Genomic DNA, 57,671 nt, shown 5'->3' with positions numbered 1-57,671 from the left:
GTTTTTGTCCTTACCCTTACACCGTTCATTTGCAGGAAAAGCGCATCATGGATGATGAACTGTATTCCAAGATCGTGGATGAATGCGTCAGCGAGCCAGGGTTGTTGGATTTTGTGCCCATGTCCAAGAACGAGCCACTACTGGATGTCAACATGGAAGAACGCATCCGTGAGTTCAGAGCGAAAGCCCAACCTCATCAGATCGTGGAGCTTGTCACCAATGGCAGCCCGCTGACGCCCGCCCGCGCCAAACGCCTGATGGATGCGGGGCTGGATATGATCACGGTCAGTGTCAGCGCTTCAAATGAAGAGACGTATAAAAAGGTGATGGTGGGGCTTTCGTGGAAGCAGGTAATGAATAACCTTGAAGCGCTTGCGCAGGAAAACCTTGCAGGGTTGAATGTCTATTTGCGTTTTATCAAAGAACAGGGCAATCACAGAGAGTTGAATGCCTTCCGCAAACGCTGGCGGCATTTTAATCACTTCAACTTCAATGTCAACAATCGTGCCGGGGCACTGCGCGGATATGAAATGAAGGTCATTCGGCATGGCAGTTTTGCTGAACGAGTGAAGCATACCCTGGGCAGCCACATTTATCCCGCCTGTCCGTATGTGTTCAGTTCCATGCATATTTTGGAGAATGGCAATGTGACCATGTGCTTGAATGATTGGGGCGACCGTGAGGTGATCGGCAATGTCCGCACGCAGAGCATTCGCGAGATATATAACTCGCCGCGCATGAAGGAAGTCCGCGAGTTGATGGTGCAGGGAAGGTATGAGGAGATAGAGGCTTGCAAGGGATGTTCGTTCTACCATGAGTGGCTGAAACCGCTCGAGGCGCAGGAAAATGTACAGGTGGCAGAACCAGCAACCCGTTAAGAGAGAGGCGAGGCACTTTATCCAATGAGAATTACGTTTATCCGTCCACATATCACATCCCGCCGCGCTGCAGATGCGCTCGAGCCGCTGGTCTTTGGCATTCTGGCAAAATTGACTCCGCCCGATGTGGAGGTCAAATTTTATGATGCGCGTATTGAGCCCGTGCCGCTCGATGAGCCGACCGACCTTGTAGCGTTGACGGTGGAAACCTTTACCGCAAAATATGCCTATCAACTTGCGATGCATTTTCGCGCGCGCGGTGTGCCGGTGGTGATGGGGGGCTATCATCCCACGCTGCTGCCCGATGAAGCCTTGCAGTTTGCCGATGCGATTGCCATCGGCGATGCAGAAACGGTCTGGGCGCAGATCGTGGAAGATGCGCGGGTTGGCAGGTTGAAGCGTGTGTATCAATCGCAGCCGAATCTTGAGACTGATGGTGTGGTACCCGACCGCAGTATTTTTGCAGGGAAAAAATACAAACCGCTGCACTTGATGCAGATCGGGCGTGGGTGCAAATATGCCTGCGATTTTTGTTCGATCCATGCTTTTTATGGGCGCGACATGCCGCGCCGTTGTTTGGACGATGTCTTGAAGGAAGCGGAAGAACTGCGCGGCAAATATGTTTTCTTTGCCGACGATAATCTGTTTAACGACCTTGAATATGCTGAGAAGCTGTTTGAGGCGTTGATCCCCTACAACATTCACTGGTCTTGTCAGGTCAGTTTGGATATTGCTCAAAACCCGCATCTGTTGGACTTGATGGCGCAGAGCGGCTGCATTGGCTGCCTGGTTGGGTTTGAAACGCTGGATGAAGCCAACCTGGTACAGATGCGCAAAAAATGGAACAAGAAATACGGCGACTACGCTAATACGCTGGCGCGCTTCCATGAACGTGGAATCATGGTCTTTGGTTCTTTTGTGTTCGGCTATGACCACGACACAACCGATGCCTTTGCCCGTACATTCGAATTTGCGATGCGTTCCAAATTGGCGCTGGCTCAGTTCAACCCGTTGATTCCCACGCCTGCTACTTCTCTATTTGAACGTTTGAAGAAGGAAGACCGTCTCATCTATCCGCGCTGGTGGCTGGACGATTCCTACCGCTATGGTGAGACCATCTTCCGCCCCAAAGGTATGACGCCCGATCAATTGGCGGAAGGCTGTTTCAAAATTCGGCAGGACTTTGGCAAATACGGTTCCATCTTTCAGCGCATGCTTTCGTCAAAGGCGAATTCGGGCTCACTGTACAACATGTTCGCTTTTTTAGCGGTTAACATTGCTTCCATCAAAGAGATCTACAACAAACAGGGTGTGCCGCTTGGTAATGGCGCACCGCTCGATGTGGCTGAACTGGCTTTGGAAGTACCCAACTTTAATAATGTGAGGTTTGTATGAAATTAACTCTGATCTATCCCGCCATTGGACGCTATCTGGATGAAGCCTGCATGGAGCCGCTTTCGCTTGGCGCACTGGCAGGTTTCACCCCGCCCGATGTGGAAGTGGTGTTATACGACGACCGTCTTGAGCCGATCCCCTTTGATGAGCCGACGGACCTGGTCGCCATTACGGTTCAGATCTATGCGGCACGGCGCTCGTACGAGATTGCGGCGGAGTATCGCAAGCGGGGGGTCAAGGTCATCATGGGCGGTGTCCATGCCACTTTGCTGCCTGAGGAAGTATCCCAGCATGCCGACTCGATCTTCATTAGTGATGCCGAGAATCTCTGGCATGAGGTCATCGCCGATGCGAAGCAGGGCAAACTCAAACCCGTCTATCGCGGAGCTGCTACCACGCCCCAGCCTGATACGCTCACGCGCCGCGACCTTTACAAAGGCAAAAAATATCTACCCATCTCCCTGCTGCAATTTGGGCGCGGATGCCGTTACGTCTGCACATTTTGCGCGGTCAGTTCATACTTCGATCATCGTCATTTCTACCGCAGTGTGGCGCAGACCATCGAAGAGATGAAAAGCCAGGATCGCAACACCTTCTTCTTTGTGGATGACAACATCATCTCAGATCATGAGGCGGCGAAAGCCTTGTTCCGCGAGCTGATCCCGCTCAAGATCCATTGGGTCTCGCAAGCCAGCATCGACATGACCCATGACCGCGAGTTGATGGACTTGATGGCGAAGAGCGGCTGTCTGGGGAATGTCATTGGCTTTGAATCCATCGAAGCCAAAAGCCTGCGCTCCATGCACAAGGGACAGAACCTGAAAGGCAAACACGGTTACGAAGCCTATGCCGAGCAATTAAATATCTTGCGCGATCACGGAATGCAAACCTGGGCGGCGTTCACGGTTGGGCACGATTACGACACGCCCGATTCCATTTTGCGCACGCTCGATTTCGCCCTGGAAAATAAATTTACCTTTGCCGCGTTCAATACGCTGCTGCCTTACCCGAACACTGCTCTCTACCGTAAATTGGAAGCGGAAGGGCGCCTGCTTTATGATGGCAAATGGTGGCTGCATGAAGAGTATCGCTACAACCAAGCCGCCTTCCGCCCTGCGTTAATGACCCCTGATGAATTGACTGAAATGTCGTATCATGCCCGTAAGACATTCAACAGCGTTGGCTCCATCTTCAGTCGCGTTTGGGATTTCAAAACCAATATGCGTAATCCATATCGCTTGGGCGTTTATCTCGTCTATAACCCGATCTTTAGAAAAGAAACGCTCAAGAAGCAGGGAATACGTTTGTAAGGTCAGACTATAGACGATAGACCGCTGACCATAGACCGCGGTCTTCAAGATATTAGAAAGGCTCAAAACCTGTCCATCATGCTCCCATCCCTTGTCAGTCAAACCCTGCCACGCCAAGACCTGACGCCTGAAGCTATTCAGGAAATGTTCAACGTCTTCAACGAGAACTTTTCCCAAACCTCGCTCGATCTATTCACCCGCGACCTGAATAACAAGAACTGGGTCATTCTCATCCGCGACGATGAGCAAAACAAAGTGCAGGGCTTTTCAACACTTGGTATTTATGAGATCGAATATCAAGGTCAATGTATCACGGCGGTTTATTCTGGCGATACCATTATTCGTCGCGCGTATTGGGGCACACCCGAACTCCCTAAAAAATGGATCCACACCGTGCTCGAAAAAACTGCAAACATGCCCCAGCCTGTCTACTGGCTGCTGATCTCATCTGGCTACAAAACCTATCGCTTCCTTTCGGTTTTTTATAAAGAGTTTTTTCCCTGCTACACCCAACCCACGCCACCCGAAACCCAAAACCTGATGAACTTCCTCGCCTCACACCGCTACGGCGACGATTTTTATCCCGACCTTGGCGTTGTCCGCTTTGAAGATGGCGCGACCCCATTGCGTGAAGGCGTTGCCGAAGTGACCGATGAACGTCTCTCCGACCCGCATGTGGCGCATTACATTAAGGTCAATCCGCATCACGATCAGGGCGATGAACTCGTCTGCCTCACCCGTGTCCACCCTGATAACTTCACCCCCGCAGGCAGGCGCATGGCGCGATGAAAGCCGCACTTGCAAATCGTCTCTGGCTTTTCACCTCTCGCAAAGCCGCCAAAGATTTTCACCAAGCTTCGCAGAATGTCGCCGAAACACAGGCAGGTATTTTGCGAAACTATCTAACCAAAAACGAAAACACCAGTTACCTCAAAACCAAATTACCAATTACCAATTACCAATCTCTCCCCCTCACTACTTACGAAGACTACCTCCCCTACATTGACCGTATCGCAAACGGTGAACAGGACATCCTTACCCGCGACCCCGTCCAACTCTTCGAACTTTCCAGCGGCTCCACCTCTGCTTCGAAGATGATTCCCTACACGCGGACTCTCAAACGCGAATTTGGATTCGGACTCTCAGCCTGGATCCACGACCTGTACACGCATCATCCCGCGCTGATGGCTGGTCCCGCCTATTGGAGCATCTCCCCGCTGACGTCTGGTCCGCGCCGTACCCCCGCAGGCATTCCAATTGGCTTCGAAGAGGATAGCGCCTATCTCGGCTCATTCGGTTCGGTCATCGAATCATCCCTGATGGCGGTTCCCAACTTCGTCAAACACATTCAAGATGTGGATGATTTTCGTTATGTCACCCTGCTATATCTATTGCGCTGTGAAGACTTGCGCCTGATTTCCGTTTGGAATCCCACCTTCCTCACGCTTTTGCTTGCACCCTTTGAAACCTGGTGGGACTCGCTCCTAAAAGACATCGCTGATGGAACCATCACTCCGCCCAATCAATCTCCAATTCCCAATTCCCAATTCCCCAATAAACCCCGCTCTCGTACCCTTTCCAAAATAACCCCAACCAACTACCCCTCCATCTGGCAACACCTCTCCCTCATCTCCTGCTGGGCAGATGGTGCATCTGAGCCATATGCAAAAGAACTGCAATCTCACTTTCCAAATGTGACCATCCAGCCTAAAGGCTTGCTTGCCACCGAAGCCTTTATCTCTTTCCCGCTGACGGGATACGACGGCGGCGCGCTGGCGGTCACCTCGCACTATTTTGAATTCCTCGCTGAGAATGGCGATATTTTTCTTGCCCATCAACTCGAAAAAGAAAAAAAATATTCTGTCATCGTCACTACGGGTGGGGGACTGTATCGCTATCAGCTAAACGACATTGTGGAAGTAACCGATTTCTACAACCAAATCCCCTGCGTAAAATTTATTGGCAAGGCAGATAAGGTTTCTGATTTTTTCGGTGAAAAACTCAACGAGCAGTTTGTGGCAGGAGTTTTGAAAGAACTTTTTGCGAAACACAATCTGAATCCAACCTTCTACATGCTTGCCCCCGATGACACCCCACCTTTTCATTACACCCTTTATATCGAACTTGCCGGCAACTCGACTACTCAACTATCCGACCACCTGACCACCGAACTAGATAACTCCCTGCGCACCAACTTCCACTACGACTACTGCCGCAAGTTGGGGCAACTCGCTGAAACGCAAACCGTTCAGGTCAAAGATGGAGGCGCCGCCTACATCCGCGCTTGCCAGGGACGCGGACAAAAACTGGGTGATATCAAACCGTCTGTGCTGCAAAGATCCACGGGCTGGGGGGATGTGTTTAAAAGTTAAACATAGATGTGTGGACTGTGTGAATGGAAAAAAATACGCATTGATATTCCCATAAAAGGTAATGGATGGAGAAACGTTGTAATCCAGATACATTTTCTGTAGTTGAGTTGTTGACAAGAGGGATATCTTTGGTGTATATTGTTATAATGTTATAACATTTAGCCTTGGAGGCAGTCTTTGGCTGGTAAAACTAAAATTCGAGCGGCGGCGGTGCAGTTTGGCGTGGTGGCGGATGTCGCTGCGAACCTGCAAACTTGTCTGCGGATGATCGACGAAGCGGCGAAGGTACAAGCCGGATGTGATGGTGCTGCCTGAATTTGTGAATCACATCGCCTGGTATCGCGACGCGGCTCATTGCTACGGGGTGGCTGTTTCGCTCGACGATGACTTTATCCACGCGATAGGCAGAAAAGCCAAAGAGCATGGCTGCTATATCAAGATCAACGTCACGTTGAAACGAGATGATGGCAAGGTTTCGGGCACGAATGTTTTGTTCGACCCAGCGGGAGATGTGGTCGGGTTGACCGACAAGCAGATTTTGATGGGCAATGAAAATAACTTCCTTGAGAAGTCCACGACGATTGCGCCGATCCTTGAAACGGAAGTGGGGCAGGTGGGCATGTACGCCTGCATGGATGGAGTCATCCCTGAGGTGGCGCGGGCGTTGGCGGTGAGACGTCCGCAGATGCTGCTCAATAGCCTGAACTCGTTTGCGCATGATGAAGCGTCATTGCATATCCCTGTGCGGGCGGCGGAGAATAAGGTGTTCGTCGTTGCGGCGAATAAGGTCGGGTCGTTGGTGCCTGAAGAGATGCGTGAAGCTGTGGCGGCACGACTGAAGATCGACCCAAGTTTTCTCGAAGGCGCGGGTGAGAGTCAGATTGTTGCGCCTGATGGGACGGTCTTAGCCAAAGCGCCGATGAAAGGCGAAGCGGTGGTGTTCGCGGATATTGACTTGAGCGAAGCCGATAATAAACTTCGCCCCGATGGCACGGATATTATGTCCACGCGCAGACCGGAGTTGTATGCGCCGCTTGGAGTGGAGTCGGCGAGTGGCGGGAAAACGCCTGGGGCGGAGAGTCTGCTTGCGGGGGTGGGGCAGGTTTCAGGTCAGGGCAAAGAGGCGATTGATTCAGCGTTGAAGATGATTGCGGAGGGGGAAAAGGCTGGAGTTAAATTAATTGTCCTCCCAGAGTTATTCCACATCACGAATTTAGAAAGCGCGGAAAAAGAATCAGTTGAGATGATTCGCGCGTTGCAAAGTGAATTGAAAGATGCGTATGTGGCGACGTCGATTGTGGAAGATGGAACGCATGTTGGGGTGCTGTTCAATAAAAGCGGCGTTGTTTTGAAGCAGCCGCAGTTGCATAAGTCGGGCAGACATGCGTGGTCGAAGTTGGGCGATGAGGTGAATGTGTTTGATGCCGAGTGGGGGCGCGTGGCGTTGGTGATCGGCAATGATGCTATCTACCCTGAGACGTTTCGGCTCGCGGCGTTGAAGGATGTGGAAGTTGTCGCAGTGCCAACGATGATTCTGGAGAAGTGGGAAGTGGAGCACGGCTTCAAAGAACGCGCGGCTGAAAACAGAATGAATGTGATCGTGGCGAGTAAAAGTGACAGCGGCATTTATGCGATCACTGAAGATTTTACATTGTGGACGGAATGGAAGAACCGACCATTCGATGGCAACATCAATTATCCCGTGATAACAATGGCGCAAGGTGATGGCTTGACGATTGCAGAGATTCACCCTGCGGCGGCGGTGAATAAGATGGTTTCGCATCGCACCGATGTTTTGAATGGCAGACCGTGGAAGTTGGCGGAGCCGTTGATTAGCTAACCCGTCATTGCGAGGGAATTCGGAAGCACTGCTTCGTCGCAAGAACAAGCCCCATTGACGAAATAAAAAGGAGACAACCATGAGCGGAGATACAGTTCAACACCTGGCAGATGTGCTTGACTCGCGCGCGCCTGTCAACAATACGGAAGTGTTCAACTATTTGTTGAACGTGCGCGAGCAGGCGTGGGAGATGGTGAATAATGGCTTGAACCTGCGGCGGGATATGAAATGCGCGGACATTGAACAGATTCCTGATTTGCAGGGGAATGTGGTGGGCAATATGTTCACCTACACGGGTGACAAGATCGATTGGGTCATCCGCTCGTGGATCGGCAAAGCAGAGATGGGCTTCACGAATATTCATCTCACTTGTTGGGTGAAGGATGAAATTGATGTGCCGCATCTTGGCATGGCGCTCGGCACTGCGCCCGATGTCTTTTGTTATGTCGATTATCTGCCGCGCTATGAACCTGTCATTTCGCCCGATCATCTCGACCAGTATCACGAATCGATGAATCAAAAGTGGATCGAGTTGCGCCGCAACCCTGCGTATAAGACTTTCAACCCCGTTCATCTTTATACGCGTGGAACACTGTCGCCAATTGCGATCTGCGGATTAGTCCCGTTCGCGGATTTCAAGGCGAATATTGAGTCGGTCATGCTGGATTACGTCCGCAACTGGGTGGAGTTGGTGAAGAATGCCAAGCCTGTTGCGCCTGAAAAACGCGCGGCGTTGAAACAGCGCGATGAACTTGTCCGCAGAACTATTGTGGAGAAAGACCCTGCCAATGTTCTGGCAGATCGTATGCTCGGTGTGCCGATGCGTGAACGGCTGGTGCGTATTTTGCACGCGGGCGAGCGCGAATAACCCCCTCCCGTCCTCCCCCAAATGCGACAGAAATACCGTCGCATTTGGGGAAGGAGTTCCAAACACCCTATGTCTGAAAAACAACTTCCTATTCTCATTGCTGGTGCAGGTCCTGTGGGGCTTTCGTTGGCGTTGGCGCTTTCTCGGGCGGGCATTCCCGCCGAGGTCTTCGAAATGGACGCGGAACTCAACACGCAGATCCGCGCGAGCACGTTTCACCCCAAAACGCTTGAGATGTTCAAAGAGTGGGGCGTGGTGGATGAGATCATCCAGCATGGATACAAAGTGGATCAACTCCAATATTGGGAACGCGCTCCGCGCCGCCTCATCGCGGACTTTAGCTATGCCTCCATTGCTGACGATACTCCCTACCCGTATCGTTTGCAGTGCCCGCAGCATATCGCCACGCGTGTGCTGAAGCCTGCCGTCGAAGCGACTGCGACGGGCAAAGTCTACATGGGGTATAAACTGATTGACTTTGTTGACCATGGCACACACGTCACAGCGCGATTTGAAACCGCGAATGGAATTGTCGAACGCGAAGGCTCGTACATCGTCGGTGCGGATGGCTCGCATAGTGTGGTGCGCAAGCAGTTGAATATTGGTTTCAAGGGCAAGACTTACGAAGACCGCTTCCTGCTCATCGGCAGTGACTTGAAGACCGAAGACCTGCTCCCAGGCGCGGCACAAGTCTGCTACATCTTTGACCCGCAGGAATGGGTCATCATTTTGAATTTGCCTGATATTGTCCGCGTGGTGTTTCGCATGACGGATGATGAGAATGAAGAAGTGGCGATGAAGGAAGAAAATCTGCGGGCGCGGATTTCCAATTTCTTCGGCAAAGTCCCTGATTACAAGATCAAGACCACGCAGTTGTATCGAGTCCATCAGCGCGTGGCAGATACCTTCCGCGTGGGGCGGGCGTTGCTAGTGGGCGACTCGGCGCATAACAACAATCCGTCGGGCGGCATGGGTATGAACAGCGGCATCCACGACGCGGCAAATTTGACGGAGAAACTTGTGCGGATTTGGAATGGCGAATCGGATTCGATTCTGGATGATTACTCCAATGAGCGCAGGCAATATGCGGTTGAGTCTGTGCAACTTTATACCGACCAGCAATACAACAACATGGTGATGAGCGCTGAAGAAGAACGCGAGCGCAGGAACAAGTCGCTTTCGGGTGCGGCGAGTGACCCTGCAAAGGCGAGGGCGTATTTGTTGCGGGCGAGTATGTTGGAAGAGAGAATCTAAATACTTGACCACGAAGGGTCACAAAGGGTCACGAAGGAATTAAATTAAAACCTTTGTGTACCTTCGTGACTCTTTGTGGTTGAAAAAGAAGGCAACCATGAAAACATACGGACACTTCATCCACGGACGCGAAGTCCCTGCTGCGAATGGCGAGACATTTCCCAGTTACGCACCGATGACGGGCGAGATTCTCGGTCATGCCGCGCGGGGGACGGAGGCGGATGTCGAAGCCGCGGTGACGTCTGCGCGGAAGGGGTACGAGCATTGGTCGTCGCTGCCGCCGTATGACAGGGAGAGGATTCTGCTCAAGTGTGCGGATCATGTCGAAGCGAATTATGACCGTCTGTTGAATCTGCTCATTGATGAAAGTGGATCATCCATCATCAAGGCGAAGTATGAAGTGTTGTACACGGCGTCGGTGTTGAGGACGGCGGCAGGGGAGGTGCGGCGTTTGTATGCGGACACATTGCCGAACGAAAAACCGCACCGTATGTCGATAGTTGTCCGCGAACCCGTGGGAGTGGTGTTGGCAATATCGCCGTTCAATGCGCCGTTGGTATTGCTGGCGAAGATGATCGTCTTTCCACTTGGAGCGGGCAATGCCGTGATTGCGAAGCCGTCAGAGGAGACTCCGCTCATTGCGGTGGAACTGGCGAAGGTCATGAAAGAGGCGGGGCTTCCTGATGGAGTCTTCAATGTGGTGACGGGATTCGGCGCGGAGTGCGGCGCTCCGCTGGCGAGACATCCCAAAGTGAATGGCATTGCGTTGACGGGTTCCACGGCGACGGGCATGAAGATCGGCGAGATCGCGATCCAATCCATGAAGCGGATGCAGTTGGAACTCGGCGGAAAAAATCCGCTGTTGGTGTTGAATGATTTCGACGTGAACAAGGCGGCGGAGATCGCGGCGGTGGGCGCGTTCACGCACGGCGGGCAGATCTGTATGTCGAGCGCGCGCATCATGGTCGAAGCCCCGAACGGACGCGCGTTTGCCGAAGCGTTGGCGAAGAAGGCGGCGAGTTTGCATCTTGGCGATTTGCGCGACGAGAAAACCGCGTATGGTCCGCTGATCAATCAACGTGCGGTGGATAAAGTGTTGCGACATGTGCAAGCCGCGAAAGATGGCGGCGCGGAAATTCTCACGGGCGGCGCGGTGCATAACGGACTTGTATTTCAACCGACGGTCATCTACAACCCGCCGATGTCGGGTCCGTGTTGGGATGAGGAGACGTTTGGTCCCGTGGCGATGGTGATGGAAGTGCCATCGTTCGAAGAGATGATCGCCATTGCGAATGAAAGCGATTACGGATTGAGTGCAGGCGTGCTGACCAATGATCTTGTGCGCGGCATGACCGCGGCGCGACGCATCCGCTGCGGTTCGGTTCACGTTGGTGCGCACTCGTTCCAGTCTGACCCGATGGCGCCGATCGGCGGGTATGGCATGTCTGGCATTGGCAGGAGCGGCGGCAAGTATTCGGTGGAGCATTTCACCGAGTTGAAGTGGATCTCGTTAGAACTCGGCGAGACGCCGCGTCCATTTTAGGATGATTGACCGCACAGCGGTCTGTTTCAAAATTCGACATACCATCAAAGGAATTTCAAAATTTATGGTTGAAACAAATGCAGGAACCAACATTCCACCTAAAGTTAATAATTTTCAGAAGTTCGGGCTGGCGATGCAAGTTTTTCTCCTCCGTCGCGGTTGGATGGGACCCGCTGAGAACTTTCTGATGGTCATAACTACGACTGGGAGAAAATCGGGAAAGACGCATACCATTCCCATTGCTTACAAACGTGATGGCAATGACATCATTGCGCTCAACCCAGGCAACTCCAACTGGTTTCGTAATATGCTTGCCAATGGGCAAGCCGTCATAGAGGTGAAACGCCAAAGAATGGAAGTGTCGGGTCTTCTTGTTGAAGATGAATCGGAGCGTCAGCGTATCTTTGGTATGTATCGCAGTGATGACCCCAAAGTCTTTGAACGTATTTTCAAACTTTTACCTTCTGCCCCTGAAGAGGAGTTGCAGAGAGAGTTGAATAAGTGGAAGTTTGTGAAATTCAAAGCGAAGTAAATACAGCCGCCGACAATAGATTATTGTCGGCGGCTATTTTTTAACCAAAAAACTCAACTACCTTCTTCACAAATTCATCTGGCTTTTCGATCTGGGGCATGTGACCTGCACCCATGAATAACTTAAACTCCGCATTCGGAATCATCTTTGCCAGATTTTTCCCCATTGAAACTTTTGTAAATTTATCGTCCTCGCCCCACAGTACTAAAGTTGGAACTTGCGGAACGACCTCCGTGCCAACACCCTCCGAAGCCGACTGACGCATAAGTGTGACGAACCCCAGGGAATCTGCTTCGGCTTGCGTGATGAACTCGTTTGTTAAAAACGATCTGTCCGCGAACATGGGCGCAAGACCTTTGAAAGAAAACGTCTGCTTGCGGATCATGTTGAACATGCCATTGAAAATGGATGACTGCATCATGCGCCCCACGAACGGCGGGATGTTCGGAATCGCCCCGCCATTGACGAGGATCAAGCGCTTCACTCTCCGCTCATGCCTGCTCGCCATCAAACGACTGACTCCACCCCCGAACGAGTTGCCAAGCACATTTGCCGACTCGATGCTCAATGCATCCATCAATTGAGCAACCCAATCTGCAATTTGAGCAAACCCCGCCCGCTCCAGCGGACTTGTACCACCGAAGGACGGCAGATTTGGCGCAATAACCGTGTACCTGTCCGCGAGTTGATTCCACACGTGCTTCCAATGCAACTCTGCATTCCCAATCCCACCGTGGATGAGGAGAAGCGGTGCGCCAACTCCGCCTTGCCAGTAAGAAACTTTTTTCTCGTTAATAATGATCTCAGCTTGTTGCATCTACGGGACTCCATAACTGATACGATAAATAGCATCATTAATATAATCACCAACATATAAAGCGCCATCTTTGCCAAATTGAATAGGCAGTGGCATTACCCCTTTGGGGAATTTTACAAACCATGAAACTTCGCTGGTATACGTTCCATTTTTTGGGGTCAGGATGACGCGCTTTACCCCTGTTTCGAGCGCGGGGTTAAGCCATGAGCCAAAGATGCCTACAAAAGCATTGTTCTGATATTCATTTGGGAATTGAGTGCCGGTATAAAAATCCAAGCCATCGGCGGAGGAATGTGGCTCAAAAAATGCCACGGCGGGAATTGTCTCTTCACAGCCGGGAGCATCTTGCGAGTCCCAACAATTGGGGAAGCCATAGTTCCCATTTTGGATAATGAGATTTAACTCTTCTTGCGGCGCACCCAAGCCAAGGTCATCGCGCCCATTGTCGGTGGCGAATAGTTCACCAGTGATTGGGTGGAAGGCAATATCGAACGGATTGCGCATCCCCGAAGCGTAAATTTCCTTTTCGCCTGTTTCAATATTGAAGCGCATGATGGTGGCGTTTCTTCCATCTGTTTCGGCGCAGGCGTCGCAGGTGGAACCCATGCCCATGTATAACCAGCCATCTGTGCCGAATTCAAGATTATTGTTTTGGTGGAGCCCGGTAGACGGAAGTCCTTCCACCAGGGTACGGCTTGAATCAGATACTCCATCTTGATTGCTGTCAGTTAATATTGCAATTGCACCTTGATAAGAGACGTAAACTTCGCCTGTGACCGGATGAACCGTCAGCCCGAGTGGGATGTAATAGCCTGAAGCAAAAATGGATTTGGTATCGGCATGTCCGTCTTTGTCGTTATCGGTGAGGATGTAGATGTTGCTGTCTGCCGAAGCGACCAGGACATTGCCACTCAAGTCGAAGGTCAATGCAGTGGGGCGATATAAGGTGGCGAATTTGAGAATTGAAAAGCCCGGCTGAAGGATTGTCCCTTCGAGTTCGCTTGTGGTTGCAGGAATAGTTGCAGTGTATACGAGGGTGGGTGATGTGTCTGGCTGTAGCGATGGAGTAATCGTCGGGCTCTCTGTAGAGAGCGGCACGGTTGTTGGTAATGCCGTAGCTGATTGACAGGCTGTAAGTGCCAATGTCAGAGAAAGAAAAATGATAGGTATTTTCACAAGGGGAATTATAGCGGCTGAATGTACTCGATCAAAAATCCCCCAGTATCATTTGGATCAAAATAAACCATCTTCTGATGCGGCATGGTGATGATGCCATTCGGTGTCACATGCCCTGGGCGGATGCCTTTGGCTGCCATCTCTTTCACGGCGGAATCAATATCATCCACGGTGAAGCAGATGTGATTGATGCCAACGCCAGAGTTGAAGAGAATATTCTTGAAATGCTCCGAGATCGGCTCGATCAGTTCGAAGGTCAAACCGTCGGCGTGGAAAAAGGCAAATCGAGTGTCAGCAGCCAACTCAAAGGGAGGAATGATGCGGATGTCTTCATCCTGCAAGTCGAACAGGCGTTGAAAATCCGCGACCGATTGCTTCAAGTCGCGGACGATGTATCCGATGTGGCGGAAGGAGCGTTTTGGATTCATAAGAAAAAAGATGAGCCTCCCCCAAAGCCGACTGGGGTTCGTCGGATTTGGGGGAGGTGCCCAAAGGGCGGAGGGGGTTAATGCTCTCTCAACAAACTCCCGCACCCATACACTTTATCGGTGATGCCGTTGTCGCGCAGAGCCATCCAATACGTGGCGGCGTTGATCGCGATGACGGGCTTGCCGAGCCAGCGTTCGGCTTCATCGGCGAGGCTGACCATGCTGAGGTTGGTGCCAACTTGAACGAGCACATCAGCATCTTTGTTGACTTCGATGAGCGCATTGCGAAGTTCATCTTGCGAGACGTTGGCGATCGCGATAGCGGTGGGGCAGCGGAAGCCCTTGATGGCGGTCACGTCGAAACCGAGGTCATTGAAGAAGCGGGTGACGTTCTTATCGCCGATGGGCTGATATGGTGTGACCACGCCGATCTTCTTGGCACCGAATAATTTCAACGCGCGTTCACATGCTTCTGCGCCTGTTGCCACTTTCAAACCGCCCGCCCAATCAGAGATCATCTTGGTGAATTTGCGGTTGCCTTCCACGCCGTCCCAAAATGTTTCGGCGCTCATGCCCATCACCATGTAATCGGGTTCAGCGGTGACGACGCGTTCCACCGCATATTGAATCTCCACGCGGATTTGTTCAAGCAAACGCACAAAGGCTTCGTCGCTATCGAGCTTTTGATCGCGGATGTGAATGCGCGACACGTGCGGCGTGACGCCTGGCACCGTCATTCGATAGAACTCAGGTTCCACGATTGTGTTCGTGCTGGGAAGGATCACACCGAATTTTTTTCTATAGCCGAGTTGGTCTGTCATGGGGGAGGTCTCCTGATATGAAATGATGACGGCAGACGAGTGCCCGCCGACCGCGGTCTGCCGTCTATCGTCCGCGGTCAATAATTAACTTGACTAACAACTCTAAATGTTATAACATTATAACATTCTGGAGAGAGATGTCAATTATTCGCAAAAGCTATGCCGAAACATCCGAAGGGCAAGTCCATTACCGTGAGGTGCATCGCGTCTCGGGTACTCCGCTTGTCTTGCTTCACCAAACTGCCAGCTCGGGGGTGATGTTCGAACCGGTGATGACTCTCCTCTCAGACTCGTTTCACACTCTGGCATTGGATACCCCCGGATTCGGCGCCTCTTTCCTACCCCCAAGCGGATTCAGCATCCGATATTTATCAGACTCCCTTTATGCCGCTCTGCACCAACTCGGTGTGGAGTCTTGTTTTATGTTCGGGCATCACACGGGTTCTGCCATCGCCGTGCAGATGGCGCATGACCATCCCGACTTTATTCAGAAGATGGTCTTATCGGGTGCGCCGCTGTTGAATGAAGCGCAGATCAACGGATTGAAAGCCAGCCTGAAACCATTTGCAATTGCAGAAGATGGCTCACATCTCACCCAAGTCTGGGAGCGGATCCGTAAACGAGATTCAGCTTTGGCGTTGGAAACGGTTCATAGAGAAGTCCTCCTCACCCAGTCCGCGAGAGAGGCGGCGCAGAGCGCGTTCCAAGCCGTGTTCGACCAGCCCTTCGCGGAGCAGTTATCCGCGCTTGAGATTCCAATCCTTGTGATGTCTGGTGAAAATGATACCTTGCGGGCAAGCCTCGAACCTGCGTTTTCCATCTTGAAGAACGGCGCGATGAAATTAATTCCGAATCAAGGTCCCTACATCTGCGACCAAAATCCGCAAGTGGTGGCAGATGTGCTCAAAGATTTTTTATCGTAGAGGAGAGAACCATGCTAACCGTTTTGTACTTCATCCTTCGGGGCTTGTTTGGCATTTCTCTGACCTGGCAGGCATTTGGGGCTTATCAAAAAAATCGTTCGTCGTATACACTGCTTCTTCTGATTGTGCTGGCTGGGCTTGCCTATGATGTGTTCATGATTGCGGTGGGCACGATTTGTGGGTGAGGGGAATTTGCTGAAGGCGTTGAACTCCAGGTCGTTTCATCGTCCATGCGCTCTTAACGCCCGCGATGATGATCTTCGGCTTTGGTGTCTTGCGAAAGGCGGGAGTGCAATGGGCGCAAAGCGGAACGACGCATATTGTTTTGTGTGTATTTGTGACTTTGCTGATCGCCCTCGGCGCATATTCCGATATTATTCAACTTGACCTGCAATCGCGCATCGTGGCGGATACGTTGCGCTATGTCAACGAAGGCGGCATCAAAGGTCCGCCCATCCCTGCGGTTTTGTCGATCATCTTTTTGATCGTTGCGGGCATTTCGTTGTGGCGAAAAACGGGCTGGCAATGGCTCACATGGGGCGCTGTGGTGATGTTCATTGCGGCTGGCATGGGCATGGGCGACATTTTCTACATTGGCAATCTTGGCGAAGTGGCGCTTGGCTTTGCAAACCTGCTGACCGCGAGAAAGTTCCTTTCTTGATTACTGATAACTGTTCACTGCAATAGGAGACTCTTATGGAAACCTACACCCTCGGGCTTGCCCTTGAAGATTTTCTTCCAGTTATTTTTTCTTCGATCGGCTTGTACTTCGTCAGCCGCATGGTGAAGAATGTAAATGCCCGTCTCGGTCAAATGGCGACCATCGGTTTTATCTTGGTAAGCATTGGCGGTTTTCTCAAAGCGACATGGAAACTCACCATGGCGGCAACCAACGCTCAGACCAATATTGCATGGTTCGATAAAGGCATGTTCATGTGGATGTCTGTCGGTTTCACCTTGCTGGCGTTTGCGCTCTGGTTCATGAGCGAGATTCGCAGTGGAAAACGTCAGCTTGGGCGCATTTGGTTGGGACCTTCCATTGTGCTTGGGTTGAGCCTCGTCGCTATCCTCTTCACTGGCTTCCCCGACCTGACCGTCAATACATGGCGTTTTATTTTGCTTGGCGTGATGACCATTGGCAATGTGGTCATGGTTGTCTTGCTCATTCAACAGGCGCGCTATAACAACTTGAATAAAATGGCGTGGCTCTTCCTTGCGAATATCGTCATTGTCTTCGTCCTCAGTGGACTCGCCCGTATGCCAGACCAATCCATTCCGCTGCAATGGACGGAACAATTGTTGAATACGTTCGGGCAAGGCGCATTCGCCTATGCCGCATGGAAACTGGCTGGAGTTATCTCTTCCGAATCCGTGACAGCAACAGGACAAGTCCGTGTCTGATCTTGAAAGCAACTACAAAGGCGTCTTCGACGGTCGCCTCGGGTTTGGAAGACGCCCCGCGCTCCTAATCGTGGACTTCATCAATGCCTATGTGACGGAAGGTGCGCCTCTTTTCGCGCCCGATGTTGTTACTGCCGTCGACGAAACGATTCCACTCCTCAGCCTTGCCCACGAAAAGCAGATTCCCGTCTTGTACACGAAAGTGCTCTATAACAAGAACTTCCGTGACGGAGGCATCTTCATTCAGAAAGTCCCTGTGCTCAAGACAATGGTCGAAGGCGAGCCGCTGGCAGAGATTGTCCCGCAGCTTACGCCCATCGAATCGGACATTATCATCGTCAAGCAATACGCCTCCGCCTTCTTCGGCACCTCTCTCGCTGCCACCCTCACCTCCCTCGGCGTGGACACGATTCTCCTGACAGGCTGCTCCACCTCGGGTTGCATCCGTGCCTCCGCCGTGGACGGAATGCAATACGGCTTCCGCGTCATCGTCCCCCGTGAATGTGTGGCGGATCGGCACCCAGGTCCGCATGAAGCGAATCTGTTCGACATCAACTCGAAGTATGGCGATGTGGTGTCGAAGGCGGAAGTGGTGGAGTATTTAAGGGCTCTTTGACCATTGACGATGGACCATTGACCATGGTCTGTCGTCAATGGTCCATCGTCGAATTATGCATCCCATCTTCTCTCCCTTCTGGACCTTCACCAACTCCGCAATGGATTACTTCCTCTTTGTGTTGATTGGCTTGCTTTTATTTCTGACCATCACTTTGCAAACCCAAGCGCGGACAATCACTGGCTACAGTCCGCGCCTGGCGTGGATTCGCGGCGGCATCTACTTCACCAGCGGATTCATCCTCAGCATTCTGACAGGCGTTCTGCCTGCACTGTTCAGTAAGCCGATTGCAACTGCTGAACAAGTTTCAAATCTTTATTGGTGGCTTTTTACCTTTTTGTGCATTAGCGTGATCTACTTCGCCTATTTTTATCTCTGGGTAAAAGGCACCTCACACACGGACGCGAACTGCACCTGCCGCAGGTTTTATTCTTCGGCTTGTTTTGGGGACTTGGCGAAGGTCAAGTCTTCCTCTCTGCCTGGGCAGTGACCGAAAAATTCATCAGCAACGTCTGGTTGACTGCATTGATCACCTTCCTCATAGTTGGCACCTTCAAAGGATTATGGCAAAGCCAATACTGGGATATTCACGTTGCACCCGAACACAACATCCCTGAATGGAACTTGAAAAAAGTTTTATTCGGTCATATCCCAAATTTGATCTGTACACTCTCGTATCTTGCCGTCTTCGGCAATGCGTTGATCTTTTTGCTTTTACAAACCGCAGGGTTGATGTATATGACCTATCGTATGCGCTTCCCTGCTTGGAGAGATTAGTAACTGGTAATTGAGATTGACGCTTCAATCTCAATCTCCATTCTATTTACCAATTTACAACACTTACAAACACAAGGAACCCCAATGAAAGCCCTCCAAGGAATTCGAATTCTCGACCTCACTCACATGCTCAGCGGACCTTACGCAGGCATGATCCTCGCCGACCTCGGCGCGGAAAGCATCAAAGTGGAGCCGCCCGTCACGGGCGAAGGCACACGCCGACTGTTGGAAAAAGACCCGAAGAACAGCCTCAACGGCTTCGGCGCCTATTACATGACGCTCAATCGCAACAAGAAAAGCATCACCCTCGACCTCAAATCGGAAAAAGGCTTGCAGGTTTTTTACGAATTGGTAAAAACTGCCGACATTGTCTTGAGCAATTTCAGCGCAGGCGTAACGACGCGTCTCAAGATTGACTACGATCATCTGTCCAAGATCAACCCGCGCATCATCACGTGTACCGTCACTGGCTTCGGCGAAACGGGACCCAACAAAGACCGTACCGCTTTCGACATGGTCGCACAAGCGATGGGTGGCGGGATGAGCATCACAGGTCAGCCCGATAACCCGCCCACACGTTCGGGCATTCCCATCGGTGACCTCGGCGGCGGACTGATGGGCGTCATCGGTGTGCTCGCGGCATTGCAGGCACGTCACACCACGGGGCGCGGACAACACGTGGATATCTCCATGCTCGACGCGCAGATCAGTCTGCTCAACTACATGGCGACCATGTATTTCCTTTCGGGTGATATTCCCGACAAACTCGGCAATGGACATTTTGTACACGTCCCATACGATACCTTTCAATGCTCCGATGGCTTTATCATCATCGCCGTCATCACCGATAATTTTTGGACGGCGCTCATGGAAGTTGTCGACGCGCCTGAACTCAACACCGAAGAGAACAAAGGTCAGCCTGGGCGTTGGAAGAATAAACTTCTCATCAATCAACGCCTCAACGAGATTCTTTCCACCAACACCCAGAAGCATTGGCTCGACAAAATGCAAGCCAAACGCATTCCCTGCGCGCCCGTCAACAACATGGCGCAAGCCCTCGCCGATGAGCAAGTCCTCTCACGCAACATGGTCATCGAAGTCGAGCATCCGCTCGGCGGCAAAGCGAAGATGCCTGGTAACCCAGTAAAATTATCCGACACCTACGAAGACACCTTCTCGCCGCCGCCCACACTCGGTCAACACAATGATGAAGTGTATGCTTCCATTGGCTTGACGGCTGAAGATTTGAAAGCTTTGCAAGATAACGGTGTTATTTGAATATTTGACCGCAGACGATTGACCGGCGGTCTGGTCCGTCGTCTCGCCAGGAGTTTCCATGTTCATCCAAGAAAATCGCCTCAAACTTAAACTCAAAGCTGGTCAGCCAGCCTTTGGCGTGATCTCCACCTCGGCCGATCCGCAGCTCGCCGAGCTCTTCGGCTTGGCTGGCTTCGACTACTACATGCTCGACGCCGAACATGGACTGCTTCACCCCGACCAGGCTGTCAACGTCATCCGCGCCTGCGAATTGACGGGCATGACTCCTCTCGTCCGCATCGGACCGAAAGACCCGAAACTCGTCCTGCAATATCTCGATGCAGGCATGCTGGGTGTGATGATGCCCGACCTGAGAAATGCGTCAGAGGTGAAAATGCTTGTGGATGCAGTGAAATATCCACCCGTTGGGAAAAGAGGCGTGGGCATTTCGCGCGCATCCAAATACATGGCATACAGTGGGGGAGCAGAGAAATACATCCAATTTGCCAACGAACAGACCATGGTCATCCCGCAATTCGAAGACCCAACCCTGCTCGACGACTTCGAAGCCATGATCTCCCAACCGCACGTGGATGCCGTCGTCATCGGTCCGCGTGACCTTTCGCTCAACATGGGCTTCCCCGATGGACCCAACCACCCCGAAGTGCAAGAGATGATCGACAAGGTAATTGCCGTTTGCAAGAAGGCAGGCGTCGCGGCGGGAATCACCGCAGGCGTGAAAGCCGACTCCGACAACATGATCGCCCGCGGTGCGACGATGATTCTCGGCATTGCTCAAGTGTTGATTATGAACGGCGCGAAGACGTTGATAAAATGACGGCAGACGACCGACCGCGGTCAACCGTCGGCGGTCAGCGTTCAATTACCAATTACTTCTCTAAAGGACTCAACCATGGCAATCTCACTTGCACACGTCAACACCAAAGCGACCCGCGTCTTCATGGGAACGTTCACCAATGGCGAAGTGATTCACGCTGCGTTCGCAAAGATCGCGGACGCTGAAGATATCCATGCCGCTACCTTTGAAATGCTCGGCGGTTTGACCGAGGTGGAATTCACCGAATATGACTTCATCAACAAAATGCGCAGAGAGCCGTTGGTCTTTGCCCGACCGTTGGAAATACTTTCGGGTCATGGAACAATTTCCAGATTAAAGAATGAGCCGCATGTCCACACACATCTCACACTGTCGTTTCGGGATGAGTCCGCACCGAATGGGATCTCAATTATCGGTGGTCATGCCGCTCGTGCGATTGCTTTCGCTGTCGAATTTACATTGACTGTTTATGATGGCGTGCCAGTGAATCGCGCCATGCACGAGGGGACAGGATTGCAACTTTGGGATCTCCCCGCTTTTTAGCCTGACACCGAAAAACCTGACACTTGACACCTCATCGGCAAATAGGTATTATTGTTATAATGTTATAACATTTAGCCAGAAATCAGGTTCCCATGCCAAAAGTTGACCGAAGTTCACCTCTGCCCTTGCATTACCAACTCAAACAGCACCTGCTCGAAAAGATCGAGTCGGGTGAATGGAAGCCGAATGATCTCATCCCCTCTGAACAGGAAATGCAGAACTCGTTCGGCTTGAGCCGCATCACGGTGCGTCAGGCGTTGAGTGACCTCGTCTATGAAGGCTTGCTCATTCGCGAGCGCGGACGCGGCACTTTCGTTGCGCCGCCCAAGATGACTCACAGCCCCGAAGAACGCAAAAGCCTGACCGAGTTCATGACCGAGAAAGGCATCAAGCCAGGCTGGCAGGTCATCGAAAAAGGATTTGTCGAAGCCAATAAAGAAGTGGCATCAAATTTGAAATTGCCGCACAAGACGCGTGTCTATCGCATTCGCCGCTTGCGCCTGGCGGCAGATGAAGCCATCGGGCATCACACGGCTTATTTGCCAGAAGCCGTTTCAGGTCAAATAAATGAAGCGGGGCTTTTGGAAGGCGGATCGCTCAACTACATCAGCCACATCCCGCAGATGGCGACATCCCATGCGACTCGTTCCATCGAAGCCGTTGCCGCCTCAGACCTCGACGTGAAGCTGCTTCACCTTTCTCAGGGTTCACCTGTGCTGATGATTCAACGCGTGGTGTTGAGCGCCGCTGGCGAACCGCTGGAGTTCTTGCAAGCGCGTTATCGCGGCGACCGATTCAAATATCAAATTGGAGATTAACATGACGAAGACTTACGGCGACCCGAAATCAACCATTCCATATCAATGCTTCATGGGGCGATGGGAAGGCTTGTGCAAAACCTTCAGCCCGAAGGGCGACTTCATCGAATCCGCTGCGGTGCATATGGATGTGTCTTGGAACGAAGTGGGTAAGAGCTGGCATTTGATGGAAGACTTCGAAAATCTGTACGAAGTGGGCAAGACCGTCTTTCATTCTGACATCTCCACCGACGGAAAATTTTGCTGGGCGACCAGCGAGCAGTTGAGTCTGCATGGCACCGAACTTACGCCGTATAACTATGTCTTTACCATCGACAGTAAAATTTCACACACCATCGTTCATAACAATCATTACTTCATCGACCCCAACAACCGCCGCATCATCACGCATAAACTGCGCGAAGGCAAGACGCATATTTTTCAGATTCAGGATTTTGTGAGAATACAGCAACCTTAAATTCTCGTCATTGCGAGGGCGGTGTTCTTCCGCCCGAAGCAATCTCCAAGCGTATGTACGAGATTGCTTCGTCGGGCTATCGCCCTCCTCGCAATGACGAAATGGAGTCATTATGATTATCCAGACCGCCATTGAAGGCAAGCCCAACTTCGCCATCGAACAACCTGACCATACGCGCACCTGCGGTCAACTCGCACGCGCATTTGGCAACGCGGACTTTGCTCAACCCACGCCGCGTGACCTCGTCGTCTACATCGTTGAACATCACGACGAAGGCTGGGCGTCCATCGACGCGCTGCGTGAACAATCACCGACCACGGGTTTGCCGCATCACCTCACGCAAACGCCCATTCCATATCTCATCCAAACCAGCAAAGGCTCGCCCGAGTTCAACGAAAAACATCACGCGTATAGCGGCTTGCTCTCGTCCATGCACACCTATGGTTTATTCAATGGACGCTACGGTCTGTCGGATTTTATTTTCATCGACAAGATTTCCGCAGAGCACAAAGCCGCCGCGGATGCGATGCTCGCAGATGAACTGACTCGCCAAGCCCGCCTCAAAGCGGACCTCGGAACTGATTCCACCTCCCAAGCTTGGATCGAAGAGAAAGCCTTGTTCAATAACTACAAACTCTTGCAGTTCTTCGATACCTTGGCGTTGTACTTCCACACCACACACACCGAAGGACGCAAGGAAGGCAAATTCCTCAACGTGCCCGATGGCAAAGGGACAGATCACACCATCAGCATCACCCCGCGAGAAGATGGTTCGTATGCTATCTCTCCGTGGGTCTTCGAAGGCGACTCACTCGAAGTCTCTGTTGAAGGACGTTACATCACTGCTCAACCTCAAGGCGCAGACTTCAAAGCCATTTTCGATAACACGCCCAAAGAGAAACAAATCTACCAATTGGTACGTGGGTAATCACCAATTACCAATCACTAATTACTATGAATCAACCCATCCAATTCAAGCAAGGACTTGGTCGCTGGGCAGGCAACGCCGAAGTGTTCGACAGCAAAGGCTGTTTCCTCGGCAACGGCTCAGACTATCGCAATGTGCAATCGCTCCCTGAAGGGCGTGTGCGCATTGATGTGTCTTTCGTTGGTCCCTTTAAGCATAGCGGACATTACTTTATTCAACAGCAGGATGACCACCGCCTGTACGAAGGTCCCGCCAATATCGGATATGCCGAAACACTTAGTGAAAACCTTGTGGATGCCAATGCATATTGGTCAGCACTTGGGTTGAGTCAACGCTTCTTTTTGATGATCGTGGACGGCAATTTGCAACTCTCGCTTGCTCAAATGTCCCGCGGCGAACACATGATGTATGTCGTTGTTGGACAAAACGACCGCGTGCCCGAAGATACCCCCGTCCCACAGCCGACCGTGGTCAGCGGCACACATTACGACCTGCATGATGATCCCACCTCTGGGCGCGGCGAGATTCTTTTTCATCGACCTGGGCGATGGAGTGGTGAACTCTCCGCGTTGGATGGTGAGAGAAAACCGCTTGGCAAGAAACTTTACGAAGAGATCATTACTCCCATCAAAGAAGGCATGTTGGGTTTACGCATCGAAGGTGGTGCTTTCGGACCCGAAGTCCGCAAGATGTCACTGGTTACGAATCAGTGGCAGGCGTGGGCAACGGACGACTCGGAAATCGTCGGCAGTTACTCTCTCAGTGGTGGACGTGCTCTCAGCGGACAGTTCTATCATCGTGAAGCGCATCTGCGCTGCTGGCGGCGCGAAGTGGTGACGCTCGACGGTACACGCAAAGCCGTCGTCCAACATTGGTATCGTGGCGGGCAGCGAGTTGGCTCACAGTTTGGTGTGATGGAATTCGAGTCTGCATGAATCAACCATCCTTCCTCGGCGACTGGCTCGTGAGCGAATACGTCTACACTCCTGCAGGCGAATATGCGGGTGTGATCCATCAACGCCGCAAGCTCCAGCCGCAGGGAGATGTGATCCGCGTGATCCAGATCTGTGAGCCTGTCAAAGTTGCGCATGGCCTATCCGGGCAAGCGGAGGAAGTTGTAAATGTCATGAACAAACGTGTGGGTGAGTTTGTTTTTGATCTGAAGATCGTTGGCAAGGCTCGGCATTATCTCGGTGAAGATGTGGTCGGCGGCGGGTTCTCCTGGAAAGATGGCGTGCTGACCGCGCGTGGCATGTGGACTCACTTTGGCTATAACTTCACTTCTTTTTCGATATTGGTCAACCCGAATAGGCAAGTTACTGGCGGAAAGTTTTTCATTGCCAATGAAGAAGTTGCGACCATCGTCGGTGTTGGCGTCCCTGAGAACGAAGGCTATCCGATTTTGAAGCCGACCACTCCAAGCGGCGATTATCACGGTGAACGATATTTGATCTCACCCGAAGGTGAGTTGCTCGAAACCATTGCGATCACTGCCAACGATGTGACCTTCAACGAGACCGAAGGCATGCGTGGACGTCAAAAGCAATACGGCGCCTTGCGCGAGATCGAAGCCGTGACTACTCCTGGTGAAACGGTCTCATGGCTGGAAGTGAACGACGAAACGACAGGCATGGTCGCTGGTCTGTGCAAATGGAACCGCGACGAAAAACTACATCATGTGCATGTATATCTTTTGAGGAAATCTTCGTGATTCGCGCCCTCTTCCACGCCACGACTCTTCCGAATGCCAGTGCACCGTATAACGTGCTGCATTTGAAAGTTTATTATCCTGCCGCGCCGACTAACAGCGACGCGGAACGGATGAGTGGCGTGATTTCCGCGGATAAAACGTCCGCACCGATGCCAGTAGTGATCTTCTTCAATGGCATCAACGTGGGCATCGAGAGTTATCACTGGTTGGCGGTGAAACTAGCGGAAGCAAATATTGTCACGGTGATGTACACGCATGTGGCAGAGACATTGCCCGGCGTGATCGGGCTGACGCCTGCGATTGATTTATCGAAAGTGAAACCTGACACGTATGGAAGCGGCGCAACCTGCCCTGCAATTCAACCGATTCTCGATTCGCTGATGCAGTTGAATAGCGACGAAAAGAGTCCGCTGTGTGGGGTGATGGATTTGAACAACGTCATCCTTGGCGGACATTCTGCGGGCGGCACGGTCGCTTTGCAGAACGCGCAATTCTTTGCGCAGGTGAAAGCGGTCTTTGCGTATGCAGGGCATACGATGGCATCTACGATGTTGGGATTTGCAACGAACACTGTATTGAGTGTGGGCAGCAAGTCAGTGATGTTGATGCGCGGTGATAAAGATGGCGTGATCGCGGCGAGCCGTGTCCGCTATGGGACGGAGGGGCAGAGTCAAGACCCAGTGGAGAAAACGTTCGACGAAGCGTGTCAACCGTCGGCGGGGGAAGAGGCGTGGGACGTCCTCTTGCAAGGCGCGAATCATTTTGCCATTGCACATCCGCTGGACGAGACGACAGGTCGCTTCTTCCTGGATATGGAAATGATAAGACCTGCGGAGCAAGTGCGCGAGCAGATCGCAGGGCTTGTGTTGGCATTCATCAAGAAATCGGAATTACGGACAGAACAAACTGTCATTCGAAAAAAATAAAGGAGAGAAACATGCTAAAGAACTTTTGGTGGCCGTTGGAATTTTCGCACGTTATACAGAACAAGCCGATCCGCGTGACGGCGTTGGAGCAGGAGTTCGTGTTGTATCGCACGCCTGATGGTGTGGCGCATGTGTTGAGTGATCTGTGTGTGCATCGTGGTGGGGCTCTTTCAGATGGCTGGATGCAGGGCGATTGTATTGTGTGTCCGTATCATGGTTGGGAATATAAGGCGGATGGTTCATGCACGAAGATTCCTGCGCACCCTGACTTACCTGTGCCAAAGAAAGCGCGCGTCGATTCATACCCGACTGTGGAAAAGTACGGCTACATCTGGGCTTTTCTCGGCGATCTCTCTGAAGCCGAACGTCCACCTTTGCCTGAATTACCTTATTTTGATGACCCGAATTTCAAAGTCGTACGCGGTAATTTCGAATGGCCTGTCTACTACGAACGCGCGCTCGAGAACAGCATGGATGCGGCGCACGCGCCCTTCGTGCATGGCGGCGCATTTGGGAATCGTGAAGAACCCGATATCCCTGATTACGACATCGAAGAACATCCGCCCATTGGCGCGACGATGACGGTAACGCTCAAACCCCCGAAGAAGAACATGAAGGGATTTTGGAACCGTCTTTATAAAGAAGAGCGCCCTGGTGTGAAGACCCGTGCAGGGTTTTGGATGCCCTGCATGACCCTGCTCGAAGTGAACCTGCCGATGGGACAGATGATCCTGTTCAACTTCCACATTCCTGTGAATGAATATAAGACCATCACCAAGTGGACGCAACTGCGCACTTTCTTCAAAGGCAACTGGGCAGATGGCGACGCGCTCAAGCGTGTGCTGAAGATCTTCAATCAAGATTATCCCATCGTGCTTTCGCAGCGCCCCGAACTGTTGCCCTACGACATCGGCGCGGAACTTTCGGTGAAGAGCGACGGCATTCAGATCGCTTATCGCAAGATGCGCAAAAAGTATATCGACATGGGCTGGCAGATCGATGTTCATCGCATCAAGAAGGAATATGGTCGCCAACATGCGGTGGTCATCCCGTCGCCTGCCCGCAAGGAAGTGCCCGAACTCGCCAAGGCATGGGTGTTGAACGAAGTGCCGACGGTGGAAGCGAAGAAGTCGGACGATTGACGATAGATCATTAACCGCAGAACTTCATGGTCTATCGTCAATGGTCTGTGGTCAAAATTGAATTCAACTTTATCGGAGATTAACTACATGTCCCTGCCCCAACAACTTTCGCTCGGCGCTTTAGAGAAGATAAAAACCCGCTTCGGACTCACCGAGGTCGGGTCGCCATACCTGAGCCTTTCCTCACCGATGAGCCCTGCTCCCGTTGGCAGTGTCCGTTTGTTTGGCGGAGATAAGGTGCATAAGATGGTCTATATCGGCTTGGTCGTTCCGCCCATCGGGCTGGACTCGCATATGATCTTTGCCTTCACCAAGCCTGAGAGCCACATCCCGCACTTCACACTGGACTCGGTGATGGCGGGTCCGCACTTTGCTTTCCACCTTGACCTGATCCCACGTGCAGATTTGGGCGCGAACCTCAAATATCTCAATGCCGTGTTCGATACCTTGACTCCCATCTTTGATGAAGCCAAGAAGATCGAAGGTCTAACCGCAGCGCAACTCGGACCCAAGCAATACGCTCTCATGTCCCCGTGGATGTTGGCGTATCGCGCAAGCGAATCTGCGTTCGAGCAGATTCAAACTCCCGTGAACGGCTATCTCGATCATTGGTTCAACCTGGTCGAGAACGGTGTCCCTGCGGATGCTGTCCCTGTAGGTGATTTTGCCGCGCGAGACCAACTCAACCGCAACGCCATCTTCGACCCCGAAGTGGACAAGGTTTGGGCGCAGGTGGAACGTCTGGTTGGTGCAGAGACGGGCGCGAAATTGCGCGAGATTTTGAAGAACCAGAGTGTAGAGAAATAGATGGCAAAGACAGTTGTCGTTACTGGCTCCACCCGCGGAATTGGTCTTGGGCTTGCTAAAGAATTTCTCAAGCGTGGATGCAACGTCGTTGTATGCGGACGGTCACAAGTCGGTGTGAACAAGGCTGTAGAGCAGTTGGCTGCTGAGGCGGGCGGAGCGAATCTGCTTGGGGTGCGGTGCGATGTCGCTTCGTTCGAGCAGGTTCAGGCGTTGTGGGATGCGGGCGCGAAGCGTTTCGGTCGCATTGACATCTGGATCAACAACGCAGGTACGACGACCAATCCGCTGCCGTTCGGTCAACTCGAAAAAGATGAGATCGATGCGACGCTTTCGACCAAGATTTTTGGCTCACTGTATTCGGCGCATGTCGCCATCAACGGCATGTTGAAGCAGGGCGGCGGTGATATTTATTTCACCGAAGGCATGGGCGGCAAGGGCGAAGTGCAGGAAGGTGTGGCAATGCTCGGCACGGGCAACGCGGCTGTGGTCTATTTTGTGAAGGCGCTGCGCAAGGAATATGCTGGTTCGAATGTTCACTTCCATACGTTGCGACCTGGCATCAATGTGACGGAACACTTTCTGCACGGCGTGGAATATCTCGATGAAGCGCGCTGGGAACGCTCGAAGCGTGTGATCAATATTTTAGGCGATACACCTGAAACCACCACGCCGTGGCTTGCGGATGCGATCTTGAAGAACGATAAGAAGGAAGGTCACATCGCGTGGCTGACGCCGATGAAGATCATGCTGCGGTTCATGACTGCTAGCTTCAATAAGCGAGATCTGTTTGCGGGATATGAAAGACCAGTAAAGAATTGAATATCTTGCTGACGGCTTAAGAAAACACCAGATACCCCTCTGATAAGGACTCAGGTAATGACTGACAACAACCAACCCTCCAAATGGCAAAAGAATATCGAAGGTGAGTGGCACGGATATCCGTCCATCTTTGATGTGAACGGCAATCATAGCGGATACAACAAGGTCTATCGCTCGTCCACGTTCGTTGATGGGAAGACGACTTACATGATGAACACAAAGATCCAGCATGGGCAGGGTCCGCTGCTGCCACGGCTGGAAGTTTCGGATATTTTTCTATTTGGCGTAGTCGACAGTGACCAGGATCGCATTTATCTTGGTCCCGATTTCATCGGCGCGGGTCACCCGTATGGGACGCTTGTGGATGCCCATTACTACTCCCCTGGTTGGACGGGTGATCTTGAAGACGATGGTGCATATCCTGCCTGATGGCGAGACGCAGGTGTACTCATCGCTTTTGTATGATGGTCCCACCATTTGTTCGGTTTTCAATGGCATTTACAAAGTCGCGTTTGATTACCACTCCAACCCCGAAACCAAAGCCCGCATCGATGCCTTCTGCGAGACCGAACGCGTCAACGGACTCAAGCCGCATATTCTGCCTTCGAAGAAATCTGGCGCATGGGATGGCGAGATGATTGTCTGCGGGGCAGACCAGAAGCAGATCGGCGTGAACAAGGTTCATATCGATTACAAGCCGATTGACCTGCTCCGTGCCGAGATGACAGTGGAGATTACGGGCGTATTCAACAAGAAATACACCTTCAAACGCTATCGCAATCATGCCAAGCATTACTTTGAAGGACCAGATGTATTCGGAAACTCAATGGGCTATGGGCGCGCATTGTATACAAGCCAACATTTCTATGGCGAAGCGCTCAAGGTCAAGGGACGTGAATTCATTATTGACGACAACTTCAATATGAGCGTGGTCTGGCAATTTTATAAGTCGGATAAGATGCAGTACACGACGTTTGGTGTGCTTAATTGGAAGGAAGCATGAGCAAGGTTATTGTCATCACAGGCTCTACCAAAGGTATTGGCTATGGACTCGCGGAGGAATTCCTCAAGCGCGGGTCAGCGAGTCGTGGTCAGCGGACGCAAACAAGACGTTCTGGATCAAACCCTCTCGACGTTATCCTCAAAATATAAGGACAAGGTCGCTGGTTGTTTGTGTGACGTGACTAAACTGGAAGACCATGAGCGATTATTTGCCTTCGCCAAGGAGAAATTCGGGCGGGTGGATGTTTGGATCAACAACGCGGGCGTGGCTCATCAGCAGCGCAATTTGTGGGAGTTGTCCAATGAGGTCGTGGAAACCGTCGTGAAGTCGAATGTCTTGGGTTCATTATATGGAACGCGTACGGCATATAACGGCATGATGGCACAAGGTGGCGGCTGGATCTATAACTTTGAAGGCTTTGGCTCCAATGGGAACGTCCGTGAGGGCATCACGCTGTATGGCATGACCAAGGCTGCAATTGCATTTATGGGTAAATCGTTTGCGGCGGAGTTGAAGGGCTCGCCTGTTAAAACTGGGTTGATCCAGCCGGGTATGGTCATCACCGATATGGTGGTAGGACAGTACAGCGATCCGCAGGAATTTGCGAAAGTGAAACCCATCTTTAACATCATTGCCAGTCGATTGGAAGATGTTGTGCCAGCGATTGCTGAAAAGATATTGTCCAATGAAACCAACGGCGCGCGGATCGATCTGCTCCCGCGTTGGAAGGTGATGCTGCGGTTTTTGTCCGCGCCATTTGTGAAGCGCAATGTCTTTGATTAGGAATTATTCATGACCTTTGATCCAAACGATTTCAAACGCGCCATGGGACAGTTCGCTTCGGGTGTGACGGTGGTCACGTCCAAGCATGGCGAGACGCCTATTGGCATTACGGCGAGTTCGTTCACGAGTCTGAGTCTCGACCCGCCACTGGTGTTGGTTTCGCTCAACAAAAAACTGTTCACGCATAACGTCATCGCCGAGAGCGGATATTTTGCCGTGAATGTTTTGTCCGCGCGGCAGCTTGAGATCGGCATGCGCTTTGCGGGCATGAAGCCTGAGATCAAAGATCGTTTTGCTGGGCTGAAGACTCACACGGCAGTGACGGGAAGTCCGCTGCTGCCTGATTCGCTGGCGTGGGTCGATTGCACGGTCTGGTCGATGTATGACGGCGGCGACCATACCATTTTTGTGGGCGAGGTCAAGGACTTGTATGTGTCAGAGTTGGACATGCCCCTTCTTTACCACAACAGGTTATGGCGTCGAAGCGAGGCGATTGAAATCCCCACGGTGCCGATGGAAGTTAATTTGGTCGAAGTCGGGCTGCGGGATGGAATCCAGCGTGAGGAGAAGTTTATCCCAACCGAGATGAAAGTGGAATACGCCTCTCTCTTAGCCGACGCTGGACTCAAGAATATTCAAGTTTCCTCGTTTGTGAATCCGAAGATCGTGCCGCAGATGGCGGATGCTGCCGAAGTGTTTGCGCGTTTGCCCAAGCGTGATGACGTGACCTTTAGCGCGTTGGTGCTGAACATGAAAGGCGTGGAGCGTGCGATCGCGGCGGGTGTGAAGCAGTTGGAAATGGGTGTGCCTGCCAGTGAAACGCTTGCGAAGAAAAATGCCAACACGACCGTTGAAGATGGCATCGCGGAGACTGCCGAGATGGTGAAGATGGCGCGTGAACATGGTGTGAAAGTGCGCGTTGGTGTGCAGGTGGCGTTCGGTTGTGCGTATGAAGGCAAGATCGAACAAGCGAAAGTCGTTTCGATGGCGCGTCGATTTTTGGCGATGGGCATTGACGAACTCTCGCTGGCGGATTCGGCTGGACTTGGAAACCCACAATTGATCCGCCGCGTGGTGCAGGAAGTTTTACCGCTGGCAGGGAGCGTGCCTGTGGTTCTGCATTTGCACGATACACGCGGACAAGGCTTGGCGAATTTGTTGTCCGCGTTGAAATCAGGCGTGACCATGTTCGATACATCGTTTGGCGGACTTGGGCGGTTGTCCGTTCATTCAGACGGCGAAGGGTAATGTCGCCACCGAAGACACGGCGAACATGCTGCACGAAATGGGCATTCAAACGGGCGTGGATATCAAGAAGGTTGCTGAACTCTCGCGCCGCATGGAAGAATTTTTGGGCAAGGAATTGCCTGCGAAGATGCATAAGTTGACCTGACGACAGACAATGGATGACAGACGATAGTGACCATGGTCTGTGGTCAATCGTCCAACGTCGAAAAATACTATGAAACAAACGATTAGCGAAAAAATCCTCTCCCAACACGCTGGCAAGCCTGTGAAAGCAGGTGATATTGCCATTGTCCGCGTGGATGGTGTGATGGCGACCGATGCGACGTCACCGTTTGCGATCAAGGCGTTCCGTCAGATGGGCGGGAAGAAACTTTGGGATAGTGACCGTGTGTCGTTGATCATTGACCATGCTTCGCCTGCCCCGAACGAGACGGTTGCGAATCTGCACAAACTCATGCGCGATTTTTCAGCGGAGATGGGTTGCAGGTTGTACGACATCGGCGAAGGGATCTGTCACCAGTTGATGGTGGAGAATGCACACGTCAAACCAGGTGACCTCTTCCTCGGCGCGGACTCGCATACTCCCACCTATGGCGCGTTGAACGCTTTTGGCATTGGCGTCGGTTCGACGGATTTAGCCGCGACGATGCTGACTGGCAAGACCTGGCTGAAAGTCCCAAAGACCATCAAGATCACATTGAACGGCGAACTGAAAAAAGGCGTGACATCCAAAGATTTGATTCTCTTTCTCGTCAGAGAACTTGGCGTGGAAGGCGCGAATTATCAAGCCGTGGAATTCACAGGCGAGACGATTAAGTCCATGACATTAGCCAGCCGCATGGCGATTGCCAACATGAGTTCTGAAATGGGAGCAAAAACGGGCTTGGTTGACCCGACTGGACTCGACCTTTGGTATCCCTTCGAACCGACCTTTGCCGACAACGACGCAGAATACGTTCGCGAGTTGACCTTCGATGTTTCAGCTCTTCGTCCACAAATTGCCAAGCCACACTCACCTGAGAACGTTGTCGCCATTGACGAAGTGCTGGGCACGAAAGTTAATTATGCCTTTATCGGTTCTTGCACCAACACAAGGCTCGAAGATCTGCATGCTGCAGCACAAGTGTTGAAGGGCAAGAAACTTACCAGCACACGACTCATCATTGCGCCCGCCTCCAAAAAAGTTTTCAATGACGCGCTCAAAGATGGCACGATCCAAATCCTCTCCGATGCTGGCGCGACCTTTATCACGTCAGGATGTGGTCCCTGTGTGGGTTCACATCTCGGCGTGCCAGGGATGGGGAAGTGGTCATCTCATCCACGAACCGTAATTTTCAAGGACGCATGGGCAACCCCAAAGCGCAGGTCTATCTCGGTTCGCCCGCGGTTGTGGCGGCGTCTGCGCTGGCGGGTGAGATTACGGAGCCAACAGAATGACCACCGCTCACGTTTACCCCGTCGACAACATCGACACCGACCGCATCATCCCAGGCAAATACACCAAGACCCTGGATATGTCCGCGTTGGCTTCGCATGTGCTCGAAGACCTCGACTCTGAATTTTCAAAGAAGGTTCAGCAGGGCGATATTCTCGTCGCAGGTAATAACTTCGGCTGCGGTTCATCGCGTGAGCAGGCACCGATCGCCATCAAAGCCGCGGGCGTTTCAGTAGTGGTTGCAAAAACTTTCGCAAGAATTTTTTATCGCAACGCCATCAATATCGGTCTGCCCGTCATCGAAGTGGAACATCACAACATTCAATCGGGCGATTCCATTTCGGTTGACCTTGAGAATGGCGTCGTCACAAATCATACAAAGAACGAAACCTATCAAGCCACCAAAATGCCGCAGCAGATGATCGACATTCTGAACGCGGGTGGGTTGGTGAATTATCTTATCCAACACGGCGACTACGTTTAGCAAATGACCCTTCACACTCTCTCCTCCCTCCGCGTTCTCGAATTCAGCCATGCCGTGCTCGGTCCTGCCTGCGGGCTTGTCCTCGCCGACCTTGGCGCGGAAGTCATTCGCATTGAGCCGCTGGATGGCGACCCGACGCGCAAACTCAAGGGTTTCGGCACGGGCTATTATCCGTTCTTCAATCGCAACAAAAAAAGTGTCGCCATCGATATCAAATCCGAAGCAGGGCGTGAGGTCATTTTCAAATTATTGGAATCGACGGATGTCCTGATCGAAAACTTTGCGCCTGGGACCATGGATCGACTCGGCTTTGGATATGAAGCCCTCGCCTCACGCTACCCGAAGCTTGTGTACTGCTCCCTGAAAGGATTCCTCCCCGGACCCTATTCCTCCCGCCTCGCGCTCGACGAAGTGGTGCAGTTCATGAGCGGCATCGCCTACATGACAGGACCGATCGGTCAGCCGTTGCGTGCGGGCGCATCCGTCATCGATATCATGACGGGGACATATGGCGCGATTGCCGTCCTCGCTGCGTTGCGTGAACGGGATGTGACGGGCAAAGGTCAACTTGTGAAGAGTGCCTTGTTCGAGACCGCCGCCTTCTTAATGGGACATCACATGGCGTACGCAGCAATGACTAAAGAACCTGTCCCGCCGATGCCTGCCAGAGTCAGTGCATGGGCGATCTATCGGACATTCAATACTTGCGAGAATGAACTGGTCTTCATCGGCGTGACCAGCGACAAGCAATGGGTGCGCTTCTGTGAGTCGTTCGAAATGCACGACCTGCTTGCAGATGAACGTCTCGCTACGAACAATGGACGCATTGACCAGCGCGAGTGGTTGATCCCTGATCTGATTCAGCGGATCTCAAAGTACTCCAAAGCCGACGTGCTGAAACGCTGTGAATTGCCGACCTGCCGTTTTCTCCCATCGCCAAACCCGAAGACCTCTTCACGGATGAACAATTGATTCAGGGACATAGTTTGCTGGAAACGATTTTGCCTAACGGCGACACGACTCAACTTCCACGTTTACCGTTATTGCTCGACGACGAAGGCTCGCAGTTAGAGATCAATCCACCCGAGATTGGCAAACATTCCAAAGAAATATTAGCCGAAATTGGAATTGACCAAGCCACTATTGAAAAATTAATTCAAGATCATATCGTAGCAGCCTGAACAATTACCAATTACCAACCACAGGAGTTGTCCATGTACGACTTACTCATCAAGAACACAAAACTTGTCCGCCCGAACCAGACGAATGTGGAAGTGGCAGATATCGCCATCAGCGGGGGGAAGGTTCAGAGGGTGACACCAGCCATCCCTGCGGAAGAGGCGAAAGAAGTCCATGATGCGAAGGGACTTCTCGCATTCCCAGGTCTCGTCGATGGGCATATGCATGTCGGTATCTATTCTCCGTTGGCGGAAGATGCGATCACGGAATCCAAAGCGGCGGCGATGGGTGGGGTGACGAGTGCCATCACGTATTTTCGCACGGGCGAATATTATTTGAACAAGGGCGGCGCGTATAAGGATTTTTACCCTGAGGTGTTGGATATTTCGAAGGGCAGGTATTGGGTGGACTATGCCTATCACCTTGCGCCGATCAACCGTGGACATATCGATGAAATGCCGATGTTGATGAATGATTTCGGCGTGTCGTCGTTCAAGATCTTTATGTTTTATGGCGGGCATGGGTTGCATGGCAAGTCTGACCAGCAGCATAATTTTTTGAAACTCGAAGGCGATGAGAAATATGACTTTGCGCATTTCGAGTTCATCATGCGCAAGTTGAGCGAGATGATCGAAGCGAACCCGAAACAGGCGCCGTACATCAGTTTGAGTTTGCATTGCGAAGTGGCGGACATTTTGAATGCGTACACGTCGATGGTGCAGCGTGATGGCAAGTTGAAGGGACTGCACGCGTATAACGCGGCGCGTCCGCCGCACAGCGAAGGCTTGGCGGTGTTCATCGCTTCGTATCTTGCGCATGAGACCAGTTGCGCGAATATCAATCTGTTGCATCTCACATCACGCAAGGCGCTTGAAGCCGCGTTGATGATGCGCGACTTGTTCCCGCATATCAACTTCAGGCGCGAAGTGACGATCGGGCATTTGCTGCTCGATGTGGACGAACCCAACGGTGTGCTGGCGAAGGTCAACCCGCCGATTCGTCCGCGCGCGGATGTGGAATTTTTGTGGGAGAAAGTTTTGAGCGGCGATGTGGATTGGGTGGTCAGTGACCATGCCTGCTGTTCGACCGAGATGAAATACAACGCCGATCATCCCGATGATATTTGGATGGCGAAGTCTGGCTTTGGCGGCACGGAATATATGTTGAGCGGATTGCACAGCGAAGGCTCCAAACGCGGACTGTCCTTGAATCGCATGGCGGAACTCGTCTGTTGGAATCCCGCCCAGCGTTATGGACTTTTATCAAAGGGTGACATCGCCGAAGGCTACGACGCGGATATTGTTCTGTTCGACCCGAACGAGTCGTTTGTTGTCCGCGCGGCTGAGTCTGAGTCGGGGCAGGGGTACACGCCGTTTGAAGGGCACGAACTCACAGGTAAGGTGAAAACAACATTCGTGCGCGGGAATAAGGTGTATGAGAACGGGAAGATTTTGGGTGAAGCAAAAGGTCAATACGTCAAGCGACCCCTCCGGCGAACAATGAAATTCGGCATCCATTCTCCCTCCTTCATTTATAACGATGCCAACATCTTTGATGGCATTAAGAAAAAAGCCTTGTGGATCGAAGCACACGGCTTTGACTGGTTCTCGGTGATGGATCACATGATCCAAATCCCTGTGCATGGACTTCCCGAAGAGCCGTTCATGGAAGGCTGGACGCTTCTTTCCGCGCTCGCGGCGGTGACTGACCGAATCAGATTATCCACGCTGGTCACTTCGACGTCCTACCGCAACCCCGCACTGCTTGCAAAGATGGTCGCCAATTTAGACATCGTCAGCCACGGACGCGTCACACTTGGAATCGGCGCAGGTTGGTATGAAGCGGAATACAAGCAGTACGGCTTTGAATATCAAGAGAAACCCGCCGAGCGGATTTATCGACTCGAAGAAGCCATCAAGTTGATCAAAACCATGGACGGAAGAACGCGCCACCTTTCACGGCAAATACTTCCATGTGGAGAACGCCATCCTTGAACCCAAGCCAAGTCAGAAACCACATCCGCCGATTCTGATCGGTGGGGCGGGTGAACAACTCACATTGCGCACGGTGGCTCGGGTTGGAAATATGTGCAACTTCATCGGCTCGCCTGAGGATGTAAAACACAAGTTCGAAGTGCTGAATCAGCATTGCGTTAAAGAAGGACGCGATTACAACGATATCGAGCGCACCGTGTTGTGCAATATCCTGATCGCCAAAGACGAATCCGCCATCCAATCCAAATTAGAAAAAGCGACATTGTTCAAAGGGCGTGGTTTGACTGTGGACAGTGCACGAAAATTATTTACCGAGTATCAAGCAGCTGGCGTGCAGATGTTGATTTGCAGTATTTATCAGAACGATGTGGAAACGTTGGAATTGTTGAGTGAGTTGAAGGATGAATTCGGAATTGACGGAACGATCGAAACCACCGAGAATCAACTCTCGCGCATAATAACCAAATATAGGAACCAACCATGACCGAAAAACTAACAGGTGAATTGCTCGTTGAACGAATGACCGAAAAAGAGCGCGGGATCGCGGCGCGGGTGGAGAGCGTGTTGCCTGCGTTGCGGGCGGGCGCGGAGAAGGCAGACGCTTCGGGCGAGTTCCCGTTGGAAAATATTGCGTTGCTGCGTGAAGCGGGTTTGTTCGGCTTGATCGTCCCTGAAAAATACGGCGGGTTGGGCGGCACATTGCGCGACCTCGCCGCTGCGGCGTTTGCTTTGGGAACGGCTTGCCCTTCAACGGCATTGTGTTTCTTCTTCCATTGTTCAACCGCCTCGCGCGGCTTGCTTGGGCTCGAAGCCATCGAAGCAGGTTTGTTCACTGATGAAGTTGAAGCCAAGCAGGTGCGTGCCTTTGGTGAAAAGCTGCTGACCAAAATGGGCAGTGGACGTTTCCTTGCCAACTTCGCCAGCGAAGAAGCCAAGTCTGCGACGAGCGCGGTGTTGATCTCCACCGAAGCGACTCCCGTTGAAGGCGGCTGGCTGCTCAATGGCACGAAGTCATTTGGCTGCTCCACAGGCGTTGCCGATGAATATTTGGTGCAAGCCAAGATCAAAGACTCAACTGACCTGAACGGACTTTCGATCTTTTTCGTAAGCAGCAAAGCGGAAGGCGTGTCTGAGCGCGCTCACTGGGATTCGATCGGCATGCGCGCCACTGCCACACATGGAATTATTTTGAAAGATGTCTTTGTCAAAACCGAAGACGCGATGACCGTCCCTGGCGCGTTCCTCAAAATGATGCAGATGAGCCGCGGAAGTTATGTCGGCAATCAACTGGCGGTGGTGTGTTTGTATTTAGGCATTGCGAACGGCGTGTTCGATTACACCATCAATTTCCTTTCCAAACTTAAATTTCAAGATACGGGCAAATCCATCTTTGCCGAAAGCGCATTCCATCAGGAATTGGTCGGTCACATGGCAGTGGATCTGGAAACGGGCTTCCTGTGGACACGTCGTCAACTTGAACTTGAAACTTCCGAGACTCCCATCTTGCCGAAGAACAAAGTCGTTGAGCATTGGCGTCTTGCAAAAGGGACGGTTTGCGAATGCGCTCATAATGTCGCGGTCAATGCGCTCAAGGCATGCGGCACCAGCAACACAGGCAATCACGGCGTTATCGCCCGCGGACTTCGCGACCTTGCCATGGGTCTCGTCCAAGCCTTCCCAGCCGAACGCGGACGTATTGAAGCGGCGAAAAGTATCGTCACAGATACAATGCAATCAGGCTTTGCGGTTGCAGAGAAGAAGTAACCTGGAACCTGACCCATGACCCTTGCTTTTCCCCTCGGCTCTGTCGGACACTCCCTCACGCTCATGCGTGGAGTTTGGCATGACCACATCGAAACCTTCAATCTGGATGGAACCCCGCTTCCTCACGACCCGTGGGCGGGTGCGCCTGGCGATTCGCCTTTTGATAATCTGGTCTATATCGACTTCGACGGCGAGAACTACCAGCAGACCAACGTCACCTTTCGCGGCAGACCGTTCCATGCGCGTTCGTTCACGGCAAAGTACAAAGACGGCAAACTCTACTTCGACAAACTCGGACCCGAAGCCCCGCAGCACATCGGCATTTCTGGCGGAGTTGGCATTCTGTGGTTCCTCTCCGAGAACAACACCGACGAACCTCTCAGCCGTTACAGCGAACCTGATTGCATTACGCTCGACGGCTACGACCGCCGCACCCGCATGACCGCCCTCTACCGCAACGGAGTCGCCGTCCGCACACTGACCGCCAAAGGAGTCCGCGTCGCCTCCACCTGCGAACGCCGCGTTGACTTCGACCCCCGTGGCGCGGATGGTCCCGTGCATGATGTAAGAAGTGTGACGAAGGTGTATATGAAGGAAAACGGCTGACGAGACCAGGTTAGACCGCCCAGAAAGATGAAACCACCAATATCTATCGCCAAAAATCTTTGGTCTTGTCTTCCTTTCGCTCGATCATACTGACCAATTACCAATTACCCAAAGGAGATAACCCATGTCTTTCCCTGAAATCACCATGCCCCCGCTCGACGAAGTCAAAAAACACTTCACCCTCTTCGACTACATTGACGGTGAACGCATCGCCCCCACAGTGGACATGGGCGCGTTCGTCCACAACCCGAACACGGGCGAGAAGATCGCGCCGCAAATGGCGACCAGCCCAGAGAACATCGAACGCGCTTTACAGGTTGCACAGCGTTTGCATGAATCAGGCGAGTGGGCGAACACCTCTCCCGAAAAACGCGCCGAGATTCTTGACAACGCCGCCAATCACCTGATGGGGCTCACTCCCATGATCGCCGCGGTTGAATCGTACAATACAGGCATTGTTTTCAGCACCACGAGTTTCGTCAACGCCATTGTGTGGCTGGCGTTCAAAGCCGCCGCGGGCGTGCTCCGCAGTGGATACGCTGTCAACAAAGTCCCTGGTCCGCATGGCGATGTGGAAGTGTTGCGCAAGCCGCTTGGTGTTGCGGTTGCCATCGTGCCGTGGAATTCTCCCGCCGCGCTTGCTGCGCATAAAGTTGCCAACGCGCTCGCCGCGGGTTGCCCCGTCATTCTCAAGCCCACCGAGTGGGCGCCGTATTCCTGTCTCTTCCTTGCTGATGGTCTCGAAGCCGCGGGTCTGCCCAAAGGTCTGTTCCAGATCGTCAACGGCGGTGGTGATGTTGGCGCAAAACTCGTCGGTGATAAACGCGTGCGCGCCGTTTCATTCACGGGCGGTCTGCATGGCGGACGCGCTGTCGCCGCTGCCTGCGCCGCAGATTTCAAATCGCTGCAACTCGAACTCGGCGGCAACAACGCCATGGTCGTTCTGCCAGACGCCGATATCGACAAGGTCGCCGATGGCATCGTCGCGGGCATGACCACGCTCAACGGTCAGTGGTGCCGCGCGCTCGGTCGCCTCGTCGTCCATGAATCGATTCAAGATCAAGTCGTCAACGCCGCGATGGAAAAATTCAAGTCCCTCAAAGTGGGCGACGCGCTCTCGATGGAATCTCAACTCGGACCGCTTGCCAACTCTGCTCATCACGGGCGCATTGTGGACGCGGTCAACGCGCTCAAAGCCAAAGGCGGACAAACGCATCATACCGCCCCGACGCCTGATTCAGCGGGCTACTATCTTTCTCCCACGCTGATCACGGGAGTCGCGCCCGAAGAGACGCTCGAAGAAATCTTCGGACCTGTCGCCACAGTCCACTCGTTCAAGACCGACGAAGAAGCCGTGAAGCTTGCCAATCAAACTCCCTATGGACTCGGCGGTTACGTCTTCTCGAAAGATGAAGACCATGCCATGCAGGTGGCACGTCAAATGAACACGGGTGGAGTCAAGGTCAATGGCGTGAGTCTGCTCGAATTAAATGTCGACGCGCCGCGTCCCGCCTGGGGCTTGAGCGGATTTGGCGAAGAAGGCACATTGGAAACCTTCGATGTCTTCTGTGGAAAATCCATAGTTGGGATTGCGGGTAAATAAAGTTGAGAGAATATACAGGAGAGAAATAAAATGGCAACCATTCGTAATGATGTTTTCAAGATCGGAGATAACTTTGTCACCCTGATCGGTGATGAAGTCAAAGTGGGTGATGCCGCGCCTGAGTTCACTTCAGTGATCGCAGGATGGGCAAAGGTTAATCCGCTTCAGGAATCCAAAGGCAAAGTCATCATCCTTTCGGCAGTTCCTTCGTTGGATACGGATGTTTGCGATCGTGAAACCCGTCGCTTCAATGAAGAAGCCGCCAAGTTGAGTGATGACATCGTCATCTACACCGTCAGTTGCGATTTCCCCATGGCGCAAAAACGCTGGTGCGGTGCGGCAGGAGTTGAAAAGGTCAAGGTTGTTTCGGATGTGTTGGAAGCGGAGTTCGGCGAAAAATACGGCATCCTTATCAAAGAACGCCGCTATTTGCGCCGCTCTGTCTTCATCGTTGGGCGCGATGGAAAATTAACCTATGTCAATTATCTTCCGGTATTGGGTGAAGAACCCAATTATGAAGAGGTCATCTCTGCAGCGAAGGATGCGTTGAAATAGGGTAGAGAAATGGAAACTGTTGATTTTGTGACACGAGCGGACACAACCTGTCTTCGCAAGGAATTACGAAAACAGCCTTAAAAAGGCTCAAAACTCACTTCATCGTTAGTTTGCGAAAAAGTTACGCACCGCGATTTCTATCCCCGTCGGGACCGCCAAGGCTATACGAAAGAACCGCCCTAAAAAGGCGGTTTTTTTGTTGCATATTAACAGTCTTTGCATAAAAACAGGGTAGAAAAATATTTATACACCGTGATTTCGTCTATCTGGAATCTATGTACGAACCCGCGGTCTCATAAGTCATATCGTTACTGTACAAATCCAAATTAGTTTAGAAAACTACAGGTTAGCAATTTACTCTATTCGCATCATAGATTCTGACATCACACATAACCCGGCAGATTCGTGTTTTTTTCTCTTATTGCAAGAGAAAAAACACGAATCACATCTTTGCAAAACTGAGATTCAGCGCTGGATACAATTCTCTATACACAGAATACGACTTTCGATACGCCTCAACATCCGACGGGGCGGGCTGGGTGCTCCCCGTGATCTTGATACACGCCGAGCACGCCTCTGCCACACTGCCCCATGCGCCTGCGCCAACTCCTGCCAACAACGCGGCACCATACGCGCCGCCCTCTGTGGTGTTGACCGTTACCAGCTCCGCTTCCAACACCGACGCCAAAATCTGCCGCCACAACACACTCTTCGTACCACCCCCAGATGCGCGGACTTGTTTAATCTCGCCCAGCCCAGCATTTTGAATCAGCGTGAACGAATCTTTCAGCCCGAATGCCACGCCTTCCAGCACAACACGCGTCATGTGCGCGCGGCTATGGCGCAGGGTCAAGCCGATGAAAGCGCCCCTCGCCAACGGGTCAGGATGAGGCGTGCGTTCGCCAGAAAGATATGGCAGGAATTGCAATCCCTCACTTCCCGCAGGAATTGATTCCGCATCTTTCAATAAGTCATCAAAACTCACATCAGGTGCGAGCGTATCGCGATACCACTGCAAACTCCCCGCTGCTGAAAGCATCACGCCCATGAAGTGCCACATGCCAGGCACGGCATGGCAAAAGGCGTGAAGCCGTCCGTCCGGTTCGATCAACGCAGAAGGCGTGGTTGCAAACACAACACCACTCGTGCCAACGGTCAAACCGACAATGCCAGGTTCAACCACTCCCATTCCTACCGCTCCCGCAGCCTGATCGCCGCCGCCAGCGATAACAGGTGTACCCGCTTTCAATCCGGTGAACGACGCAACTTCTTCGGGAATATATCCTGTGATCTCGGTTCCCTCAAAAGTGCGCGGCATCCATGCGCGCGGAATATCCAACGCCGCCAAGACTTCATCAGACCAGTCACGTGCCTTCAAATCGAACAGCACCGTGCCTGCACCATCGGCTTTATCCATCGCATATTCGTTTGTCAATTTGTAACGAATGTAGTCCTTCGGTAGCAGGATGTGCCTTGTTCTTGAAAATATCTCAGGCTCATTTTCCTTGACCCACAAAATTTTTGGAGCAGTGAATCCTGTCAGCGCAACATTGCCCGTGATCTGGATAAACTTTTCTCTTCCAATGAGCTGATGGATTTCATCACACTGACTTTGCGTACGCTGGTCATTCCACAGGATGGCGGGACGTAAAACATTCCCCACTTCATCAAGCAGGACTAGCCCATGCATTTGTCCCGTGAGACCGACTGCCCTGACTTGGTCTTCATTGACACCTGCTTTTTCTAACACGGACTTAATACTCGCCACAACCGCATCCCACCACTCATTCGGATCCTGCTCCGACCAGAGAGGCTTGGGTGTTTGAAGCGTATGCGGGCTGGATGCGACTGCAACAACATTACCTGTCTCATCTATAAGCAATGCTTTGCTTGATGTTGTGGATGTATCAATACCTAAAAAGTACATCGGTACTCCTGTATCAAGTGTCAGGCGTCAGGAAAAACCTGATACCTGACACTTGGAACCTGAAACGCTATCTCACACCCAACAACACTTCATTCGTCAATTGGTCAAGGCGCTCGTATTTCAATCCACGTGAAGCAATGGTAGAGCGATCGAAAGCTTGTCCTTTAAGGGCATTCGCCTTTGCCGTGGAATATTTTCCGAAATACTGATCCATCGAACCATCATTGGCATTGATCTCTGCAACGATGGACTGGATATCCTTGTCCGCGTTCCACTGGGCAGCCTTATCTTTGAGAATGAGATAAGTGCGCATACAACCGCGCGCAAAATCCTTGACACCTTCGTAGTCTTCGGTGCGATAGGCATGAGCATCAAAGTGACGGGAATTATCGTACTTGTTGTCTTCCAGTAACTTCACCAGGAAGAATGCACTTTTGAGATTGACTGCGCCAAAGCGGAAGTCCTGATCGTAGCGTCCGAAGGCCTGATCGTTGAGGTCAATGTGGAAGAGTTTACCTGCATCAATTGCTTGCGCGACGCCATGGGTGAAGTTGAGTCCTGCCATATGTTCGTGGGCAACTTCTGGATTGACGCCGACCATTTCAGAATGATCGAGTGTTGCGATGAACGCCAGCATATGCCCAGTAGTGGAGTTGTAGATGTCGCCGCGCGGTTCGTTGGGTTTGGCTTCGAGCGCGAACTTCAGATCATATTTCTTATCCAGAGCGTACTCGCACAGAAGTTCATCGCTTCGCGGCTGCGCTTGATGGAGGTGATGGGATCCTTGGTGGCGTCGCTCTCCGTGCCTTCGCGTCCACCCCAGAAGACGTAGGTCTTTGCGCCGAATTCCACGCCGAGGTCGATGGCGTTCATGGTTTTCTGCAGAGCATACGCGCGGACTTTCGAGTCGTTGGACGTGAAAGCGCCATCTTTGAAGATGGGATCGCTGAACAGGTTCGTGGTTGCCATCGGCACAACGAGACCTGTATCTGCCAGCGCTTTGCGGAAATCCTTTTTGATCGCGTCCGCTTCGGCAGGGGTGGCATCAATCGGGATCAAGTCATTGTCGTGGAAGTTTACGCCATACGCACCGACTTCTCCAAGCAGGTAGACCAACTCGGCAGGTGTTTTTTGTCCGCGTGTCACGGAACCGAATGGATCCGCGACGCGATTGCCAACGGTCCATAGACCAAAGGTGAATTTGTTTTCAGGTTTGGGGATATACATCAGACACTCCTATTATGTTGTTCGATGTTGATTCAAAAGCATGAATACTTGTGAGGAGGAATTTCAACTTACAACGGGCTGATTTTAACAAATCAACCCGTTGTAGTATGGACAATAAAAAGCCTACCTTTTACTTAACTCTTTCTTGAACTATTCTGGTTGAGCGATTACTCCGCAGCGGCGTGGACTTGGAACGGGGGCCCTTTTCCCCCCCGCCGTGACCACCGTCTCTCCGCTTTGTCAGCGCGGCCCGCCTATTTCGGCAACGGATTTGAAGTTTTCCTCGCCGAAAATATGATTCGCTATTCTGAAAAGACCACGATGGAATACTCGGTCATCGGTCACCTGCATATCATCCTGCACACCGGACACGATCCATATTTATTGCAACACTTCCATCGCCAGCGCAAGGACCTGCTCCTGACTCATGGACTGTCCCTCCACCCAAGCCGCATTGAACTCGGAGTCGGATAGTCCTTCGCGTGCCTGAGTCAGATAATGATCAAATTCATTCTTGTATACAGGTTGTTGTACATGCCCTTTTATTTTATTATGACTTTCAATCCACCCAAACAAGAAAGTCGCCTGTCTGATCAATTGCTGATCAACAGCAAAGCAGGCAACATAAGTAATTACAATAGGCGAGAATACCCAATCTCCTTCAGTTTTAAGAAACTGCAAGGCGCTTATTAGGTTTTTTCTTGCTTCTGCAATTTGACCGCGAATGCGTTCCACAATTGACAGACCACAACGGCTTAAGACTTTTTCACTATCTGCCGCGGGGAGTGATAAATTCTTTTTATATAGAGTGGATGCCTGATCAAAGTCCCCTTGAAAACGAGCAATTTCTCCAAGGTCACCCAGAATACCTGGCAGGAATTGATCGTCAGGTGTATCCTCAACCAATTTTCTTGCTCGATTTAGTAAAGATATTGCTTGATCAAAATCCCCTAACCAAGTGCTATCTGAAAGATGCAAGGTAACAAGATGTATATAAACGGTCACGCGCCTCCTCGGCAAGAGAAAGAGCTTCCTCAAAATATCTCCGGGCGGAATCCCAATCACCCTGGTCTTCACTCATCAACCCAAGGAAATTTACGCCCAAAGCCAACCATCCCAAATCACCTACAACTTTGTTCTAATAAAATCTGAGCAGTATCGTAATTACCATCAAGTATCTCGTTAGTGCCTTGCACGCAAAGCACCCTCGTCAAACAACCATGATCGCCTATTTCACGTGCCAAAAGCAAACTTTCTTCAAGACACTTGCTCACTTCAACTGAGGGTGAACCTGGCTGAATAATTGATAAACCATAAAAATGCAAAAGCGCCCAAGCTCGGTTTTTATTTCGTTTGATGGAGCTGGCTTTTAGAAATATTTCAAACCATTCAATGCCTTCTTTTCTAAAATCTCCACGTTCGGCCCAAAACAAATACAAGGCATTTGATAAGCACAAGCCCGCATCAACATCGCGTGCTTGTGCCCATTCCAGCGCGGCGTGCAAGTTGGCGTATTCCACTTCCAAATAATCCAACCAATATGGCATCTTGCGATGATACAACTCTGGTGCAATGCGTTCCGCAAGTTTTAGAAAATAGACGAGGTGAACATCTCTCAGTTGAATCATGTTTTCAGACTCAACTAATTTTTCGCGCGCATACTGGCGCACGGTCTCCAGCAGATAATAGCGCGGCTCATCCCCATGTTCGAGGTCTACAGACACAAGCGATTTATCCACGAGATGTGTTAATAGCTCCAGTGCGTCGGCATTTCCACAAATTGCTTCCGCTGCTTCGAGAGTCCAGCCGCCCATGAAGACCGAGAGCTTGCGCAGAAAAGCCCGCTCTTCATCGGGAAGAAGGTTGTAGCTCCAATCAATTAACGCTCGCAGAGTCTGCTGGCGTGGCAAGGCGGTGCGGCTGCCACCTGTCAGCAATCGAAAGGCATCGTCCAATCGCGTGGCGATCTGTTCCACTTTCAACATTTTCACGCGCGAAGCGGCAAGCTCGATGGCTAAGGCAATCCCATCCAAGCGCTGACAGATCTGCGCGATGGCAGGCGCATTGACTTCGGTCATTTCAAATTCTGGCAAATTTGTTGTGGCGCGTTCCATGAACAACTTGACCGCTTCTGATTCTTCGATGACATGCAATCCGCTTTTGGGATTGGGCAGCGAGAGCGACGGCACACGATACGCATTTTCGCCTTCGATCCCCAAGGCTTCACGGCTGCTGGCGATGATCCGCAATTCAGGGCAGGCATGTAAAAGCGAATCACAAAGCTGCGCACAGGCGTCAATCAGATGTTCGCAGTTATCCACGACCAACAATATTTTCTTCTCATGCATGTAATTGATCAGAGCATCAAGCGGCGAGGTATCCCCTTCTGGCTTGACGCCAAGCGCCGCACAAACGGATTGCGGCACGAGCGCGGGGTCGGTCAGCGGGGCAAGCTCCACCAGCCAGACACCGATTGGATAATCTGCTAATAGCTCCGACGCCACTTGAATTGAAAGCCGCGTCTTGCCGATGCCGCCTGATCCAGTCAATGTCACCAGGCGATTCTTTTCCATACGTCCCTTGATTTGCTCCACTTCCTTTTCACGGCCGATAAAGGTTGTCAACTGCGTGGGCAGGTTGTTCTTTGGTCTGGGGCAATGGAAATTAAGATGCGAATGTAGGCGCAGTGGATCTTTCCTCGATATCACGGAGAACATCTTTGGCAGAAACATGTCGCTCTTCGGGGCTCTTAGCCAGCAGCCGAAGAACCAGATTGTCCAACCATTCAGGAATATCCGTGGTGTGTTCGCTTGGAGGTGCGACCACACCATGCAAGTGCTGCGCCAGAATGGTATTGATCGTTCCTTGAAATGGAGCTAGACCGGTGAGTAGTTCATAAAGAATCACACCGAACGCATACAAGTCAGATTGTGGGCTGGCGGGTTCGCCTTGGATCAATTCGGGAGCGATGTATGCCAATGTCCCTTTGAGAACACCTTCCTCGGTCATGCGCGAATCATCCGATGAGCGCGCCAGACCAAAGTCCATGAGTTTCAAGGTCTGCGAATCGGTGATGATAATATTCTCGAGTTTCAAATCTCGGTGAATGATTCCTTTGGAGTGGGCGTGGTCGAGCGCCTTGCAGATTTGCGCTGCCATCACGAGTGTCTCAGATACGGATGGTGCTGCGATCCCTTTCAGTGTATTCCCCGGAACAAACTCCATTACGATGAAGGGATTCCCTTCCGTTTCCCCAGCGTCAAAGACCGAGACAATATTCGGGTGATTCAACTGTGCCACTGCACGCGCTTCCTGGATCAAGCGGGATCGTCCCTCCGTGCCGATGCCGTCTGTGTTCAGGAATTTGATGGCAACTGCGCGATGGAGCAGGGTATCGTGCGCTTTGTACACGACGCCCATTCCGCCCTTGCCAAGTTCGGAGTCAATTTTATAGCGATTAAGGAGCGTTGTCCCGATCATATGATTTTCCCTTTTCAAATTCGGTCAGCCGTACACGAGATCATATCGAACGAAGGATCACTTCAAGTTCGTCTTTGACAAGCCTGGCGCTGGCGATGCGTTGACTGCGGTCTTTCTCCAGCATGCGGTAGATGAGGTCTGCCAATGCTTCAGGGATATCCGAGTTATATTGAGTCAGGTCAGGTGTCGGCTGGGTGAGGATCGCGGTGATCTTGGCAGTGATATTTTTGTCTGGAAACGGCAGGCGTCCGGTTAACATTTCAAACAGCAGCACACCAAAAGCCCAAATATCTGTACGGGCATCGAGCGTCTCACGGCCGAATGCTTCGGGGCTGAGATAATTCATGGTACCGATCAGCACACCGGACTGGGTCAGATGCGCCTTATCTGCAAGATGGGCAATGCCAAAATCACTCAGGCGCGGAGTGCCGTCCCGCGCCAGCAGCACGTTCGCTGGTTTGAGATCGCGATAGATGATGCCCAGCTGATGAGCCCGCTCTAATGCATTTGCGAGGTCAAGACCGATCTCGACGACCCGCTGACTGGAAAGGTGCCCCTGTGCCGCCAGCACATCCTGCAGGCTGCCGCCCTCCACATATTCCATCACCAGATAATGCTGCCCATACGCTTCAATAGCGGCGATGTATTTAACGATATTGGGATGATCGAGCTGGCGCAGCGCCTCGCCTTCGCGACGGAAACGCTCAAGCACATTCGGCTCCGTGGACAGGACGGCAGAATCAAGAGTCTTGACAGCCACCGCCTCTCCACTCTCCCTGTCAGTTGCCCGGTAGACGATGCCCATTCCGCCCCGTCCAAGCATATCTTTTTCAAGATCATTTATCTCAAAGCGGTTGGCGATAACGAATTTTCCCATGTCGCTACTTAAGAACTGTTTCCAGCGTTCGAGTAATGGAGATCAGCCGCTCGGAAAGCAGGCGGGCGCTAAATTCGTGAAAGGATGCGGCCAGCTCAGGTTCCTTCTGTTTCATCTCGGCAAGTGCCGCGCGAGTCAAGCGATACGCAGTGACAGGCAATTCCGCTATCGCGGACGCGGTGGAAGTTGTACCAAAATACAAGCCAGTCTCCCCGATGGCTGTTCCCAGCCCCAGCGTGCGCAATCTCACTCGTTTTTGATCCCCAAGTTCCAGGTAGACGGAGACGATGCCCATCTCAATAAAATACAAACGATCCGCTTCATCCCCTTGCTTGATGAGGGTTTCGCCTTCCTTGAAGGTGACCCGCTCTAAATAATTTAGCAGGCGTTTGGTGTTGCTTCTTTCGAAGCCGCTATCTGCCAGCTGGGCGCTCAATGTGACGGGCGTGTGCAGCGTTGTCACCTGCTCGATATCAAGCAGCTGCTCCTCGCACCATTCGAGACCGTGATCCAGGTCAGGGAAGATGCGAATCCCATTTTGGCTTTCAGACAAATTATCCAGCTCGAAACGCTTTTGCATTTGAGCGGACAGATTGGTCAGCACCAGGGTGATGCCCTGCGTCTCGGTGATCTGCCTGCATTTGACAAAACTAATGACCGCTGAAGAATCGAATCCACTGACACGGTGGAAGTCAAAAATGAGAAAACGGATCTTCGGCTGAGTGCTGTCATCCAGCCGCACACGCATTTGATCCAGCAGCGCATTGGCGGTGCCGAAAAACAGAAATCCCTGCAATTCAAGGATGTAAATTTGCTGACCTAATTTGTCTTTCAACACCCGCTGGTGATATGTGCAGCGCTCAACATTGCTGGTGACATCTGCACCAGAGAGCGCATGACGAACCACGTTGATGCGGCTGTAATTGACCACAAACAACACGATCGCCGCCGCCAAACCCACTCCGACCCCGACCAAAAAATTCGTTGCGGCGATCACGATCAGGATTAGCAGGGTGACAAAATAGTCACTCCTCGAAAGTTTTTTCCAGCCTGTCACAACCCACTCGACCAGAAATTCCAATCCCAGGAAAAACAACAACCCGCCCAAAAGCGGGCGCGGAAGATAGGCAAGCAGGGATGAGCCAAGCAGAAATATCCCTGCACAAACGATGCCGGTCACGATGCCGGGTAATTTGCCTCTTGCCCCAACGCGAAAGTTCAAGGCTGTGTCGCCAACCATGTGGTAGCCAACCAACCCGCCCAGCAACCCTGAGACAATATTCGCAACCCCAACCGATCTGAGCTCATGATTGAGTTGAATATCCTGCCGCGTGGTTAACTCAAGGGCAGATGCGTTCAGAAGAAAACCGATCACGCTCAGGACCAGAACGATGGCAATGTTGCCGCTCTGCCCGAGGATCGCCATCCAATTCGCCTCCAGCAATTTACTGCCAATCGCAAACGGCTGCCAGATCGCATCGCCGCCTACTTTCCCAAGAAGCAATCCGCGCGTGGTGGCATCCTGAATGGATGTGCCCGTCAGGAAAAATGCAAGATAAAACAGGGCAATGGATCCCAACAATATGGCAGGCATGGTGAGGAAGTGATCGAACCGTTTTAGGGCAAAGAACAACGCCAGCGCAAAGCAAACGCCAGGCAGCCAGAAAATCAATTGATCTGGTTGAAGAAGAAAAGGGATACGGGCAGGGTTGAGCGAAAAATCGGTCATGACACCAAAGGAACCCTGCACCAAGAGCCAGCCGGTCCCTGCCAGAAATCCGCCCATCACAGGGTACGGAATGTAGCGCACAAGTTTCCCCAACCCGAAAGTGCCCAGCGTCAAAAATAAAAGCCCGGTCAATATGGTTGTGAGGGAAATGGTCACAAGGACTGTGGCAAGTTTTTCTGTATCCCCCGCTGTAACAAGTAAACTAACAAGAGAAGCGGCAATGACCGCCATTACAACCGTGGAGCTATCCTGCGTGCTGCTAAACACTCCGGGAACCGAACTGGTCAGTGCAGTACCGATCAGCAAGACCACAGAGCTGACGAGCGAAATGCCGAACCCGTAAGGGAGAAAGGCAGCAAGGTCGCCGTTGAATATCAGGCTGGCTATCGAGAGGGCATAAATTACTTCGAGGATGCCTGTAACTGTCCCCATCATGAGAGCGGGCAGCAAGCGCTGCGGCTGGAATTCATTGCGTAATCGGTCGCTCACTGCCTGATCCATGGTACCCTCCCGCCCGCAATTGAAATGAAATGATATTCGGAAAAATTTGGTTGATTATATCTGGAAATTTCCAACCTGCTCTTTATTGAGGTAAATCCCCAGAGCGCACATGATCCCCACCGGAAGTTATTTACCTACCTTTCCCAAAGCATATGCTACGCCTTGATCAAGTGTCATAGCTTTACCTTCCACATAAGAATTTGCAAAAGCTGCTTCGCCCAAGGCGGTTTTGATCGCCTCATAGGTTCGGTTGTAGTCTGCCTTTCGGTATGCGGTAAATTGCCAATAATCCTTGCAGGTTTCCACCTCCATTGCTCCCAACAAAAGGACGGCATCTTTTATCTTGCCTTGCAGTTTGAGAGACTTGATCAATGAAAACAGGCAAAAGCCTTTATAACGAGCAGTGGGTAAATATTGCGAGATTTGAAGGCTTTCGCGCAAGTGGATGGTGGATTGCTCGATTTCATTGAGGTCGATCAGTACATCTCCAAGCTGCCAAAGAGAACCCGCCAAATGATATGGAGTGCCTCTGTCACGAAGATAGGCAATGCATTCCTCTACTTTTTTCCGTGCGGCTTCATAATTACCACGCCTGCGCTCTGAGGTAAACATATCATTGAGAATAAAAATCTCGCTTGCCTTTAACCCGTATTCCACTTTAATATCTTTTGCCTGACGGTAATATTTAAGCGCTGCTTCATAATTCTCTACATTCGATTCCAGCTGTCCCCGTGCATGAAGCGTGTCTGCAGCGCTGATGCTGTCTCCAACTTCACGAAAAATGGAAAGCCCCTCCTCGATCAAGGATTTCCCATTTTCATAATCTATTTGTCTGAGCGCAATACATCCTTCCCAATAAAGCGCCATGGCAAGATCCCACTTCCCCGCTTCCCCAAGGTCGCGTGCCATTGCCACGCTCTCGGGCATATGTGCGCGATCTGGCATAGTCAGAGTCCATGATCGCCCAGGAGAGTAGGAAAAGCGCAGTCACCCAGCCGCGTTTATCTGCCGAGGGAATGGATCTGTACAACGCAATACTTTCATGAAGGGTTTCGATGGCTGCTTTGGATTCGCCTCTATTTATGAGCATGGGTGCGGTGTTCGTCATGGCGTTGGCACGCAGCAGGTCAAATTCGAAGATGCCATGAGGAATGAATGCAATACCTTTTTGCAGCCATTTCAAGCCTTCTTCGGACGCATCTGACCAATCCAAGGCGTTGGCTATCCGCAACCCGTTTGCAACCGCGTTTTTATTCTCTTCTTCCAAAGACCAATCGAGAGCCGCACGAAAATTATCGAGCTCAACTTTCATTTGTTGAAAGGCTGATTTTTGATCCGCAGTCTTTCTTCTGGATTGATTGTCTTCCGCCAGCTTCACAAAATATTCCAGGTGACGTTCGCGCGCAGTATGCTCCTCCCCGTTTTCGATCAACTTCTCGCGCGCATACTGACGTATCGTCTCAAGTAAATCGTAGCGGACTACATTCCCATGTTCATGATCTGCGACAACAAGAGATTTATCCACGAGACGAGTTAGCAGATCAGACGCATCGGAGTCGCTTGAAACTGCCTCTGCAGCTTCAAGAGTCCAGCCACCCATGAAGACCGAGAGTCTTCGCAAAAGGGTCTTTTCCTCTTCAGAGAGCAGGTTGTAGCTCCAGTCGATCAGGGCGCGCAAAGTCTGCTGGCGAGGCAGCGCGGTACGGTTGCCGCTCGTCAACAGATCAAAGACATTGTTAAGCCGCGCTGCGATCTGTTCCACCTTGAACATCTTCACGCGCGAAGCGGCGAGTTCGATCGCGAGGGCAATTCCGTCGAGGCGCTGGCAGATCTGGGCGACGAAGGAGGCGTTGAATTCGGTCAGCTCAAATTCCAGTTGCGAGGCTTGGGCGCGTTCCACGAACAACGTCACCGCTTCTGATTCCTGAATGATGTTCAGAATGCTTTTTGAATCGGGAAGCGAAAGGGATGGGACGCGATACGCCTGCTCGCCCAAAATATCCAGCGCTTCACGGCTGCTGGTGAGAATTCTCAGGTCAGGGCAGGAGCGCAAAAGTGAAACGCATAATTGGGCACAGGCATCAACGAGATGTTCGCAGTTATCCAGCACCAACAGGATCTTCTTGGAACGCAAATAATTGGTGAGCGCTTCGAGGGGCGAGGTATCCCCGTCTGGAATCACTCCCAGCACGGCACAAACGGATTGCGGCACGAGCGCAGGGTCGGTCAGCGGGGCAAGCTCCACCAGCCAGATGCCCATGGGATATTGTGACAATAACTCCGATGCGACTTGAATGGAGAGGCGCGTTTTACCAACGCCGCCGGAACCCGTCAGCGTGACGAGCCGATGCGTTGCGATCAGGTGGATGACATCTGTCTGATCTTTTTCGCGCCCGATGAAATTGGTCAGGGGGGCGGGTAAATTATTGCGTACGAATTGGAGGGAAGGATTTGTTTGTTTGGCGGGGAGATCAGCCAACCCGCGGGTAAAGGGAAGCCATGCTTCACGTTCGGATTTCGGGATGCCGGCCTTCTCCAACAGGATGAGAGCCAATTCTTTTGAAGGCTTGAGCGCATCGCTTTCAATCCTCCGCAGGGTGATCCTCGCGCAGCCGACTTGATCAGCAAAGGTTTCCTGAGTCAGGTCAAGAGTGCGCCGCTGTTGGCGCAGCCATTTTCCAAAGGTGAGTCGTTTGCTATCAAAGTCTCCCATAAGTTTCATAAATTATATCCATTTTGGCACTATTGAATAGACGGCAACTCTGATTAAATGGCGTAATTCTCGGGCGTATTTGTAGATCCGTTGTGCCTGACTCCCCTATTTTTAAAACCGATATAAAAGCGATATAAGGTTGAAAAACTCTTGATTTTCAATTTTCAAAGACGTATAGTGTAACAAGATAAGTTCAACCACAATTCTCATTATTGAGTGGAGGAAAGAAAACATGAGTGACGAATATTCCTTTGGCATCATCGCAAAAAACAGACGCCGCGAACTGGGGCTGACCCAGGATGAGCTGGCACACCGTGTGGGTTGCGCCCCGATCACCGTGCGCAAGATCGAAGCGGATGACCTGCGCCCCTCGGTGCAGATCGCGGAACGCCTGGCGATGGCCTTGAATATTCCTCTCGAAGAACGGTCTGCCTTTGTGAGGCTGGCACGCACGGAGCGTCCCGTCCTCGAAGAACCAAGTGTCACCCCCATGCCCGCGCCCGAGGAGATCGGCAGCGAGGACCTGAGCGGCCGAGCCATTCGCGGATATGCTCTGGGAGAACGGCTTGGCAACGGCGGGATGGGAGTGGTCTATCGCGCTGTGCAGCCATTGGTGGAACGCGAAGTGGCGATCAAGATCATCATGCCCATGTATGCTAACCATCCAGATTTTATCCGCCGCTTTGAGGCGGAGGCACAGCTCGTGGCACGGTTGGAACATCCGCACATCGTTCCGCTCTATGATTACTGGCGCGAGCCGAGTGTGGCGTATTTGATCATGCGCTTGCTGCGAGGCGGAAGCGTGCAATCCCTGTTACGCGGCGGGACAATGCTATCCTCCGAAACGGTTTTGCGGATGATGGAACAGATCGGCTCGGCACTCAGCTCATCCCACCGTGCAGGAGTGGTACATCGTGACCTGAAACCTGCCAATGTATTACTCGACGAAGACAACAACGCCTATCTCGCGGACTTCGGTATCGCAAAGAATTTGAGCAGCCCGTCCTCAGAGACCCAGGCCAATGTGGTCATCGGTTCGCTTGACTATATTTCTCCGGAGCAGATCCGCTCGGAGTTCGTCCGTCCGCAGACGGATATTTACGCGCTGGGTGTGATGCTGTACGAGCTGCTGACGGGCAAGGTTCCCTTCCGCGGCAACACTCCTTTCGATGTCATGAGCCAGCATTTGAACACACCCCTGCCCATGCTCGACGAACATCGAATGGGGCTGCCAAGATCGTTGGACAATGTGATCGAACGCGCGACAGCGAAAGACCCGCTGGAAAGATATGAAAATGTAGAACTGATGCTGAACGACCTGCGGGCCGCATTAGGCGCTGCTCCGCTTGAGATCAAGAGCAAGGCGATTTCGTTGCAAGACACGATCCCACCGCTCACCGAATTGGACAATCCCTACAAAGGCTTGCGCGCTTTTGTAGAAGGAGACGCGCAGGATTTCTATGGACGCGAAACGCTGGTCCAGAATTTGCTGTCAAAACTCGAAGACACGGGAGAACTGTCGCGTTTTCTGGCAGTTGTCGGGCCGAGTGGAAGCGGAAAGTCATCGGTTGTAAAAGCAGGCTTGATCCCCGCCCTGCGCCTCGGAGCATTGCCCGGTTCGGAGAATTGGTTCATCGTTGAGATGATGCCCGGCGCGCATCCGCTGGAGGAACTTGAAGCCGCGCTGCTGCGAGTCGCGGTCAACCCGCCCTCGTCGTTGATGGAACAATTCCACAAAGACAGCCGCGGACTGATTCGCGCGGTGCGCCGCTCGCTGCCGAACGATCCCAGCATTGACCTGGTGCTGGTCATCGATCAATTTGAAGAGGTGTTCACTCTGGTGCAGGATGAAGCCGAGCGCATGCGTTTTCTAGGATTGCTGGTGACGGCGATCATGGATGAGAACAGCCGCATTCGAGTCATCCTAACCCTGCGGGCAGATTTTATCGACCGTCCGCTCGGGTATGTGGATTTTGGCGAACTGCTGCGTCAGCGCATGGAAGTCATTCTGCCGCTCACGCCTGATGAATTGGAAAGCGCGATCGCTTCGCCCGCCGAACGGGTGGGTCTGCATCTCGAGAGCGGACTCGTGGCTGCGATATTGCGAGACCTCGGCGACCAGCCCGGCACACTGCCTTTGCTGCAATATGCGTTGACCGAGCTTTACGAAAAGCGCGCGGGCAATATGTTGACGAAGTCCGCCTACCATGAGATCGGCGGCGTGCTTGGCGCGTTGGGACGAAGGGCTGAAGAAGTATTCAAGGGCTTGGATCAAGAAGGTCAGGTCATCGCCAGGCAAATATTCCTGCGTTTGGTTACGCTTGGTGAAGGCGTGGAAGATACCCGCCGCCGTGCTTTGATCTCTGAATTGGAAAACCTGAAGCTCAGCGATGTGGACCTGAGGAAATTCTCTAAATCATTCAAGGCGACCTTGAATGCCTTCGGGAATGCCCGCCTGCTTTCTTTGACCGTGACCCGGGCACACGCGGTCCGACGGTGGAAGTGGCGCACGAAGCCATCATCCGCGAGTGGGGGCGCTTGCGCGATTGGCTGGAAGAAAGCCGCTCCCTGGTGCGAATGCAGAGACAGCTTTCCACCGCGGCATCTGAATGGATGGATGCAAAACGTGACCCCAGCTTTTTATTGAGCGGCACCAAGCTGGCGCAATATGAAGGATGGGCAGAGAGTTCGGCGATCGCGTTGACCCAGCATGAACTTGATTATTTAAAGGCTAGCCTCTCTGCGCGAGATCAACGAGAGGTGGAAGAAGCGGAACGTTTACAACGCGAGAAACGGCGCGGAAATTGGCGGAGACGGGAATCCAAGCCGCGCAGAATCGCAAACAAGGTCTGCGAAACACCTAAGACAACGCGCGGTCTTTTCTTAGCGCCGTCCTGGTGAAGGCAATGGTCGCCGCCATTATTGCAGGGGTTATTGTGTACCGCACCCAAACCGGCTATCCAAACGAAGCCATCGCTAGCACCGCCCAGGCAGCAGAAGCCCTTGCTATTCAGGAAAAAGATCACGCAGAGAATGAAGCCAAACTTGCTACCTCACGCGAACTGGCAGCGGCTTCACTAAGCAATTTAGATATTGACCCTGAATTGAGTATTTTACTAGCACTGCAGGCTGAAGCCACAATTCATACAATAGAATCCGAAACATCTTTGCGGCGAGGACTTGTTGTATCGCAGTTGAAATTTGCATTGAATACAAAAAACCAGAATATTCAATCGATTGCATTTAGCCCCGATGGAACACATTTAGCAACCGCAGGCAATGGAGGGTATATTCAGATTTGGGATACTATGACTGGTCTGGAAGTATTGGAACTCGATTCAGTCCCTGAATATACAGATATTACTA

Annotated in this window: 58 protein-coding genes and 4 pseudogenes (1 of these 62 running past the window's edge); 49 read left to right on the top strand and 13 right to left on the bottom strand. The window is 52.0% G+C overall.

Translation table 11 applies throughout. The features are described from left to right. The 11 genes from IPG80_RS10495 to IPG80_RS10445 all read left to right on the top strand — a co-directional run. Positions 1-878: the 3' portion of a radical SAM/SPASM domain-containing protein gene (locus tag IPG80_RS10495; RefSeq protein ID WP_345106192.1), read on the top strand. It extends 274 nt beyond the left edge of the window; 878 of the gene's 1,152 nt are visible here — the last part of the coding sequence; the start codon falls outside the window, past its left edge; its stop codon occupies positions 876-878. Between the two features lie 24 nt (positions 879-902). Then, complete coding sequence (locus tag IPG80_RS10490) at positions 903-2,273, top strand: radical SAM protein (protein ID WP_345106191.1); 1,371 nt, start codon at positions 903-905, stop codon at positions 2,271-2,273. After that, the gene (locus IPG80_RS10485; protein ID WP_345106189.1) at positions 2,270-3,583 is read left to right on the top strand and encodes a radical SAM protein; all 1,314 of its coding nucleotides are present in this window, start codon (positions 2,270-2,272) and stop codon (positions 3,581-3,583) included. Before IPG80_RS10490 ends, IPG80_RS10485 begins: the two co-directional genes overlap by 4 nt. A gap of 78 nt (positions 3,584-3,661) precedes the next feature. After that, on the top strand, positions 3,662-4,372 hold the full coding sequence (locus tag IPG80_RS10480; protein ID WP_345106186.1) for a hypothetical protein: 711 nt from the start codon (positions 3,662-3,664) through the stop codon (positions 4,370-4,372). Further along, positions 4,369-5,955: a GH3 auxin-responsive promoter family protein gene (locus IPG80_RS10475; RefSeq protein WP_345106183.1), complete on the top strand. Its 1,587-nt coding sequence runs from the start codon at positions 4,369-4,371 to the stop codon at positions 5,953-5,955. Before IPG80_RS10480 ends, IPG80_RS10475 begins: the two co-directional genes overlap by 4 nt. A gap of 177 nt (positions 5,956-6,132) precedes the next feature. Continuing rightward, entirely contained in the window at positions 6,133-6,270 is a 138-nt protein-coding gene (locus tag IPG80_RS10470; RefSeq protein ID WP_345106181.1) for a hypothetical protein, read from the top strand. Continuing rightward, the gene (locus IPG80_RS10465; RefSeq protein WP_345106179.1) at positions 6,257-7,795 is read left to right on the top strand and encodes a carbon-nitrogen hydrolase family protein; all 1,539 of its coding nucleotides are present in this window, start codon (positions 6,257-6,259) and stop codon (positions 7,793-7,795) included. The genes IPG80_RS10470 and IPG80_RS10465 overlap by 14 nt, the downstream gene beginning before the upstream one ends. A gap of 79 nt (positions 7,796-7,874) precedes the next feature. Continuing rightward, complete coding sequence (locus tag IPG80_RS10460) at positions 7,875-8,663, top strand: hypothetical protein (RefSeq protein WP_345106177.1); 789 nt, start codon at positions 7,875-7,877, stop codon at positions 8,661-8,663. A gap of 69 nt (positions 8,664-8,732) precedes the next feature. After that, the gene (locus IPG80_RS10455; protein ID WP_345106174.1) at positions 8,733-9,917 is read left to right on the top strand and encodes an FAD-dependent monooxygenase; all 1,185 of its coding nucleotides are present in this window, start codon (positions 8,733-8,735) and stop codon (positions 9,915-9,917) included. A gap of 97 nt (positions 9,918-10,014) precedes the next feature. After that, on the top strand, positions 10,015-11,460 hold the full coding sequence (locus tag IPG80_RS10450; protein WP_345106171.1) for an aldehyde dehydrogenase family protein: 1,446 nt from the start codon (positions 10,015-10,017) through the stop codon (positions 11,458-11,460). Between the two features lie 64 nt (positions 11,461-11,524). After that, on the top strand, positions 11,525-11,992 hold the full coding sequence (locus IPG80_RS10445; RefSeq protein ID WP_345106169.1) for a nitroreductase family deazaflavin-dependent oxidoreductase: 468 nt from the start codon (positions 11,525-11,527) through the stop codon (positions 11,990-11,992). Between the two features lie 40 nt (positions 11,993-12,032). Here IPG80_RS10445 and IPG80_RS10440 read toward each other — a convergent pair whose 3' ends face one another. The 4 genes from IPG80_RS10440 to IPG80_RS10425 form a co-directional block, all read right to left on the bottom strand. After that, complete coding sequence (locus tag IPG80_RS10440) at positions 12,033-12,809, bottom strand: alpha/beta hydrolase (protein WP_345106166.1); 777 nt, start codon at positions 12,807-12,809, stop codon at positions 12,033-12,035. Next, on the bottom strand, positions 12,810-13,985 hold the full coding sequence (locus IPG80_RS10435) for a PQQ-dependent sugar dehydrogenase (RefSeq protein ID WP_345106163.1): 1,176 nt from the start codon (positions 13,983-13,985) through the stop codon (positions 12,810-12,812). Between the two features lie 8 nt (positions 13,986-13,993). Continuing rightward, positions 13,994-14,413, bottom strand: coding sequence for a VOC family protein (locus IPG80_RS10430; protein WP_345106161.1), 420 nt, complete (start codon positions 14,411-14,413; stop codon positions 13,994-13,996). 77 nt (positions 14,414-14,490) lie between these two features. After that, the gene (locus tag IPG80_RS10425; RefSeq protein ID WP_345106159.1) at positions 14,491-15,234 is read right to left on the bottom strand and encodes an arylmalonate decarboxylase; all 744 of its coding nucleotides are present in this window, start codon (positions 15,232-15,234) and stop codon (positions 14,491-14,493) included. A 137-nt stretch (positions 15,235-15,371) separates the two neighbouring features. Here IPG80_RS10425 and IPG80_RS10420 point away from each other — a divergent pair, with 137 nt between their 5' ends. From IPG80_RS10420 to tpx, 35 genes and pseudogenes are all read left to right on the top strand, one after another. Then, on the top strand, positions 15,372-16,157 hold the full coding sequence (locus IPG80_RS10420) for an alpha/beta hydrolase (RefSeq protein WP_345106156.1): 786 nt from the start codon (positions 15,372-15,374) through the stop codon (positions 16,155-16,157). Between the two features lie 11 nt (positions 16,158-16,168). Then, positions 16,169-16,342, top strand: a complete 174-nt coding sequence (locus IPG80_RS10415; RefSeq protein WP_345106153.1) for a hypothetical protein — start codon at positions 16,169-16,171, stop codon at positions 16,340-16,342. Positions 16,343-16,407: 65 nt separating this feature from the next. Further along, positions 16,408-16,818: a hypothetical protein gene (locus IPG80_RS10410; RefSeq protein ID WP_345106150.1), complete on the top strand. Its 411-nt coding sequence runs from the start codon at positions 16,408-16,410 to the stop codon at positions 16,816-16,818. A gap of 35 nt (positions 16,819-16,853) precedes the next feature. Next, positions 16,854-17,558 (top strand): hypothetical protein, encoded by a 705-nt coding sequence (locus IPG80_RS10405; RefSeq protein WP_345106148.1) that lies wholly within the window; start codon positions 16,854-16,856, stop codon positions 17,556-17,558. Then, a complete protein-coding gene (locus IPG80_RS10400; protein ID WP_345106145.1) occupies positions 17,551-18,174 on the top strand; it encodes an N-carbamoylsarcosine amidohydrolase in 624 nt (207 codons plus the stop codon). Before IPG80_RS10405 ends, IPG80_RS10400 begins: the two co-directional genes overlap by 8 nt. 55 nt (positions 18,175-18,229) lie before the next feature. After that, entirely contained in the window at positions 18,230-18,664 is a 435-nt protein-coding gene (locus IPG80_RS10395; RefSeq protein ID WP_345106142.1) for a hypothetical protein, read from the top strand. Continuing rightward, a complete protein-coding gene (locus IPG80_RS10390; RefSeq protein ID WP_345106139.1) occupies positions 18,661-18,951 on the top strand; it encodes a hypothetical protein in 291 nt (96 codons plus the stop codon). The genes IPG80_RS10395 and IPG80_RS10390 overlap by 4 nt, the downstream gene beginning before the upstream one ends. A gap of 84 nt (positions 18,952-19,035) precedes the next feature. After that, positions 19,036-20,229 (top strand): CoA transferase, encoded by a 1,194-nt coding sequence (locus tag IPG80_RS10385; RefSeq protein ID WP_345106137.1) that lies wholly within the window; start codon positions 19,036-19,038, stop codon positions 20,227-20,229. A 58-nt stretch (positions 20,230-20,287) separates the two neighbouring features. Beyond that, positions 20,288-21,046, top strand: coding sequence for an aldolase/citrate lyase family protein (locus tag IPG80_RS10380; RefSeq protein WP_345106134.1), 759 nt, complete (start codon positions 20,288-20,290; stop codon positions 21,044-21,046). Between the two features lie 75 nt (positions 21,047-21,121). Next, positions 21,122-21,589, top strand: coding sequence for a PPC domain-containing DNA-binding protein (locus IPG80_RS10375; RefSeq protein ID WP_345106131.1), 468 nt, complete (start codon positions 21,122-21,124; stop codon positions 21,587-21,589). 92 nt (positions 21,590-21,681) lie between these two features. Further along, positions 21,682-22,407 (top strand): GntR family transcriptional regulator, encoded by a 726-nt coding sequence (locus IPG80_RS10370; protein WP_345106129.1) that lies wholly within the window; start codon positions 21,682-21,684, stop codon positions 22,405-22,407. A 1-nt stretch (position 22,408) separates the two neighbouring features. Further along, positions 22,409-22,864 (top strand): hypothetical protein, encoded by a 456-nt coding sequence (locus tag IPG80_RS10365; RefSeq protein WP_345106127.1) that lies wholly within the window; start codon positions 22,409-22,411, stop codon positions 22,862-22,864. A 112-nt stretch (positions 22,865-22,976) separates the two neighbouring features. Next, positions 22,977-23,792 carry a DUF3891 family protein gene (locus IPG80_RS10360; RefSeq protein ID WP_345106125.1) on the top strand — a complete coding sequence of 272 codons (816 nt, stop codon included), beginning with the start codon at positions 22,977-22,979 and terminating at the stop codon, positions 23,790-23,792. 26 nt (positions 23,793-23,818) lie between these two features. Beyond that, positions 23,819-24,727, top strand: a complete 909-nt coding sequence (locus IPG80_RS10355) for a hypothetical protein (protein ID WP_345106122.1) — start codon at positions 23,819-23,821, stop codon at positions 24,725-24,727. Beyond that, positions 24,724-25,503 carry a hypothetical protein gene (locus IPG80_RS10350; RefSeq protein ID WP_345106119.1) on the top strand — a complete coding sequence of 260 codons (780 nt, stop codon included), beginning with the start codon at positions 24,724-24,726 and terminating at the stop codon, positions 25,501-25,503. The genes IPG80_RS10355 and IPG80_RS10350 overlap by 4 nt, the downstream gene beginning before the upstream one ends. Then, a complete protein-coding gene (locus tag IPG80_RS10345; protein ID WP_345106116.1) occupies positions 25,500-26,429 on the top strand; it encodes a hypothetical protein in 930 nt (309 codons plus the stop codon). Before IPG80_RS10350 ends, IPG80_RS10345 begins: the two co-directional genes overlap by 4 nt. An 11-nt stretch (positions 26,430-26,440) precedes the next feature. After that, entirely contained in the window at positions 26,441-27,571 is a 1,131-nt protein-coding gene (locus tag IPG80_RS10340) for an aromatic ring-hydroxylating dioxygenase subunit alpha (protein WP_345106113.1), read from the top strand. An 87-nt stretch (positions 27,572-27,658) separates the two neighbouring features. Next, positions 27,659-28,378: a hypothetical protein gene (locus IPG80_RS10335; RefSeq protein WP_345106110.1), complete on the top strand. Its 720-nt coding sequence runs from the start codon at positions 27,659-27,661 to the stop codon at positions 28,376-28,378. Then, positions 28,379-29,197: an SDR family oxidoreductase gene (locus IPG80_RS10330; RefSeq protein ID WP_345106108.1), complete on the top strand. Its 819-nt coding sequence runs from the start codon at positions 28,379-28,381 to the stop codon at positions 29,195-29,197. 57 nt (positions 29,198-29,254) lie between these two features. After that, entirely contained in the window at positions 29,255-29,626 is a 372-nt protein-coding gene (locus IPG80_RS10325) for a hypothetical protein (RefSeq protein WP_345106105.1), read from the top strand. Continuing rightward, entirely contained in the window at positions 29,562-30,200 is a 639-nt protein-coding gene (locus IPG80_RS10320) for a hypothetical protein (RefSeq protein ID WP_345106102.1), read from the top strand. The genes IPG80_RS10325 and IPG80_RS10320 overlap by 65 nt, the downstream gene beginning before the upstream one ends. A 42-nt stretch (positions 30,201-30,242) precedes the next feature. Further along, positions 30,243-30,983, top strand: a complete 741-nt coding sequence (locus IPG80_RS10315) for an SDR family oxidoreductase (protein ID WP_345106099.1) — start codon at positions 30,243-30,245, stop codon at positions 30,981-30,983. Between the two features lie 9 nt (positions 30,984-30,992). Next, positions 30,993-32,231, top strand: a complete 1,239-nt coding sequence (locus IPG80_RS10310; protein ID WP_345106097.1) for a hydroxymethylglutaryl-CoA lyase — start codon at positions 30,993-30,995, stop codon at positions 32,229-32,231. Continuing rightward, complete coding sequence (locus IPG80_RS10305) at positions 32,185-32,376, top strand: hypothetical protein (protein WP_345106407.1); 192 nt, start codon at positions 32,185-32,187, stop codon at positions 32,374-32,376. Before IPG80_RS10310 ends, IPG80_RS10305 begins: the two co-directional genes overlap by 47 nt. Before the next feature lie 69 nt (positions 32,377-32,445). Further along, positions 32,446-33,474: pseudogene (locus tag IPG80_RS10300) on the top strand (aconitase/3-isopropylmalate dehydratase large subunit family protein); the annotation flags it as partial. A gap of 14 nt (positions 33,475-33,488) precedes the next feature. Further along, positions 33,489-33,668: an aconitase family protein gene (locus tag IPG80_RS10295; protein WP_345106405.1), complete on the top strand. Its 180-nt coding sequence runs from the start codon at positions 33,489-33,491 to the stop codon at positions 33,666-33,668. After that, positions 33,665-34,150 carry a 3-isopropylmalate dehydratase small subunit gene (locus IPG80_RS10290; RefSeq protein ID WP_345106095.1) on the top strand — a complete coding sequence of 162 codons (486 nt, stop codon included), beginning with the start codon at positions 33,665-33,667 and terminating at the stop codon, positions 34,148-34,150. Before IPG80_RS10295 ends, IPG80_RS10290 begins: the two co-directional genes overlap by 4 nt. Positions 34,151-34,153: 3 nt before the next feature. After that, positions 34,154-35,331: pseudogene (locus tag IPG80_RS10285) on the top strand (CaiB/BaiF CoA-transferase family protein). Positions 35,332-35,364: 33 nt separating this feature from the next. After that, positions 35,365-36,813, top strand: a pseudogene (locus IPG80_RS10280) (dihydroorotase family protein); the annotation flags it as partial. Between the two features lie 15 nt (positions 36,814-36,828). Continuing rightward, a complete protein-coding gene (locus tag IPG80_RS10275) occupies positions 36,829-37,323 on the top strand; it encodes an LLM class flavin-dependent oxidoreductase (protein ID WP_345106402.1) in 495 nt (164 codons plus the stop codon). Then, on the top strand, positions 37,304-37,807 hold the full coding sequence (locus IPG80_RS10270; protein ID WP_345106092.1) for a hypothetical protein: 504 nt from the start codon (positions 37,304-37,306) through the stop codon (positions 37,805-37,807). Before IPG80_RS10275 ends, IPG80_RS10270 begins: the two co-directional genes overlap by 20 nt. Further along, the gene (locus tag IPG80_RS10265) at positions 37,804-39,087 is read left to right on the top strand and encodes an acyl-CoA dehydrogenase family protein (RefSeq protein WP_345106089.1); all 1,284 of its coding nucleotides are present in this window, start codon (positions 37,804-37,806) and stop codon (positions 39,085-39,087) included. Before IPG80_RS10270 ends, IPG80_RS10265 begins: the two co-directional genes overlap by 4 nt. 15 nt (positions 39,088-39,102) lie before the next feature. Next, positions 39,103-39,693: a hypothetical protein gene (locus IPG80_RS10260; RefSeq protein WP_345106087.1), complete on the top strand. Its 591-nt coding sequence runs from the start codon at positions 39,103-39,105 to the stop codon at positions 39,691-39,693. A gap of 124 nt (positions 39,694-39,817) precedes the next feature. Then, positions 39,818-41,296: an aldehyde dehydrogenase family protein gene (locus IPG80_RS10255; RefSeq protein ID WP_345106084.1), complete on the top strand. Its 1,479-nt coding sequence runs from the start codon at positions 39,818-39,820 to the stop codon at positions 41,294-41,296. Between the two features lie 30 nt (positions 41,297-41,326). Beyond that, positions 41,327-41,851: a thiol peroxidase gene (gene tpx, locus IPG80_RS10250; protein ID WP_345106082.1), complete on the top strand. Its 525-nt coding sequence runs from the start codon at positions 41,327-41,329 to the stop codon at positions 41,849-41,851. A 442-nt stretch (positions 41,852-42,293) separates the two neighbouring features. Here tpx and xylB read toward each other — a convergent pair whose 3' ends face one another. The 9 genes and pseudogenes from xylB to IPG80_RS10205 form a co-directional block, all read right to left on the bottom strand. Continuing rightward, complete coding sequence (gene xylB, locus IPG80_RS10245; RefSeq protein WP_345106079.1) at positions 42,294-43,778, bottom strand: xylulokinase; 1,485 nt, start codon at positions 43,776-43,778, stop codon at positions 42,294-42,296. A gap of 67 nt (positions 43,779-43,845) precedes the next feature. After that, a pseudogene (xylA, locus tag IPG80_RS10240) lies at positions 43,846-45,008 on the bottom strand (xylose isomerase). A gap of 378 nt (positions 45,009-45,386) precedes the next feature. Then, positions 45,387-46,010, bottom strand: a complete 624-nt coding sequence (locus tag IPG80_RS10235) for a tetratricopeptide repeat protein (protein WP_345106076.1) — start codon at positions 46,008-46,010, stop codon at positions 45,387-45,389. Positions 46,011-46,126: 116 nt separating this feature from the next. Next, complete coding sequence (locus tag IPG80_RS10230) at positions 46,127-47,722, bottom strand: AAA family ATPase (RefSeq protein ID WP_345106399.1); 1,596 nt, start codon at positions 47,720-47,722, stop codon at positions 46,127-46,129. Beyond that, positions 47,670-48,485 (bottom strand): serine/threonine-protein kinase, encoded by an 816-nt coding sequence (locus IPG80_RS10225; protein ID WP_345106073.1) that lies wholly within the window; start codon positions 48,483-48,485, stop codon positions 47,670-47,672. The genes IPG80_RS10230 and IPG80_RS10225 overlap by 53 nt, the downstream gene beginning before the upstream one ends. A gap of 40 nt (positions 48,486-48,525) precedes the next feature. Beyond that, on the bottom strand, positions 48,526-49,362 hold the full coding sequence (locus IPG80_RS10220; RefSeq protein ID WP_345106071.1) for a serine/threonine-protein kinase: 837 nt from the start codon (positions 49,360-49,362) through the stop codon (positions 48,526-48,528). 4 nt (positions 49,363-49,366) lie between these two features. Next, the gene (locus IPG80_RS10215) at positions 49,367-51,592 is read right to left on the bottom strand and encodes a SulP family inorganic anion transporter (RefSeq protein WP_345106068.1); all 2,226 of its coding nucleotides are present in this window, start codon (positions 51,590-51,592) and stop codon (positions 49,367-49,369) included. A gap of 126 nt (positions 51,593-51,718) precedes the next feature. Beyond that, positions 51,719-52,459: a hypothetical protein gene (locus IPG80_RS10210; protein WP_345106065.1), complete on the bottom strand. Its 741-nt coding sequence runs from the start codon at positions 52,457-52,459 to the stop codon at positions 51,719-51,721. Then, entirely contained in the window at positions 52,410-54,314 is a 1,905-nt protein-coding gene (locus IPG80_RS10205; RefSeq protein WP_345106062.1) for an NB-ARC domain-containing protein, read from the bottom strand. The genes IPG80_RS10210 and IPG80_RS10205 overlap by 50 nt, the downstream gene beginning before the upstream one ends. A gap of 223 nt (positions 54,315-54,537) precedes the next feature. Between IPG80_RS10205 and IPG80_RS10200 the strand changes: the two genes are divergently transcribed. The 3 genes from IPG80_RS10200 to IPG80_RS10190 all read left to right on the top strand — a co-directional run. Continuing rightward, the gene (locus tag IPG80_RS10200) at positions 54,538-56,952 is read left to right on the top strand and encodes a protein kinase (protein ID WP_345106060.1); all 2,415 of its coding nucleotides are present in this window, start codon (positions 54,538-54,540) and stop codon (positions 56,950-56,952) included. Beyond that, on the top strand, positions 56,919-57,206 hold the full coding sequence (locus IPG80_RS10195; protein WP_345106055.1) for a hypothetical protein: 288 nt from the start codon (positions 56,919-56,921) through the stop codon (positions 57,204-57,206). The genes IPG80_RS10200 and IPG80_RS10195 overlap by 34 nt, the downstream gene beginning before the upstream one ends. Positions 57,207-57,211: 5 nt before the next feature. Next, positions 57,212-57,671, top strand: a 460-nt coding sequence (locus IPG80_RS10190) for a WD40 repeat domain-containing protein (RefSeq protein WP_345106052.1), incomplete at its 3' end; no start/stop codon positions are given.

This window comes from Candidatus Villigracilis vicinus, from assembly GCF_016702885.1.
Lineage (GTDB): Bacteria > Chloroflexota > Anaerolineae > Anaerolineales > Villigracilaceae > Villigracilis > Villigracilis vicinus.
This window is presented reverse-complemented; position numbering and strand designations above follow the sequence as displayed.

Bases quoted from the DNA above. Each gene is read 5' to 3' on its own strand.
- IPG80_RS10475 (WP_345106183.1), top strand. From the start codon at position 4,369: ATGAAAGCCGCACTTGCAAATCGTCTCTGGCTTTTCACCTCTCGCAAA.
- IPG80_RS10405 (WP_345106148.1), top strand. From the start codon at position 16,854: ATGGAAACCTACACCCTCGGGCTTGCCCTTGAAGATTTTCTTCCAGTT.
- IPG80_RS10205 (WP_345106062.1), bottom strand. From the start codon at position 54,314: ATGAAACTTATGGGAGACTTTGATAGCAAACGACTCACCTTTGGAAAA.
- IPG80_RS10465 (WP_345106179.1), top strand. From the start codon at position 6,257: ATGGTGCTGCCTGAATTTGTGAATCACATCGCCTGGTATCGCGACGCG.
- IPG80_RS10325 (WP_345106105.1), top strand. From the start codon at position 29,255: ATGACTGACAACAACCAACCCTCCAAATGGCAAAAGAATATCGAAGGT.
- IPG80_RS10335 (WP_345106110.1), top strand. From the start codon at position 27,659: ATGTCCCTGCCCCAACAACTTTCGCTCGGCGCTTTAGAGAAGATAAAA.
- IPG80_RS10420 (WP_345106156.1), top strand. From the start codon at position 15,372: ATGTCAATTATTCGCAAAAGCTATGCCGAAACATCCGAAGGGCAAGTC.
- IPG80_RS10455 (WP_345106174.1), top strand. From the start codon at position 8,733: ATGTCTGAAAAACAACTTCCTATTCTCATTGCTGGTGCAGGTCCTGTG.
- IPG80_RS10370 (WP_345106129.1), top strand. From the start codon at position 21,682: ATGCCAAAAGTTGACCGAAGTTCACCTCTGCCCTTGCATTACCAACTC.
- IPG80_RS10440 (WP_345106166.1), bottom strand. From the start codon at position 12,809: ATGCAACAAGCTGAGATCATTATTAACGAGAAAAAAGTTTCTTACTGG.
- IPG80_RS10395 (WP_345106142.1), top strand. From the start codon at position 18,230: ATGCATCCCATCTTCTCTCCCTTCTGGACCTTCACCAACTCCGCAATG.
- IPG80_RS10485 (WP_345106189.1), top strand. From the start codon at position 2,270: ATGAAATTAACTCTGATCTATCCCGCCATTGGACGCTATCTGGATGAA.
- IPG80_RS10410 (WP_345106150.1), top strand. From the start codon at position 16,408: ATGATGATCTTCGGCTTTGGTGTCTTGCGAAAGGCGGGAGTGCAATGG.
- IPG80_RS10360 (WP_345106125.1), top strand. From the start codon at position 22,977: ATGATTATCCAGACCGCCATTGAAGGCAAGCCCAACTTCGCCATCGAA.
- IPG80_RS10350 (WP_345106119.1), top strand. From the start codon at position 24,724: ATGAATCAACCATCCTTCCTCGGCGACTGGCTCGTGAGCGAATACGTC.
- IPG80_RS10265 (WP_345106089.1), top strand. From the start codon at position 37,804: ATGACCGAAAAACTAACAGGTGAATTGCTCGTTGAACGAATGACCGAA.
- IPG80_RS10460 (WP_345106177.1), top strand. From the start codon at position 7,875: ATGAGCGGAGATACAGTTCAACACCTGGCAGATGTGCTTGACTCGCGC.
- IPG80_RS10340 (WP_345106113.1), top strand. From the start codon at position 26,441: ATGCTAAAGAACTTTTGGTGGCCGTTGGAATTTTCGCACGTTATACAG.
- IPG80_RS10255 (WP_345106084.1), top strand. From the start codon at position 39,818: ATGTCTTTCCCTGAAATCACCATGCCCCCGCTCGACGAAGTCAAAAAA.
- IPG80_RS10290 (WP_345106095.1), top strand. From the start codon at position 33,665: ATGACCACCGCTCACGTTTACCCCGTCGACAACATCGACACCGACCGC.
- IPG80_RS10375 (WP_345106131.1), top strand. From the start codon at position 21,122: ATGGCAATCTCACTTGCACACGTCAACACCAAAGCGACCCGCGTCTTC.
- IPG80_RS10195 (WP_345106055.1), top strand. From the start codon at position 56,919: ATGGATGCAAAACGTGACCCCAGCTTTTTATTGAGCGGCACCAAGCTG.
- IPG80_RS10275 (WP_345106402.1), top strand. From the start codon at position 36,829: ATGAAATTCGGCATCCATTCTCCCTCCTTCATTTATAACGATGCCAAC.
- IPG80_RS10480 (WP_345106186.1), top strand. From the start codon at position 3,662: ATGCTCCCATCCCTTGTCAGTCAAACCCTGCCACGCCAAGACCTGACG.
- IPG80_RS10355 (WP_345106122.1), top strand. From the start codon at position 23,819: ATGAATCAACCCATCCAATTCAAGCAAGGACTTGGTCGCTGGGCAGGC.
- IPG80_RS10365 (WP_345106127.1), top strand. From the start codon at position 22,409: ATGACGAAGACTTACGGCGACCCGAAATCAACCATTCCATATCAATGC.
- IPG80_RS10200 (WP_345106060.1), top strand. From the start codon at position 54,538: ATGAGTGACGAATATTCCTTTGGCATCATCGCAAAAAACAGACGCCGC.
- IPG80_RS10295 (WP_345106405.1), top strand. From the start codon at position 33,489: ATGTGGTCCCTGTGTGGGTTCACATCTCGGCGTGCCAGGGATGGGGAA.
- IPG80_RS10385 (WP_345106137.1), top strand. From the start codon at position 19,036: ATGAAAGCCCTCCAAGGAATTCGAATTCTCGACCTCACTCACATGCTC.
- IPG80_RS10415 (WP_345106153.1), top strand. From the start codon at position 16,169: ATGCTAACCGTTTTGTACTTCATCCTTCGGGGCTTGTTTGGCATTTCT.
- IPG80_RS10315 (WP_345106099.1), top strand. From the start codon at position 30,243: ATGGACTCGCGGAGGAATTCCTCAAGCGCGGGTCAGCGAGTCGTGGTC.
- IPG80_RS10220 (WP_345106071.1), bottom strand. From the start codon at position 49,362: ATGGGAAAATTCGTTATCGCCAACCGCTTTGAGATAAATGATCTTGAA.
- IPG80_RS10310 (WP_345106097.1), top strand. From the start codon at position 30,993: ATGACCTTTGATCCAAACGATTTCAAACGCGCCATGGGACAGTTCGCT.
- IPG80_RS10490 (WP_345106191.1), top strand. From the start codon at position 903: ATGAGAATTACGTTTATCCGTCCACATATCACATCCCGCCGCGCTGCA.
- IPG80_RS10210 (WP_345106065.1), bottom strand. From the start codon at position 52,459: ATGGCGCTTTATTGGGAAGGATGTATTGCGCTCAGACAAATAGATTAT.
- IPG80_RS10320 (WP_345106102.1), top strand. From the start codon at position 29,562: ATGCCCATTACTACTCCCCTGGTTGGACGGGTGATCTTGAAGACGATG.
- IPG80_RS10230 (WP_345106399.1), bottom strand. From the start codon at position 47,722: ATGTTCTCCGTGATATCGAGGAAAGATCCACTGCGCCTACATTCGCAT.
- IPG80_RS10330 (WP_345106108.1), top strand. From the start codon at position 28,379: ATGGCAAAGACAGTTGTCGTTACTGGCTCCACCCGCGGAATTGGTCTT.
- IPG80_RS10445 (WP_345106169.1), top strand. From the start codon at position 11,525: ATGGTTGAAACAAATGCAGGAACCAACATTCCACCTAAAGTTAATAAT.
- IPG80_RS10215 (WP_345106068.1), bottom strand. From the start codon at position 51,592: ATGGATCAGGCAGTGAGCGACCGATTACGCAATGAATTCCAGCCGCAG.
- IPG80_RS10430 (WP_345106161.1), bottom strand. From the start codon at position 14,413: ATGAATCCAAAACGCTCCTTCCGCCACATCGGATACATCGTCCGCGAC.
- IPG80_RS10380 (WP_345106134.1), top strand. From the start codon at position 20,288: ATGTTCATCCAAGAAAATCGCCTCAAACTTAAACTCAAAGCTGGTCAG.
- IPG80_RS10450 (WP_345106171.1), top strand. From the start codon at position 10,015: ATGAAAACATACGGACACTTCATCCACGGACGCGAAGTCCCTGCTGCG.
- IPG80_RS10425 (WP_345106159.1), bottom strand. From the start codon at position 15,234: ATGACAGACCAACTCGGCTATAGAAAAAAATTCGGTGTGATCCTTCCC.
- IPG80_RS10260 (WP_345106087.1), top strand. From the start codon at position 39,103: ATGACCCTTGCTTTTCCCCTCGGCTCTGTCGGACACTCCCTCACGCTC.
- xylB (WP_345106079.1), bottom strand. From the start codon at position 43,778: ATGTACTTTTTAGGTATTGATACATCCACAACATCAAGCAAAGCATTG.
- tpx (WP_345106082.1), top strand. From the start codon at position 41,327: ATGGCAACCATTCGTAATGATGTTTTCAAGATCGGAGATAACTTTGTC.
- IPG80_RS10225 (WP_345106073.1), bottom strand. From the start codon at position 48,485: ATGATCGGGACAACGCTCCTTAATCGCTATAAAATTGACTCCGAACTT.